Raw genomic sequence first — 54671 nt, 5'->3', positions numbered from 1 at the left:
GACTGCATTGGACACAAATGTGATTTTGTTTTCCTTTCTTCTTGCCGTTTTTACGGATATGGGTTGATTTACATTCAGGGCATTGCATAAATTATTCCTCCTATTCATACTCTAACTCAGCAACGCCCATTAATCAATGTCTGATAATTTCCGCCACCCGCTAGATGCGTTTGTTCCCGGAACCAAGCCAACACTTCATCATCCAACCGAATGGTAATTCTGGTTTTACCGGAGGGCATTGGATCGATTGCTCCCCGTTTGCCTTTGCTGAAATCATATTCTGTTTCCATCTTCATGCCTCTTCGTATTGCTTCCGTTCACGACGTGTAGCTTTCCGGGCTGAAATCATATCAAATCCCGTTGCATAGGAATTATTAATCTCTCTATTCTCTCTCTGTGTCCTCTGCGCCCTCTGCGGTTAAATCATTCCGATACAACCGGAAACGATATCACCCGAATCTGATTGCCCCGGAAAGTGTAAACGATAACGAGAACTTGACCAAAAACATCCATACCAATTGTGATAAACCGTTCTTCGTCAAATCGCTCATCTTGGGTAGTAATTGCCAAATCGTCAGAAAAAACTGATACTGCATCAGCAAAGTCGATTCCGTGCTTGCTGAGATTGGTAGCAGCTTTGTCCTTGTCCCATTGATACCTCATTTAACTGTCAAATGCACGTTTGTACACTATTGTAGCGGCATCACCACAAAATCTGAAGATTAGACTCGGTGCAACAGTAACAGATTGATTGGGTCGATCGCACTTTTAGATCGATCGAATTTCCGAAAATGCTATCCCGTGTCGATCGGCAACCTAGAAAGTTGAGATCCAGAACGTTTGGGCCTATCCTGTTAACCTGAGGCCATCTCAAAACATCCGAGCTGCTAGCTCAGCTTTTGAGATACCCCAACATAATCAATTGCGATCGAAGCATTTTTAAGAAAATGGCACAAAATCACAAGTCAACAGTTATCATCACCGGCGCATCCTCCGGCGTCGGCTTGTACGGCGCCAAAGCCCTTGCAGACAAAGGATGGCACGTAGTCATGGCCTGTCGCGACGTGCGAAAAGCCGGAGACGCCGCTCAAGAGTTGGGCATACCTCAAGGTAGTTTCACGATTATGCACATTGACTTGGGCGATTTGGAAAGCGTGCGCCGATTTGCTCGGGAATTCAAATCAAGCGGCAAATCTCTAGACGCTTTGGTGTGCAACGCCGCTATCTATCTGCCTTTGATTAAGGAACCGCTGCGGAGCCCTGAAGGTTACGAGTTGACGATGACTACCAATCACCTCGGTCATTTCCTGCTGTGCAATCTGATGATGGACAGTATGAAGCCTTCCTATTATCAAGATGCCAGAATCGTGATTTTGGGAACAGTGACTCACAATCCAGACGAGTTGGGCGGGAAGATTCCACCGCGTCCTGATTTAGGCAAATTTGAGGGTTTTGAAGCGGGTTTCAAAGATCCGGTTTCGATGGTAGATGGCAAGCAGTTTGAACCTGTCAAGGCTTACAAAGATAGCAAAGTTTGCAATGTGCTGACGATGCGGGAATTGCACCGCCGCTTTCACGAATCGACGGGGATTAATTTCACTTCGCTGTATCCGGGATGCGTGGCGGATACGCCCCTTTTCCGCAATCACTATCCTTTGTTTCAGAAACTTTTCCCGCTGTTTCAGAAGAATATCACCGGCGGTTATGTGTCGCAGGAGTTGGCGGGCGAAAGGCTGGCGATGGTGGTTGCCGATCCAGAATACAAGCAATCTGGGGCTTATTGGAGTTGGGGAAATCGTCAGAAAAAAGATGGTAAGTCTTTTGTGCAGAAGGTTTCTCCACAGGCGCGCGATGATGAAAAAGGTGAGCGGATGTGGGAGTTGAGCGCTAAGTTGGTGGGATTGGCTGACGGAGCACCCATGGGTGCTGCTAGTGCGAGCCGCCCTGCATAATTAGGTTTGTAGTGAGGACTTCAGTCCTTCTTCTTGCGGACTAAAGTCCTCACTACGAACGAGTTGGCACAAAGGTTTGTAGTGAGGACTTCAGTCCTTCTTCTTGCGGACTAAAGTCCTCACTACGAACGAGTTGGCACAAAGGTTTGTAGTGAGGACTTCAGTCCTTCTTCTTGCGGACTAAAGTCCTCACTACGAACGAGTTGGCACAAAGGTTTGTAGTGAGGACTTCAGTCCTTCTTCTTGCGGACTAAAGTCCTCACTACGAACGAGTTGGCACAAAGGTTTGTAGTGAGGACTTCAGTCCTTCTTCTTGCGGACTAAAGTCCTCACTACGAACGAGTTGGCACAAAGGTTTGTAGTGAGGACTTCAGTCCTTCTTCTTGCGGACTAAAGTCCTCACTACGAACCTTGACGCACGATCTATGAAAAACTCGATTTTTTGGTTGTGCAGGCTACAATCTTTTGATTACTGTGAAAAAACCTGGTTTCTTGCTACTGGTGCGTTCTAAGGCTATTATGCTTGTGTGAGGGCTTGGAAATCGCAGGTTTTACGATCGCCCAAACTGATTTTTTTTGAGAATCTGCGATCGACTTACACGATATTTTTGCGGATCTGCATCCGGTTGCTGCGTAAGTTTTGGCGGATGAACCAAAAGGTCGATCGACCTTTTGGTTTTTAGCCGTTGGGAAATTCTTGGCAGCGCCCGGTGTTGCCTTTTTTTCGGTTAAGATTAATTGTTAGTTTAGGGTGCGCTGGTTCCTTAAAATATTTTCACCCAATCTAGCGAAATAATAATTATATCATATGAACTGTAGATCGCAAAAATTATTTTTAATTGCTGGAATCTTTGGCTTAGTTTGGTTGGGAAAACCGGGGAAAACATCCGCGAGCAACGTTGAAATTGTGACTTCAAATGTTGAGGATTTGGCAACAGTCAATAGCGGAGCCGATCGACCTTTACGAACCAACGACACGAATTTTGACACCCGCGAAGACTTGCCGGCCACTGAGTCCGATCGATCGACTTTGACATTAATTCTACCTGCGGAAACTCCCGATTTACAGCCAGAAGCCAATTCTGTCGATCGCACATTAGACACCAATGCTGGAGAAACTCAGCTTTCTCACCGAGATCAAAAGCTAAAAGAAAATATTAGGGTCAAAAAAACGGGTTTGGATGCCGATCGAGATTCGCAACCGATCTCAAATCCCGTGACATCGGAAAGCGAGACAGCACTCTACGATCGCAATATCATATCGTTTCCGGTTGCATCGGAATTATTTAAACAGTCAACAGTCAACAGTCAACAGTCAACAGTCAACAGTCAACAGTCAACAGCCAACAGCCAACAGCCAACAGTCAACAGTCAACAGTCAACAATCAACAGTCAACAGTCAACAGTCAACAGTCAACAGTCAACATCACCTGACAGTGTAACCGGAATTGATATCAGCCAACTGCCCAACCCAATTCAACCGAGAGAGCCGGAATTACCTGCACCAAGAACACCGCAGCCACCGCCACCACCTCCCCTCCAACCAACCCCGCTGACACCCGTTCCCGGCGACGTGAGGCCGGGGATTCCGGGTACAATTCGGGTTTTGCGCTTTGAATTTGAGGGAAACACAGCTTTTAGCGATCGCGAACTCGCAGAAGTTACGCAACAGTTTGCGGGGCGCGACATCACCTTTGCCGAACTGATCGCAGCAGAAGGGGCAGTGACTAAAAAATACGTAGCAGCAGGATACATCAATTCCGGCGCTGTAATTCCCGCCAACCAAACATTTCCCAGAGAAGGAGGTGTGGTGAAAATTCGGATTGTCGAAGGCGGATTGGATGAAATTCAGATTAGTGGAAACAGGCGTTTAAATGCCAATTACGTGCGATCGCGCTTGGAACGTGTCACCAGGCGGCCATTGAATCGCGATCGGCTGCTGGAAGCTTTGCAAATGCTGCAACTCGACCCCTTAATTGCCAATATTTCGGCAGAATTGCAAGCTGGAAGCCGCCCGGAAAACAGCCGTTTGGAAGTGCGGATTAAAGAAGCAGACAGCTTCAGCGGCGAAGTTTTTCTAGACAACAACCGATCGCCCAGCGTGGGCAGTTTTCGGCGCGGTATCCGCATCAATCAAGCCAATTTGCTCGGTTTGGGCGACGGATTAGAGCTATCCTACGCTAACACCGATGGCAGCAACGAATTCAACGGCAGCTACACAGTCCCCGTCAACGCGCGCAACGGCACGATTCGGTTTGCTGCGAGTGCTGCGAGCACTAACGTCATTGAGGAACCGTTTGATACTGCCGAAATTGAGGGGAAATCGCGGACTTACGAGTTAACTTACCGCCAGCCGATCGTCGAAAAGCCCGATCGCACTTTGGCTGTGGGAGTAACTTTTTCGCGGCAAGAAAGCGATACATTCCTGTTGGGAGAAAGATTTGCACTGTCGGCGGGAGCAAACGAGCGCGGTGAAACGCGGGTTTCAGCGGTGCGGTTTTTTCAAGAATACGTGCAGCGGAATACCCGACAAGTGCTCGCAGCGCGATCGCAATTTTCCATCGGTACCAATTTTTTGGGTGCTACTGCGAACGATAGCGGCCCTGACAGTAGCTTCCTGGCGTGGCGCGGACAAGCGCAGTACGTGAGGCTGCTAGCACCGGAAACCTTGCTAATAGTTCGTTCCGACATTCAATTCGCCGATCGCCCGCTGCTTTCCCTCGAACAAATCGGGATCGGTGGCGTGCAAAGCGTGCGCGGATACCGGCAAGATTTGCTGTTAACTGATAGCGGTGCGATCGCATCTGCGGAGGTGCGAATCCCGGTGTGGCGCGTGCCGAAAGTCAAGGGATTGTTACAAGTCGCTCCGTTTGTGGATTTTGGGGTAGGCTGGAACAATTCAGGAGAAAAAGCGAATGCTGAGTCTGACAAACTTTTGGGTGCAGGTGTTGGATTGGTGTGGCAAATGGGCGATCGGCTGAATATGCGTTTAGATTATGGCATTCCTTTGATTAATGTGAGAGGAGGCGATCGAACTTTCCAAGAAAAAGGCCTCTATTTTAGAATCAATTACTTTGCATTTTAAATTGCTAATTTGGGTTGCAAAATTAATAAGTAATACCAATTATTTATGAAGCTGCACATAATGGGAACCCTTATTTATTTCATTGCAGTTTCCCACCAAATCAGCAAAGGGTGATTTCGAGGAGGTTGATATTTCGCTCTAACTCGAATTGCAGTCAATGCAGCTTTTAATGTTACCGAGTCAATATTTGATTTTTCCGACCAATGTTCAATGATTTCCAGTGTCGATACAATTTGGATGTGAGGAGCCTCTTTTCTTAGAAAGGCAATCGCTCTCTTATCATCAGTTGCAACTGTCCATTCACGGTGAAAGGCGATTGCAAATGTTGCAGATTCTCCTTCATCCCTCATTTGAGCAGTATAGTTGATGAAAGTTTCTGCCTCTGCTTCCGATTCAAAATCTACGATTGATATTAAACCTTCTTGAACCGCCTGGTCAAAATAAATTGCACCTTCACTCTCCTCATTTTCAATCCGCTGAAGCGTCTTTAATTCTTTCGATCTAACAACTTCAGTAACTACAATTTCAGCGGGAATAGCTTGCAATATTTCTAGAAATTTTCCGGAAGCATAGAAATTTAGAATGCAGCAGGAATCTAGGACAATATGGGATTGTTTAATGTTCATTTTTAATTACCCAATTATCCTACGCCTGACAAAGGTCTAAATCAGCAACTTCTTCGATTATTCCACTTGAATGTTCGCTTAATGATTCTGCAATCCGTCGAGCTTCCAGGCGATCGACACCAAGAAAATCAGCAAAGTGTCCTTCGGTAATTAACCCTCGATCTAGTGCTTCTATCGCTAAATGCTGATAGTGAATAGGAGCCATATCGATGCGCTCCGTGATAGGCTCTAAGCCCATTTCCTGTTGAACTGTTCGGACTTTTAATCCTCGATCGCGCAGACGCTCCCAAGTTCCAGATGGCAACAATTTAATTGCTTCTAATCGATAGATTAAAGCTTGAATGGACACTCCATAATGGTGAGCTAAAGTGAATAAATTTGTTGCAGTAAACTTGCCATGAGATCGGTGCATATCGTTAAATCTCTTGAGTAAATCACTTGTCGGCATTAGGAAATAATTAGGGAAAGTATCTGCTAGTCTCTCGCTCTCTGGTTTCCTTTTATACTGATCGTCAAAATCAACTATGGGCTTCCGTCGATGAGCGAGAAAATGCAGGTAATCATGTGCTAATGACCAGCGTTTTCTCTCTTCAGGATGTCCAGCATTGATGGCGATGCAGCCACCCATTTGTTCGTTGTAGCTATAGATGCCTGAGTATTTAGGCGGCATCTCTATATAAAAAATTCGTAATCCGACACTCTGTTCTAAAATATCTCGCAGACGTGGAATAGGTGCATCACCAAGCCCAAGCCGTTGACGTTCTGAGATGGCAATACTTTCCGCTGCCGCCTCAAGTGGCATATTATCGATCTTGTACTCTTGTGGATAATTTCGAGGTAAGGGTGCATCCATCATCGCTTCGAGATCTAGATAGTTTTGGCACAGTTCCTCTAAGCGCAAAATAGTGGGTTTAATCCGTGCTGCTTCAGCTTCATTCTGCCCAAATGCCGAGCGATATTGAACCTCAAAAGGTTCTGTAACAGCACGAGGCTGAACGAAATCGCCGATGGCTTTTCCATAAGCACGGGCGAGTTTAATCAGTTCGGTTGCTTTGATCCGGCGTTCTCCTTTCTCAATTGCAACAATGGTTGTTCTTGCGGTATCAATGATCTGGGCTGCTTGAGCTTGAGTCATGTCACAGCTTTTGCGGGCTTGTTGAAGGAGCTCCCCCAATCTCGCTAGATCGATGTTGTCTAATATATTACTAGCCATTACAGTGTTCCTTAATCTTATTAAGCGATCGAATATAGCCTTTCTCAAAAAAGTGAGGTATGCCAGATTCTATGTACATCAAGGTTTGTGACCTTTGATATATACCTCATCTATCTAAGAGCCGCTATAGTTTCGATCTAACGACTCACTGTCCCTATTCTTAATGAGGTTGACTGATAGTTGAGATTTTACATCATCCCACTCAGCGACATACTTTTGATAAAGTCTAATTAACTTGCTCTGCATATCAAGAGTGGTCAACTTTTCTACGACTGAACATCGATCGACAATATCATCTAGTCTAGGAAATTTACGAGTTAACGCTTCCCACTGAATCTCATGTGGATTAGGTCGATTGAGTAAGCATCGTAGCGTCTCAACTTGTGCGAGCATATGTCGTAAACTCTCACTTGGATCTTTCACTGGTGAATAATTTCCATGTAATATTAGATATCGAGTCTTATCCTCTATTTTAGCAGCACTAAGAGCTTGTCGTCGTAAAAGGCAAGAGGAGCAATATCCACACTGACTGATATTATGTCTGTGGGGACTGTCGCATGACTTTGTTTTCGAAGATAGTCTACCTGTCAGGTCTTCTGCTAATATCTGACACATTTCAGATTTAGTTGAGAATAGGAATGGATTCCAGACCCGAAATGCCTCTCCTAGAAGCCCTGAGATCAGATCGCTCACTTTCAGCAAAGTCAATGGATGAACCGATCTGGTGTGATCTAATCCCAACGCAGATTCGCGATATGGAAGATTAATTGCACCAGTTCCATTTTCATAAAAGCAAAGCTCTTGCCGCCCCATTAAAGATGCACAGGCAGCACCCAGCATCGCAAATACAACACCTCTTGCGCGGGTAATTTTGTTTTTTCTAACTCCATTGCTATCAAATAAACCAATTGGAACTCGGTATAAAGTACAACGATTTGGAAAAATAGACCGAATTTGTTTTTCTGTATCTTCCTGTAGCTTGTGAACGTTAACATTACCTCCAGTGCCAAAAAGTAAGAATGACTTTTCTGGATGCGTTCGCAAACGTTGATAGAGACCAGCAAAGGCATCAAGACCACCACTCCACATGGCAACTTCACAATCCTGAGATGCTACTGGTAAAGATGGTTGCCGAACAACGGAACGTTCTGAATCCGATCTCTTTGGGAAGTCAAACAACCATAGACTTCCAGTAGCCCATTCAAGCAAATTTTCTAGCTGAGATCGAAATAATTCAGTATTCATTATTTCAGGATGACGGACTGGTAGTTTTACATAAATGCGACTTTGATCTTGGCGTAGATTTTGAAATGCAAGACGATCTGCGGAATGGATTGCAACAGCCAGATCGATTAGATCGGCAACTACAGATGGAAACTCTTGCTTGACTCGATAGTTAAATTCTTTATCTTCTATCGTAATTCCAATAGAACTCTCCTTTTTAGTAGCATGATCTGTAAACTGAATACACCCACTACTATTTACCCCAGAGCCAAAATCTAGCGTGTAATCACTATCGTGGGCATGAAATTCTTTCTTCATTGTTAGCATAGGTCTTCATCCATATCTACTGGATTTACTTGACGGCGTGGTGGTAGTCGTAACTTGGTTACACTTCCATCGATATTTGCCTTATTTGCCCAATTACCGATCGCAGAAACAACCGCAGGCTGAATTTCTTGAATTAGTTGTTTAAGAGTTCTATCTTTCATCCCTGCAAGATGTTCATCGGTTAGTGGTATACGACCATGAAACCCTGATTCCAGCACTGTGGTCATGTATTGCCCCAAAATTGCTTCCGAAATACTATTAGCAGTTAATCCTCGATCGTTACCATACCTAAGCTCATGTAAGAAACTCTTTCCAGCGAAAAGAATAAGCTCCTTAACGTCATGCCTTCCATCAACTTGAAGTATTTTTTCTATTTCCCTATTCGCAATACCCCAGTCAACAGAGTTATTCGCGCCCGCGATGTCAATAACCTGGGACAACATTTCACCCATCTGTTGGGCAAGAACAATTGGTAGATTGCCTTTTTTTTGAAGATCTTGCTTCAGTGCTGAGATTGCCATCCGAGTACACTCATCGATACTCGCTTTCCCCTCACAGAGCGACTCATATAGCTTTTTATAGTACCCAAGCCCATTGCGGAAAATATCTCCATCAGCCATGTTCTCTGCTCCAAAAATAGGAGTTTGCTTACACCCTCAATCTAGAGCATTAACCTGACATTGTCAACAGTCAAGGCAAATAAATCTATAAAATGTCAGGTTAATGCGTAAGCCGATCGACTGTATTCGCGGTCTAAGTCTCTACAACATATGGGTGATCGTCCACTAAACTGGATCGATGACCAACACTACAGCCTAGGCATTGCCAGCCCTGTCAAGGTGCGATCGCTCGCTCAAACGATTCGGCAAGTTGGGCGACAAGTTTTCATCAAAAAGTAATTTCATGCGGATAATGGGGCAGTCATGAACCGACGCTCGCGGTCAGCAGCATAAGCAATACAGGCTTTTAAATCTTCTCGCGTCAGATCGGGGAAATCCTCTAGAATTTCTGTTTCGGTCATCTCGGAAGCCAGGTACTCAAGCACTTCATAAACCGTAATTCGCAAGCCGCGCACACAAGGCTTACCACCGCGTTTATTGGGTTCGATCGTGATATGGTTCCGGTAGTTCATAGTTGGAATTATCGTCATTATGTTCTCGACCTTTGCAAAACCTTGTTCAAGTCTGAGTTACCTTCAAAACGTTTAATCAAGCTCTTAACTCTGCTTCGGGACACATCAGGATTAAGAGATCGGAATGGCATTTACAACTCATCGATCGTCACCAAACCACCCTCTGTGAACTGAATCACCAGTTCTTGTTCATTCAACAAGGCAGTTCCAATCAGGGGTCGTCGCCCTGTAGCCAATACACGAACATCTCGCTCCACTCCATCCCAAAAGATTGTCGCTTGATGAACTGCCAGAGAGACGGAACTATTATCTGCCAAGTTCGCAGACAGATTGTACAAAAACGGCAGCCTCAGTAAATTTACTGCTTCTGGCGGTAGACAAAGGTGATCGGTAAAACCTGTATCTACAACAAACTCGATCGGGAAAGTTGCGCCGTTCACCAGGAGAAATGTCAAGGTGACGATCGCATTTCTATCAGTTACTATACCGGAAATCACTACTCACACGCTCCATGACGCCACCTAAAGAAGCCGCTACATTGTAGCCGATACGAATCCCAAATAGTCTTGCATACGGGTGCTTTGCATAGAGATTGAGCGCAGCTTGAATACCCATTTCATCAACCTCATAGTCACCTGTCTCAATGTCGATGATAACCATTTTGCCTATATTTCCGTCTGTCTCAACCTTTTGACGAATTTTGCTTTCGTACAGTAGATTGGCACGTTTCGCAACTTCTTCGCTGCTTAACAGGATCGCTTGCATAGGTTGACTCCTAGTCTCTACTATATTTCCTCTTGATTCTACCCTGTAAATCAGATGATCGGTATCCAGTAAATATTTCATAGCTTATCTTCGGCTTTGAAGAAAAACTCATCCCCTTGGCGAATCCCTCGTCCATAGGCAAGTAGCTCCTCAAAGGCAGGTTCATCTTTGAAAGACCCGATAATTTGTTGCAACCAATTCGTTGGTTGAGGAGCCACAATTTGCTTCTGCAACTGGGCGATCGCTGTTTCCACTGCTGCAAGCCGTTCCTCTAAAGAAGTGTTAATTGCCATTTGAGTTTTCCTAATTAATCCTTCCTATCTAAAGGATAGCGAGTCATGTCCAAACAATCGGCGTCGCGCTTCCAACATTGCAGCCACTTCCTCATCTGTCGGTGCGGGTTGGTCTGTCTTTAGCAAGCCTCGCATCCGCTGAATCGCACCAGAACGATCGCCCCTGGCAACAGGCCGATCTTGTAAGGACTCAATGATGGCACTGACTAACGCAAGGCGATCGCTCGGTGGCAGTTTGAAGACGTGCTCCTTGACTTCTTGTAGCAACATAGACGGCTCCTAAGATTGAAGGTGTCTACCATCTAGTATGAACGATTGCGTTCTCCATGACCAGGTAGAATTAGATCCGATCCCGGTAACTCATTCAAACTCATGACTCTTCCTCCTCTGAGTTAGATCAAATCCGGTAGCATCGTCCTGTATTCATCTCTCTTATCTTCCTCTGTGTTCTCTGTGTTCTCTGTGGTTAAATCGCGATCGTGCAACGGTCAACGATATTACATTCAAAACCTTTGATAAATTTCTCACATCTTTAGCGCTGGCGGTCAAATTTTATTAACTGGCGGTCTCGATCGCTACTTGGATCGCGATCGCACTGATACGATCCAAATATATAATTATAATGGAACCGGAAACGGTATAAATCCTAACCTAGTTAACACAAGAGGGCTTGTCTTATGGTTCAGACAAAAACTAAACTAACATTTGTAGAGTTTCTCGAAAAGTACCCAGACGGATCGGGCATCTACGAACTTGTAAATGGAGAGATTGTCAAAGTGGAAGCAACCAGAGCCCATAAAAACGTAGCACGATATCTTGTTAAGTCTTTCGACAGAGAAAGCGAGCGCTTGGAACTTGACTATATCGTTGACAAAGATATAGTTTTCAGAACTGTAACAGCTTCTGGACAAGAGCAAGGAAGAAATCCTGATGTCGGCGTAGTCAAGGCATCAGTATGGAATACCAATGTCCGCGGCTACGGAGCCCTGATCGAACCTATCCAATTAGCAGTAGAAGTTACTTCAACTAACTGGGAAGACGACTATGTTGATAAGTTAGATGAGTATCAACGGCTAGGCATTTGTGAGTATTGGATTGTGGATTATTTAGCCCTCGCTTCTAGGGCTTATTTGGGTAATCCCAAAATTCCCACAGTTTTCGTTTACTCTTTGGAAAATGACCGCTATTCCGTTCAAAGTTTTACAGGTAGTGAGCGCATTATCTCTAAAACTTTTCCCGAACTAGAAATCACTGTAGAGCAAATTGTGCTTAGCAGCCAAATGCAAAACCTTTAGAGAAACGAGATGAGCTTACACCGATCGACTTTATCCTAAAAAGAGTTTTTTATGTCTCGCTTGCATTACTCCCTACTGTTTGTCTTCCTGTTGCTATCTCCCGCAAGTGCGATCGGGCAAATCGTCCCCGACAGCACTTTAGGTGCCGAAAGTTCGCGCCTTGTACCGGATACAATCAACAACTTACCCTCAGATCGCATTTCAGGAGGCGCAACTCGCGGCTCTAACTTGTTTCACAGTTTCCGCGAATTCAACATCGGTGAAGGGCGGGGAGCTTATTTTGAAAATCCCAGCGGAATTGCTAACATCTTCACCCGCGTCACGGGCGGGCAACCCTCAAATATTTTAGGAACCCTCGGAGTCCAAGGCAATGCCAACTTATTTTTAATCAACCCGAAAGGAATTGTCTTCGGCCCCAATGCAAGGTTAGATTTGCGCGGTTCATTTGTCGCTTCAACGGCTGACAGTATTGTATTTAATAACGGCTTTGAATTCAGCAGCACCACAGGGCAAACATCCCCGCTGTTAACAGTTAATATTCCAGTTGGTCTGAGATTTAGAGACAATCCCGGTACAATTGTCAATCAATCCACGGCTACAGGAACAGTCAATCTCCCCGCAACATCTCCCGTACCGATTCCGATTACAGAAAGAGTAGGCTTAGCAGTAGACAAGGGTCAAACTTTAGCACTGATTGGCGGCGACATCCAAATCCCAGGTGGCAATTTAACCGCGAGCGGCGGACAAATTTTGCTCGGTAGCGTAGCTAGTCCCGGTTTAGTAGATTTGGCACTGACATCGAGTTCACAGCAGGGGAGTTTAAGTTTAAATTATAGCAAGATTCAAAACTTTGGGAATATTCAAATATCCAACGGTACGCTGATTAACACGAGTGGAATAGGTGGCGGTAGAGTAGAACTCAAAGGTGGAAATATCGGCATCAATGCTGCACGAATATATGCGATTACCTTCGGAAATATTGATGGAAAAGGTATTGAGATAGATGCCCAAAAGTTGCAAGTGCAAAACGGGACGCAATTGTCTACTTTCACTTTAGGAGATGGTGCTGGAGGTAATATTAATTTGCGCGCTGCTGATTCGGTAGAAATGAGCGGGCAGGGAATTGATGGCTTTCAACAAATTGTAATTAAATATCTCATATCAGGAACAGTTGACCCCTACGACCCTAAGTTTATGTTTTTTAACGGTACTGCTGGCGCTGGAAATGGGGGAAGCGTCAACATCGATACCGGACGGCTGCTCATGCGCGATGGGGTAGTAGGTAGCGGCATTACTTTAGGTGCTGGAAATGGCGGCAATCTGAATATCCGCGCCAACACTTTTGAAATTGCGAGTTCTGGAGTCAACAACGCCACAGCTAAAGATAGTAGCGGTGCCGGAGGAAGCATCAACCTTGATGTTGGGCGGTTAATTATGCGCGATGGTTCCCTTCTCGGCAGCACGAGTTACAGTAACGGGCCGTCGGGAAATATCACTGTAAAAGCTGCTGAATCGGTAGAACTTTCCAACTCCAGTAGCAGAACTGCTATATCAACTGGAATCAGCACTCTCAGTATCGGTTCTAGCGGCAGAGCAGGGGATATTACGGTTGATACCAAGCGCTTGCGCCTTGAGGACGGTTCTGCTTTTACATTAGGAACAGGTATATTAGTGGGCTTTCTGTTTTCTAGGAACGGCGGGCCGGCGGGAAACTTAACAGTTAGGGCCAGCGAGTCAGTGGAAATTACAGGAATTTCTCCTGTTTTGACTAGCGGGAATCGCACTGATAGTGCGCTGAGTTCTGCAACTTTGAGTTCAAGTCGGGGCGGGAATATCCGCGTCGATACGCCGAGGTTGGTGGTGCGGGATGGGGGGCTAATTTCTACGAGATCTTTTGGTGCTGGACATGGAGGTGATGTTACTATTAATGCCGATCGCATTGAAGTTAGTGGCATCAGCAATAACGGTTTATCTGTCAGTTCAATTGATGCTTCTGTCGGCAGCCGGTTCCCGATTAATAGTCCCAACCCGACGGCGAATGCTGGCGAGCTGAATCTTAATACCCGTCAATTGATAGTTCGGGATGGCGCTACAGTCACGGTGCAGGCTAGGGGAACCGGACGGGCTGGTAATATCAATGTTGTCGCAGATGCAATTTCCCTTGACACCAAAAGCAGCATTGACGGCACAACTGTATCCGGTACGGGTGCAAATATTAACCTGCAAGCACAAAGCATCTCCTTGCGGCGCGGCAGCCGGATTACTACCGATGCAGGTAATTCCGACGGCGGTAACATCAATCTCAACAGCCAGATTCTAGTCGCCCTACCCCAAGAAAATAGCGACATCACCGCCAACGCCCGCACCGCAGGTGGCGGCCGCGTCAATGTCAATGTTCCCAGTGTTTTTGGCTTTACAGCAGCGGGCCGCGAACAAGTCAGAAGCAGGTTGAATCTCAGTGACGCGCAATTTGCAGCTTTGCAAGTCAGTCCAACATCTCTGCTTAAAAGTAGCGACATCGCCGCGATTTCTCAAAGTGCAGGCCCGGCTTTGCAAGGTACTGTTACTTTTAGTTCTTCTGGGGTGAATCCCGCTCAAGGTTTGGTAGAATTGCCGCAAAATGTGGTGAATCCGGCTGCATTAATTGCTGCTAATCCCTGCATTGAAGGAGCCGATAACGAGTTTACTGTTACTGGTCGGGGGGGAGTGCCGCCCAGCCCCAATGATTCTCTGGCTAGCGCAGAAACACCATTTCCGTGGATAGAAATAGAAGAGCAACAAAGGAGTCAGAAGTCAGAAGTCAGAAGGGAATTCGCGGAAATTCCCGATCGGGAAGTTGTTCCTGCTCAAGGCTGGGTGATGAATGAGAAAGGGGAAGTTACGCTGGTGGCTGTGGAAGCTGCGGGTCAATTTCCACAGCGCACGAGGCGTCCTGATTCTGTTTGTCAGCCTCGATAACTACAAATAGGGCAAATGCTAGAAATTTTATGACCGAATGTTAGCTAACAATAGGTTGATTATGATTTTCCAATATCTCTACTTATGGCAGATTTGCCAAATTAATGAACTCCAAGACCGAGACAAATACTATAGTTCAAGAGTGATTTACATTAAAAAGGTTTGTAGTGCGGACTTTAGTCCGCAGAATAAGAGCGGACTAAAGTCCGCACTACGAACCTTGCTTCTTGTTGCCGTCAATCGACGGAACCTGATATTATTTGCATTCTTTTACCTGTGTCTGTTTGCTGAAAGTGCGATCGCCCAAATCGTCCCCGACAGCACTTTAGGTGCCGAAAGTTCTCGCCTGGTACCAGATACAATCAACAACTTACCCTCAAATCGAATCACTGGCGGCGCCACTCGCGGCTCTAATCTATTTCACAGTTTCCGAGAATTCAATATAAAAATTGGAGAGGGAGCTTATTTTGCAAATCCCAGCAATATTTCTAACATTTTCACCCGCGTCACGGGCGGGCAACCCTCAAATATTTTAGGAACCCTCGGAGTCCAAGGTAATGCCAACTTATTTTTAATCAATCCCAGAGGACTTATTTTCGGCCCCAACGCTCGGTTAGATTTGCGCGGTTCATTTGTCGCTTCAACGGCTGACAGTATTGTATTTAATAACGGCTTTGAATTCAGCAGCACCACAGGGCAAACATCCCCGCTGTTAACAGTTAATATTCCAGTTGGTCTGAGATTTAGAGACAATCCCGGTACAATTGTCAATCAATCCACGGCTACAGGAACAGTCAATCTCCCCGCAACATCTCCCGTACCGATTCCGATTACAGAAAGAGTAGGCTTAGCAGTAGACAAGGGTCAAACTTTAGCCTTGATTGGCGGCGACATCCAAATCCCAGGCGGCAATTTAACTGCTAGTGGCGGACAAATTTTGCTCGGTAGCGTAGCTAGTCCCGGTTTAGTAGATTTGGCACTGACATCGAGTTCACAGCAGGGGAGTTTAAGTTTAAATTATGGCAACATTCAAAACTTTGGCAATATTCAAATATCCAATAGTACGCTGATTAACACGAGTGGAATAGGTGGCGGTAGAGTAGAACTCAAAGGTGGAAATATCGGCATCAATGCTGCACGAATATATGCGATCACCTTCGGAAATATTGATGGAAAAGGTATTGATATAGACGCCCAAAAGTTGCAAGTGCAAAACGGGACGCAATTGTCTACTTTCACTTTAGGAGATGGTGCTGGAGGTAATATCAATTTGCGCGCTGCTGATGCAATAGAAATCGGCGGGCAGGGAATTGAGGGCTTTCAACAGAGTGTAGTTAAATATCTGGTATCGGGACTAATCGACCCATTAGCTCCGAACTTTGTGTTGCTTAATGCTACTGCTGGCCCTGGAGCAGCCGGAGACATTAAAATCGATACTGGACGCCTGCTGATGCGGGATGGGGCAATATTTGGCAGCATAGCTTTTGGTGCCGGAAATGGTGGAAATTTAAGCATCCGTGCTAATACTTTTGAGATGCAGGGTTCTGGGAGCAACAACGCAACAACTAAAGGGAGTACCGGTGCGGCAGGAAATATCACCGTTGATGTCGAAAGATTGATCCTGCGGGATGGTGCTATTCTCGCTAGCACTAGCTACAACGCTGCCCGATCGGGAAATATCACAATTAAAGCTGCTGAATCGGTACAATTGTCGAACACCATTTCTCAAACTGCTGTCGCAAGCGGCATCAGCACGCTTACCATCGGCTCTACCGGAAAGGCGGGAGATATCACTGTCGATACAAAACGGCTGAGTCTTTCTGGGGGCTCGGCATTCACCTTGGGCAGCGGTGTTTCGGTTGGCGGGGTTATCTTCTCTACGAATGGGGGCCCAGGAGGAAACTTAACTGTTAGGGCTAGCGAATCAGTAGAAATTGCAGGTATTTCTGAAGTTTTGAGCAATGGGAATCAAGTTGCTAGTGCTTTTTCCTCTGGAACAATTAGTTCTAGCCGGGCCGGGGATATCCGCATTGACACGCGAAACCTGATTCTGCGGGATGGGGGCTTCATTTCTTCTAATTCTTCGGGTAAAGGAAACGTGGGGGATATTACGATTAATGCCGATCGCATCGAAGTAAATGGTAGTTTAGGTAATCCTCGTTTTAACAGTTCTATTGATGCTTCCGTTGGCAAGGCGACGGGTGATAATCCCAATGCTACGGCAAATGCAGGTTCGGTGAACCTAAATGTCGATCGATTGATTGTCCGGAATGAAGGCAATGTGACGGTGCAAGCTTTGGGAACCGGGCGCGCTGGTAATATCAATATTGTCGCAAATGCGATCGGCCTTGACAACAAAGGCAGCATTGATGGCAGAAGTGTATCCGGTGTCGGAGCAAATATTAACCTGCAAGCACGAGACATCCAATTGCGCCGCGGGAGTCGAATTACCACCGATGCGGGTACTTCTGAAGGTGGCAATATCAATATTAATAGCAATACTTTGCTCGCCCTCCCCCAAGAAAACAGCGACATCACCGCCAACGCCCGCACCGCAGGCGGCGGCCGCGTCAATGTTAATGTCCCGAATGTCTTGGGCTTTGCAGCAGTCGGCCGCGAACAAGTCAGAAGCAGGTTGAATCTCACTGACACCCAATTTGCAGCTTTGCAAGTGAGCCCAACATCTCTGCTTGAGAGTAGCGACATCGCCGCGATTTCTCAAAGTGCAGGCCCGGCTTTGCAAGGTACTGTTACATTTAGTTCTTCTGGGGTGAATCCCGCTCAAGGTTTGGTAGAATTGCCGCAAAATGTGGTGAATCCGGCTGCGTTAATTGCGGCAAATCCCTGCATTGAAGGAGCCGATAACGAGTTTACTGTTACTGGTCGGGGGGGAGTGCCGCCCAGCCCCAATGATTCTCTGGCTAGCGCAGAAACACCATTTCCGTGGATAGAAATAGAAGAGCAACAAAGGAGTCAGAAGTCAGAAGTCAGAAGGGAATTCGCGGAAATTCCCGATCGGGAAGTTGTTCCTGCTCAAGGCTGGGTGATGAATGAGAAAGGGGAAGTTACGCTGGTGGCTGTGGAAGCTGCGGGTCAATTTCCACAGCGCACGAGGCGTCCTGATTCTGTTTGTCAGCCTCGATAACTACAAACAGGGCAAATGCTAGAAATTTTATGACCGAATGTTAGCTAACAATAGGTTGATTATGATTTTCCAATATCTCTACTTATGGCAGATTTGCCAAATTAATGAACTCAAAGACCGAGACAAATACTATAGTTCAAGAGTGATTTACCTTTTAGAGTGCGATCGGTCAATTACGATAACAAAAACTGTTCGTAGTGCGGACTTTAGTCCGCTCTTATTCTGCGGACTAAAGTCCACACTACGAACCTTGCTTCTTGTTGCGGTCAATCGACGGAACTTGATATTATTTGCATTTTTTTACCTGTGTCTGTTTGCTGAAAGTGCGATCGCCCAAATCGTCCCCGACAGCAGCTTGGGAGCAGAAAGTTCGCGCACTGTTCCCGACACTATCAACAATTTACCCTCAGATAGAATCACTGGCGGTGCAACTCGCGGCTCTAATCTCTTTCACAGTTTCCGAGAATTTAATGTAGGTGAAGGACGCGCTACCTATTTTGATAATCCTAATGGGATTGCCAATATTTTCACCCGTGTTACTGGGAGTAATCCTTCCAATATTTTAGGGGTGTTGGGAGTGCAAGGCAATGCCAATTTATTTTTACTTAATCCCAAAGGAATTGTCTTTGGCCCCAATGCGAGGTTAGACTTACGCGCTTCATTTATTGGTTCAACTGGTAGCGGGGTTATCTTTGAGAACGGCTTTGAATTTAGTGCAGCTAATTCTAATGCCGTGCCATTATTAGCGATTAATATTCCTGTGGGTTTGAGATTTCGAGATAATCCTGGCACAATTGTCAATCAGTCAATTGCTCCTAACCCATCACCGCCTGACATTCCCTTACCCGTACCAATTTTTAAGAATATTGGTTTAGCAGTAGACCCCGGTCAAACCTTAGCGCTAGTAGGCGGAAATATCCAATTCGACGGGGGAATCGCTACCGCCAGTAGCGGACAAATTCTTCTGGGAAGCGTCAAAAATCCAGGTTTAGTGCAATTTGAACCAACAGCTTTAGGTCTGAATTTAAACTATAGCAATATTCAGAACTTCGGCAATATTGACATGAACAGTGCATTGATAAATACCAGCGGATTAGGAGGTGGAAGAATTGACATCAGGGGTGGAAATGTCACTCTCAGTAGTTCAGGAATTTATGGCTTAACACTAGGAAATATAGATGGCAGAGGCATTGACATCAATGCCCAAAACTTACGATTAGATCGGGGCTCGCAAATTTTCGCCTCTACACTGGGAGAGGGGAAAGGGAGCAATGTTAATATTCGCGCTACTGACTTGGTAGAAATGATCGGTCTAGGAATTGAGGGCTATCAGCAGCTTACAGAAAATTTTCAGACATCTGGAACAGGGAACCCCTTTATTTCGCAAATTGTTTTGTTTACTAGCACTATTGGCAGTGGAGCCGCCGGGGACATTAACATTGAAGCCGGACGGCTGTTGATGAGCAATGGGGTAGTTGCCGGTGCTCCCACCTTTGGTGCTGGGAATGGCGGAAATCTGACTATCCGCGCCAATACCGTCGAACTCGTCAGTTCAACGCTCTATAACGGAACAACGAACGAAAGCACCGGTCAAGGCGGAAACATCACTGTTGAAGCCCAACGGTTAATGCTGCGCGATGGCGGTGCCTTTGCCAGCTTCAGCCTTAGTGATGGAGCATCGGGGAATATTGCGATTAAAGCCAGTGAATCTGTGGAATTGTCGGGTAGTCTCCCTGTAGGTTTAGGGCAAACTCGGCTCGGCACGAATACTTTTGATGGGAATGGAAAAGGTGGGGATATTACCATCGACACTAAGCGGTTGAGTGTTTCTAATGGAGCCACAATTAGTTTAACGACTGGTGCGATTTTTGGCGAAGTCATGTTTTCTACAAGTGGGGGGACTGGAGGAAATTTAACAGTGAGAGCCTCCGAGTCTATAGAAGTGAGTGGCGAGTCAAGATTTTTGGGGAATGCGGGCTATGTAGCAAGTTCTTTTGTTACTCAAACTGCAAGTTCTGGTAGGGGTGGAGATATCCGCCTCTCAACACCTAAACTAACTGTGCAGAATGGCGGCGTTATTTCTGCGGCTTCTTTGGGTATAGCAAATGCAGGAGATATTACAATTAATGCCGATCGCTTAAAAGTGCAAGGTATTGGGAGTAACAGTCGGTTGAGGAGTGGAATTGAAGCCTCGGCTGGTAGGGCGTTTAATGCTATTAATTCCAATGCTACCGGAAATGCAGGCTCGTTGAATTTGAATGCTAATCAATTGATTCTTCGGGATAGTGCAGTGGTTAATGTTCAATCTTCAGGAACAGGTAGGGCTGGCAATATTAACGTTATAGCTAACTCAATTGCCCTGGATAATAAAAGCATAATTGATGGCACGACAGTATCAGGTACGGGAGCAAATATTAACCTGCAATCAGGAGACATTCAGTTGCGAGGTGGTAGCCTAATTACTACCGATGCTGGTATTTCTGATGGTGGAAATATCAATATTAACAGTAATATTCTGGCTGCTTTACCCAAGGAAAATAGCGATATTACTGCGAATGCGCGATCGGCCCAAGGTGGCCGCGTGAATGTCAATGTCCCCAATGTCTTGGGCTTTGCAGCAGTGGGGCGCGAACAAGTCAGAAGCAGGTTGAATCTCAGTGACGCGCAATTTGCAGCTTTACAAGTAAGTCCTACTTCTCTGCTTACAAGCAGCGACATCGCTGCGATTTCCCAAAGTAGCGGGCCAGCTTTGCAAGGGGCGGTAACATTTAGCGCTGCTGGGGTGAATCCCGCTCAAGGATTGGTGGAACTGCCACAAAATGTGGTGAATCCGGCTGCGTTAATTGCTGCTAATCCCTGTATCCAAGGGGCCCAGAACGAGTTTACTGTTACGGGTCGCGGTGGAGTGGCACCTAGCCCTAACGATCCCCTCAGCAGCGCACAAACGCCGTTTCCGTGGGTGGAAGCAGAAGGAAGTTCGGCAACGACCAATATACGGGATGTAACGGATGTAACGGATAGAAGTCCGAAGGAAGAAAGCGAAAAAAAAGCTCGGGAAGTAGTTCCGGCGCGCGGTTGGGTGGTGAATGAGAAAGGGGAGGTGACGCTGGTTGGATACAATCCAGGTAATGCTGCTGAGTCTCCCAATCCTCGATCGAATTCTCTTTGTCCGTCGCGCTGACAAGATGTTTTTTACGGCGGGTGATTGACAGTTGACAGTTGACAGTTGACAGTTGACAGTGACCCCTAGCTTAAAGGAAGACGATTGGAGTAATGAATTGTCTGATTTTAATTTCTCCCGGTGTTCGGGCTTTCAACTAATCTTTGGTGGTAATTGGTAATTCGTAATTCGTGGTTTAGCGTAAAGTATGGAGAATTTGAATTGTCTATTTTAATGCCTTATTCCCCACTCGCCAAATCGGGAGCATCTCAGTTGTAATTTTATAGTGCGAGCGTCCCCGCTCGCGATGTATACCAACTCGCGAGCGGGGACGCTCGCACTGTGAAGAAATTGCTTTTTTGCATTCATTGAGATGCTCCCGCCAAATCTTCTCCCACTCTTTCCCCGTCTTCCTAAAAGTTCTTGAATATGAAATTTACCCGATCGCTCCGACAAGCAATTCTCTTATTTCTGATATCCTGTCTGCTAGCGGTGGCGATTCCTCCCGCAGTTGCTCAGATGCAGTCACCACCAGCGGTGCAGCTTGTCCGACAAGCTCGAACTCTGTACGCTTCGGAACGTTTTTCCGAAGCTGTGCCGCTGTTACAGCAAGCGGCGACGCAATTTGAGGCAAAAGGTCAAAATCTCGATCGCGCTGCGGCTTTGAGCAATTTAGCTGCCACCTACGGGCAATTAGCGCTTTGGGAACAAGCAGAACAAGCTGTGAATTCGAGTTTGTCGGTGGTGCGGGCGCAACCCAAAACTCCCGAACAGCAGCGGATTTGGGCGGAAACTCTCAACATTCAAGGACAGATTAAACTCGAACGGGGGCAGACTCAAGATGCGATCGACATTTGGACGCAAGCTGCTAAATTTTTTGAGCAAATTGATAGCAAAAATCAACTTTTGCAAGTTCAAATCAATCAAAGTCGAGCTTGGGAAACTCTCGGACTTTACCCCAGAGCTTGCAAAATATTGTTAGGTTCTTTGAACCTGGAAAACAAAACCTGTGAAGTTTTGCCCGCAGGCTTAGTAAGTTTGAAAAATATATCTGTTTCCTTAGAAAATATTCGGGCAATTAATGCTTTAGCCAGGGTGCTGCGGGTTTTGGGACAACTGGAACGCTCCGAGGATTTGCTGTCAGCGGGAATGGAAGCAGCCCGAAACATAGGTGTCCGACAAGAAGAGGCTGCAATTTATTTGAATTTGGGAAACACAGCCCGGGCGAAAAGCAATAAACCGGGTTTGAATATGGAAAAGCGGACTGATTTGGAACGCTCCGCCTTAGAATATTATGCTAGAGCGGCAGAGACGATGCCGGGGAAATCAACTATCGGGATGCAGGCGAGGTTGAATCAATTGAGTCTGTTTGCAGATAGCCAAAATGCCTCGGAAGCAAAGATTTTGTGGCGTTCTTTTGAGCCTCAAGTCGCTCAATTCCCCTCCAATCGTGCTGGGCTTTACGCTCAAATTAATTTAGCGCAGACCTTGATGAAATTGGATAAATTACCAATCGGTACTCCAGGTTTGAGCGATATCGATCGAATGCTTTCCTTGGCTGGGGAATCGGCAAACCGTTTGGGAGACAAACGAATACAAGCTTATATTCTAGGAGCTAGGGGCAAGGTTTACGAACTCAAACAACAGCATTCTATGGCTGAAACTTTGACTCTTGAAGCTTTGAGTTTAGCACCGGCGTTTCAATCTCCCGATATTGCCTATCAATTATTGTGGCAACTCGGACGGATTCGGCAAGCTCAGGGGAATACAGAAGGGGCGATCGTTCAATATACTCAAGCTGTAAATGTATTGTCTTCTCTGCGCGGCGATTTGGTAACAGTGAATCCCGAAGTGCAATTTTCGTTTCGCGAAAGTGCCGAACCAGTTTATCGGGAATTAGTCGGGCTGCTGTTGCAAGATGAATCGCCCACTCAAGATAAGTTAAAACAGGCTCGCCAAATTGTGGAATCTTTGCAGTTGGCGGAATTGGATAACTTTTTTCGGGATGCTTGTGCTGATGCTAAACCAAAGTCGATCGAGGAAATCGATCCGACGGCGGCGGTGATTTACCCAATTATTTTGAGCGATCGTTTGGAGGTAATTTTGTCAATTCCCGGCAAGCCTCTGCGCCGCTACAGGACTAAGAAGTCTCAAGCCGAATTAGAAACAGCCTTCAGACTAGCCAAAAATACCATCAGGCCTTCTGCTTTTGTGCGCGACAGGTTCCCACCTGTTCAACAGGTTTACGACTGGTTAATCCGCCCCGCAGAGGCCGATTTGACTGCCAGCGGGATTAAAACGCTGGTATTTGTGCTCGATGGTTACTTGCGAAATCTGCCGATGGCGGTGCTGCACGATGGCGAAAAGTTTTTGGTAGAAAAATACAGTATTGCTTTGGCGCCGGGACTGCAATTGCTGGCACCGAAACCGCTGAGCCAAGTAAAGTTAAAAGTGCTAACTGGTGGCTTGTCGGAATCGCGTCAAGGGTTCTCGGCTTTACCAGGGGTGAAACAGGAACTCGAACAAATTTCAGCCCAGATGCCGGCGAGTGCGCTGCTGAATCAAGATTTTGTCAGCGCGCAGTTGCACGATCGCATTAAAGCTTTGTCTTACCCGATCGTCCATTTGGCAACTCACGGTCAGTTTAGCTCGAATGCGGCGGATACTTTTATTGTGACTTGGGACGATCGGGTGAATGTTAAGGAGTTCGATCGACTTTTGCGATCGCGCAGTGGGGAGAAACAACAGCCGATCGAGCTTTTGGTGTTGAGTGCTTGCGAAACTGCTTCCGGCGATAACCGGGCCGCATTGGGTTTAGCTGGCGCCGCAATTCGATCGGGTGCTCGCAGCACAGTCGCCACCCTTTGGCAAGTAAACGACGAATCTACCGCTATTTTTATGACTGAGTTTTACCGCCAGCTTGGTGGTTCTAAAGCCAGCAAAGCTGAAGCCCTCCGCAACGCTCAATTAACCCTGCTGCAAAACGAAGAGTATCAAAATCCTTATTTCTGGGCGCCTTTCGTGCTAGTAGGGAATTGGCAATAAGTTGACAGTTGGCCGTCCAAGGTACGTTGTTGGGCTTTAGCCCTCTTTCCTTAGATCTGTGAAAGAGGGCTAAAGCCCAACAACGTACCTATTTTGGGGCGTTTCCCAGCTATTTTTGCAATCTTGTCTGGGCTTGTTGCAACCAGACAGTCAATCAGCAACAGGGTTTCTCGGGCTTGGGCGCAAATCTTGGAAAAATGCCAGTGCCCTATTGGTGTTGGTTTATTGTAAAAAATTGTAAACTGTAACGAGTGCTTTCTGCATCTAATATTTTTTCGAGGAGTCCCATGAAGCAACTTTTGATAGCTGAGCGCTTTTGCCTGATTGCCCACGTCTTGTCAATGGCCTTTGGATTGGCAGGGTTGCTGCTGATTTTACCCCATCCCGAATTCGTGATGAATTTATCGCCCGCCGGACAAACTTTGTTCCAATGGGGGATGGCTGGGGGTGGAGTAGTTTATATCATTTTTGGCGCAGCAGCGGTTGCTCTCTATGCCTATCGGACGTTGGGGCTGGGTGCAACTCTGACATTTTTGCTGCCTTCTGTGTTTTTATCTTTGAGTAGCGAGTTGTTGGGAACGAGTACCGGTTTTCCCTTCGGCCATTACCACTATTTAAGCGGGTTGGGCTACAAAATTGCAGGGCTGGTGCCGTTTACAATTCCCATGTCGTGGTTTTATCTAGGACTGGTTTCATATATAATTGCTCGCGCTGGACTGGCTGGTGGTAAAGGCGAATTGAATTGGGTGCGCCAAATAGGCGCGATCGCCCTTGGCGCTTTATTATTGACAGCTTGGGATTTTGTACTAGATCCGGCGATGAGTCAAACTTCTGTACCTTTTTGGGAATTTGAGGAACTTGGCGCTTTCTTTGGGATGCCTTACCGCAATTTGGCGGGCTGGATGGGCACCGGGGCGCTGTTTATGTCTGTAGCAGCTTTCTTGTGGAGAAAAACTTCGATAAAATTAGAGCGATCGGAATTGAGTTTGCCTTTAATAGTTTATTTGGTAAACTTTGCTTTCGGAGCAATTATCACTGTCACTTCCTTGGATTCTCGGTTCTGGTTCCCAACATCACTAGCTGTGCTTCTGGGTGTAGTTCCGGCGATCGTATTAAGCTGGATCGCTAAACCCGCAGCAGATGACTTAACAGAAGCAATTCCGTCTTTGGAATCTGCTCTCAAAGCTGAAATTCCATCTCAGCGCGTAGGCGCTTTGCGGAAGTAAGCGACTGATGAGGAATCATATCGTTTCCGGTCGATTGACTGCAATAATATTCGATCGCGCGTGCGGACTTAAGTCCGCACTCAGGCTGCGGACTTAAGTCCGCACTACGAACCGTTTTTGTTATGGTAATTGAGCGGACACGAGCTCACTGCTAATTTGGCAAAAATTCACAGGAAATTTTGAGCTAATTTAAAAACCCGGTTTTAACAAGAAACCGGGTTTTTCAGCAATTATATTTTCATGCCAAATTCCTGTAATATGTTTGAGGTCATATTGTGTCCTGTCGATTAACCTCAATAAGTAAGGTTCGTAGTGCGGACTTTAGTCCGCTCTGATGCTGCGGACTAAAGTCCGCACTACGAACCGTTAATATGTTTGAGGTTATATCGTGTCCGATCGTCGATTAACCTCAATAAGTAAGGTTCGTAGTGCGGACTTAAGTCCGCTCTGATGCTGCGGACTAAAGTCCGCACTACGAACCGTTTTTGTTGTGGTAATCGATAGGACATGATATGAAAAGTTGATTAAATTTTTTAAATTGACACCAGCCGTAATTCCCAATTCTTCAATTGAAAATCTAAAATCTAAAATCTAAAATAGATATGATTTCTCCCAATATTCCAAATCTCCTGACAACCATCATCCCTGCCGCACTTTTGCTGTTGCAATTACCCGCCACCGCCCTTTTAATGTCGCGGTTAATTAAAGGCCCCTCGCGCATCCCGCCCCTAGAACCAGATTCGCCGACGCTGGACTTGTTGGGTGCTTGTACTGCGGTGGTTCCGACTTTGAATGAAGCAGAAAGAATTGCACCTTGTTTGGAAGGATTGAGTCACCAAAGTTACGAGCTCCGAGAGGTGGTAGTTGTTGACAGCTATTCGGTAGATGGAACCGGAGATTTAGTCAAGGCTGCGGCGCAAAAAGACCCCCGGTTTCGCTTAATTAACGACGATCCGTTACCGCCTGGTTGGGTGGGGCGTCCGTGGGCGCTGAATTGGGGTTTTTTGGCAAGTTCCCAGAAGTGCGAGTGGATTTTGGGCATCGATGCGGATACTCAGCCCCATCCGGGTTTGATCGCAAGTTTGCTCAAAACTGCTGCTGCGGGAAATTATGATTTGATTTCGCTATCGCCGCAGTTCATCCTCAAGTATCCGGGCGAGTTGTGGCTGCAACCTGCCCTGTTAATGACTTTGGTGTATCGCTTCGGCCCCACGGGAACCGGCGGAGATGTCCCGGAACGGGTGATGGCAAACGGTCAGTGTTTCCTCTGCAAGCGCGAGGTTTTGGTGGCTTTAGGGGGCTATGAAGTGGCAAAAGGTTCTTTTTGCGATGATGTGACTCTGGCTCGCTATGCTGCTGCTAAAGGCTTTAAGGTGGGATTTTTGGACGGGGCGAAAGTCTTGAAGGTGCGGATGTATGAGGGGGCGATCGAGACTTGGAACGAGTGGGGTCGATCGCTAGATCTCAAAGATGCTGCTTCTGGCGGTCAAATTTGGGGCGATTTGTGGCTGTTGTTGGCGGTTCAAGGTTTGCCGGTGCCGATCGTCCTGTGGTATTTGCTATCCGGTTCTGTGCCTGCGATGGCTGTATCTGGGCAGTTTGGGCTGTGGGGATTGAATGTATTTTTGGTTGCAGTGCGATCGGCTTTGTGTTTTGCGATCGCTCCTTCATACGATCGAACTGAAGCATCGGGTAAATGGCTGTTTTGGCTGTCACCTTTAGCCGATCCGTTAGCGTTTTTGCGGATTCTAATTTCTGCGTTTAATCAGCCGACTCAGTGGCGCGGCCGCAAGTATAGTTAAAGGTACGTAGTTGCGCTTGAGCGCTCTTCATAAATATCAGGAAAGAGCGCTGAAGCGCAACTACGTACCTAATTTGTCTGACTACTATAAAACCGCCCTGCTTCTTAACGGACATTTAGGGGGATCTGGACTCGGATATAAACGAGATTTTTCAAGGGTTTCAGTCTTAAGTTGAGACTCCTTTTTAATGTGAATCAGAGACTGCTGTTTGACTATTAAATCTAGATCCCCCCTTAGCTTGCCCCCTACTCCCCCTTAAGAAGGGGGGGACAAGAGTAGGCATCTTGCATAAGTCTTCGATCGATCCTTAAACCGCAGATGTCAGAGTGACAAACACAGATGCAACGCAGATAATTTCAGGGTGTTTTCCGATTTTTGAAATTCAAGTCTAGTATACTCAAAGTCCCCCTTCTTAAGGGGAATTTAGGGGGATCTAGACTCGTAGACAAACGAGATTTCTCAAGGATTTCAGTCTTAAGTTGACACTCCTTGGACTCTGGGAGTAGCCCTTTCCAAAATAGCAGGCGGTTTCAACCGCCTTTCTATTTTTTCAAGCCTTCAGCAAAGCTTTAGATGCCGATTCCCCAGCGATACGGAGTTGCCGAATCAATTGTAGATTCAGCAGCACCAACACAGTCCACTGTCCCAGGATCGCGGGCAAAATCGTATATATTGACCCATCGAGTGAAGATCCAAAGATGGGAAATACTAAAGACAGCCACATGAAAGGAGCTTTTGCTGGGTAGAAGGAAAGTACAGACAAAATAATTGGTGGTAAAAGGATTGCACCTCCGACTGTACAAGTCGCCCAAACTGCCTGATTTCGGATTTTTGCGAACATGAATAGCTGAGCGATACCCGCGTAAATCAGGATGAGATTGATAAAGGCGATCGTGGCGGGAAAAGCGTAGGGATTCACCAGCAGCCAAGGTATTAAAATCACCGTAGAACTGAGAAGATTGATTGCTATGGCAATTAATGCTGGGCTTTTTTCACTCCAAATCAAATCGAGAATCGGGTATTTGCGCCACAGCTTCTGACTGCCAGTGGGAACTATTTGTCTGCGATACCTCGCCCAATCGTACAAGGCTTGTCTTTCCGGGGTTAAAGCCGCAATCAAAGCTAAGAAAATCATCAAATTTGGAATCGACAAACAGACGATTTCATCAAGGGAGTATTTATTTGATTGGAGTGCAAATCCTAAAATTATTGACTGATAGGAAATCACCAGCAAATAACTTTGTCGCTTGCTCAAAACAGTGGCGGTGGGGTTGGGAAAGCGACGCTGCCATCCCTGCCACATCCAGTAGGTTGCTACTACACAAATTAATAAAGATAGGGCAGTAGAAGATACAAAATTTTTGCCAATCTGCAAATGAAACCATTCCACACGATCGATCTCTCCAGTCAACCAGCTAATGTTAGAATGGGATGACTGATTAACTTGATAAGCTACCTGTTTCAAGACAGCAGCCGGAGATAAAAATGTTAACAAGTCCCCAGCATTACCGATGGATGGTGCATTAAAAGCTGTGGTAAGAAAACCCAAAACCGCAGCACTAGCCAGCCAAGGCTGAAACCCTCCCAACCAACTGGTTGTTAAACCAAATAGCATGGCGCCGCTGTAAAATAAAGCACAGCTAGCTACCATTGCTATGTCGAAACCTAAAATATGATGCAGGGGTATTTGAGCTGCTAATCCGCTGTACAGGTGCAGCGGTACAGCAAGAATTGCTCCCAGATACAGTAAAATTGGGACGCCGAGAATTTTGCCGAGAAAAATTGTGGTGGCAGATTGGGGGCTGAGGCGAATAAAGTTGAGTGTGCCTCGACGTTCCTCTTTGTCTAAGTCACTGACGAGCATATAAGTGCCGGCTGCGAAAAGTGCGATCGCACTAAATATGCTCAAATACAGGAATATTTCTAGCCACCAAGACGGCCAGTGAATGATGAAATTTCCTGCCGCATCTTTGATACACTTGATTGAATCACCTTTGGCATTGCCATCAAATCCAGTGCAGAATCTGTGATGAGTCGGGTACTGGTAATTGGTGGCAGCGGGCGGAACGGGTATCTGGCTGCTCCACGACAAAAATAGCACCAGTTGACTGCCGAGGGAAAGGAAGCTGGCGATCGCAATATGCCCCATTTTCAGCCGGCCTTTAAGTTCTCGAAATAACTGGGAATTCCAGTTACCGATTGTGTCTAGCAAGTTGAGATTCATAGCTAATTGTTTTGAGTTGTAAGTGAAAAATTGGAAGTTGTGAGATTTAGATCGCGTCCGGTCGATTGACCGTTATAAAATTGGTTCGTAGTGCGGACTTCAGTCCGCATTATGCAGACTGAAATCCGCTTTTGCGGACTTTCATTGTTATGGTAATTGATCGGACTTGATATTAATAGTCTGGGACGCATTTAGACCCCACAAACCGGATTTTTTGTGAGTCTCGCGGCTCCGATCGTAGATTTTGGTAAAACAACCGGTTTTCGATTGCCCGTGCGTCCAAGGCTATTTAAGAAGCTTGTTTGTGTCCCATTTTCAGAAAGATAGTTTCTAAGTCTTCTTGAGTGCAGTGAAATTCGGTGAGGGGAATATTGGCATTGACGAGCGATCGCAATAAATTTGCTGCATCTTCCCGGCTTCCTGAAAAATGAACGCACACCTGATTAGTTTCCGGCACAATTTCCCAACTTTCAACCCAAGGAAAGTTCTTGAGTTCGGATGTCAGTGCTTCTAAATCGCCCAAAGTTGATAGGAAAATTTGCTGTTTCCCGAGGCGTTTGTAAAGTTCTTGTAAAGGAGCACTTTCCACAAGATAGCCCAATTCCATAATCCCTACCCAGGTGCAAAGTTCGGCTAAATCGCTGAGAACGTGGGATGATATGACTACAGTCATGCCGGCTTGTTGCAAGGATTTGATGATTTCGCGAAATTGCGATCGCGCGATCGGATCTAAACCCGAAACTGGTTCATCTAACAGCAACAACAGCGGTTCGTGAATGATCGTGCGCCCCAAACTCAGGCGCTGCTTCATTCCCCGCGACAGAGTGGAAATTAAGCTGTTGCGCTTGTTGGTTAATTGCACGAGTTCTAAAACTGCATAGATGCGCTCTCTGCGCCGGGGTTGCCGCAGGTTGTACAATCGGGCAAAGTAATCTAAATAATCGGAAACAGTCAAATCGTCGTAAAGCGGAAAGTCATCGGGAAGAAAACCGATGCGCTGTTTGAGAGTGGGGTTGGATCGATCGCGCAACAAGCGCTTGCCGTTGATGTAAATTTCCCCTGTAGTAGGTTCTTCAGCGGAGGCCAACATTCGCAGCAAGGTAGTTTTGCCCGCACCGTTGGGGCCGATGAGGCCGCAGATTTCCCCGGCGCCGACTTGCAAATCGATGTCATTGACGGCAATATGGCGATCGAATTGTTTGGTAAGTCCGCGAGTGTCTATTGCTAATTCTTTTGCCATAGTTAAAAGGCGAGTGAAATTGGCTGCGGTTTGTCTCTAGAAAAGGAAGTTTAAGCTTGTAGCTAGCTTAGCCTTTTGATACAGCAGTTGTCAGGGGGATTGCGGAAAATTAACAATTAAATTTTCAAAAAAATGCGATTTATGTTTGAAAATAAGCTCGCTCAGTATTTAAATCAAATCTCAAAAATCATCCAATTTTTGTTGGCTGGGGACGCCAGTCAGTCCCAAATATAAAAACTAAAAGAGCTTATTATTTCAGTCAAAAATCGCTAACGCAATTAGCAAAAGTTTCGCTAATTGAAGTGCAAAATATAAACATTGTACAAGAGATTTATTGCATAAGTTTTCAGTCGATATTTCAACCGCAGATGTCAGACAGATAAACGCAGATAAACGCAGATAATTTCAGGTTTTTTTACGATTTTGCAATCTAGTCTAATTTTAGTAAGTAAGTAGGCAGTAATAAGAGAAAGTATGTTAAGTAATTTTAAAATACGCTCAATTTGCTCGTAGTGAGGGCTTTAGCCCTCAAAACAGGGCTAAAGCCCTTACTACAAACCTTGAATTATTTACGCCGACTTACTTAAATTATTGCTTTCATCTTGCACTTATTGCAGCAACAACAGGATCTCGTCGCACCAAGCTAGCCAGCCTGTTTCGTAGTGAATCCCGCGCAGTAACGTTATGTACTGAAATTTTAGGCTGTTTGACAACTTTTGGGGATTTATAAATTCCTGAGTTTTAATTTGTTGATAAATCATTAATCGCTGCTGGTGTTGCTGGCGGTGCGCTTCGAGTTTTGCCACGATTATCTGAGAAGAAACCAGATTGCCAGCATAGAGTTTGACAAGTAACTCATCCTTGATTGATGCCATTTCCTCCGACTCAGCAATCCATTGACACAACTGCTGTTTGCCCAATCCCGTCACCGTATAGACACGTTTGTCGGGTCGATTTTCCTGCTGTACGGATTCGGCTTGCAGCCACTGCTTTTCTTCCAGGCGGTTCAATTCTCGGTAAATCTGCTGGAAGCTGGCACTCCAAAAAAAACCAACGGATCCTTCCACAGAGGGATTGAAGCGCTTGGCAAGATCGTAGCCACTGCTGGGGGCGCTGACTAAGACTGACAGAATGGCATAGCTAAGAGACATAGGCTGGGGGTTGACATACTCAATAAGTTGAATATACACTAAGCATAAGTGTTCAATTTAATTAATACTCGTAAAATTGAATATAAAACTTCCAGGTAGCAAGATTATCAAGGAGTCTGAAAATGGCAAATGCAAACAGATATTCCATTTACCAGATCGATTTGCCCGATAGCCCGGAGGCAGTGGTGTTTGTCAATGGCTTTGTGGCGCGCCGCGCGATCGGGTTTTTCTGGATGTGGAAAAATCTGGTGTCGATCGGCACTTCGACTCGTAAAGCTGAAGGCTGCGTGCAAGTGAAAGCAGGAATTTGCGGGCCAAAGGAAGTGATTATGGTGAGTTACTGGCATTCAGAAGCCGATCTGAAACAGTTTTTCCGAGGAGAAGCCCATCGGCGAATGATGCAGTTTGTGGTGAAAAATCCTGATAGCCTCTGTTTGTACAATGAGACATACAAACCTTCCCAAAGTGGGAAATACAGCCACGAACCGCAAGGGATGGCAATGCTTTATCCTGGTTTTGGAAAATGAGCAATAACGTGCCAAATAGCTTGATATTCCGGGAGCATTCCAATTTTGGTAAAAAGCATTTTTTACGCAGTGCGAGCGGGGACGCTCGCACTGCTTCGATCCAAATATATTATTATGATGCAACCGTCCGCGATCTGAAAGCAAAAATGGGATGCTCCCGATGTTCTAAAGTGTTAAACTTTGGCTGTTGGTGCAGTTGAAAATGGATATTTCCCTATCCTGAACTTTTCAGCAAAGCAGGCTGAGATGGGAGCATCTCATTTTTGTAAAAAGCATTTTTTATTTCAGTGCGAGCGTCTCGCTCGCGTGCTTTATAAAGCACGCGAGCGGGGACGCTCGCACTACAAATGCAAAACTGAGATGGTCCCGCTGAGGTAGCAGAAAATCTGATGTCAGTTATCGGCTAAAATCAATTAGCTCGATCTGCTTTTCCTCTTGTTTTCTCATCTTTCTCTAAAAAATAAGTAAATCTAAAATCTACCAGAAATAATAATTGGTTGAAAGCCGGAACCATTTGAGGGAGAAATTAAAAAGACGATTCATTACTCCAATCCTCTGACTTAGGAATGGCAATTTAATAACTTAAGCAATTTCGATGTTTCAATCCTTGCCTGCAAAGCTACCGGACGTAAAGATGCTGAAATTATTGAATTTTTATTCTTTAAGGGTAGAGGTAGCTCTCAAACTGTCAACTGTCAACTGTCAACTGTCAACTGACGATCGCACCATTCGATCGAGCAAATGTTCGATCGCACTTGGGAGATTTTCGCAAAAACCAGTGTGTACCCGCGATGTCTGAACGATCGTACTGCGGGGCGCTACCAGCCAGTGAAACCGCTCTCTGTGGGGAAGTTGACCGATCGCGCCAGACTCCTTAGCGCCCGCACAAATGACAGGAATCACGGCTAGGTGGTGGCGAATCAGTTCCAGATCTAAGGTTGAGTCGATCGCCCTCAAGCGACTTTCGTCAATTTCGATGCGGGCTTCGAGGAATTTTTTGGCACCGCAGGAAACAATAACACCGACGTTAACAAACTCTTCGCGCTCGACTTTCGGAACCACGCGGATAATCGCATAATCATACAGACATCGATCGGGCACTAATCGCTTCCTCCAAAAAAATGTGCGGTGATTCTAGTCGGTTTAGCAAATACTCAATATAAGCATCCCGATGTTGGTTGCTATCGCTAAAAGGGGAATTTTCAACCAGCCAAGTATCAGGAATTAATTCAACGATGCTGCGAATAATTTCTGGCGTTAGGATCTGAGTCATTTTTAAATCTGCCACTTCCAACTTGCTCGCAAAGCGCAGCAAAACGTGGTCTTTGATGGCCGGAAAACGATCGCGACTGCGGGAGAGATAATCTTTCCAAGTATGTTGGAAGTAGAGGGCTGCCCCGTGATCGATCAGCCAAAGCTGGCGGTGCCAGATCAGCATATTTGCATTGCGCGGCGTGCGATCGATATTGGTGACAAAAGCATCGAACCAGACGATTTCCGAGGCGAGATCCGCATTGGATTTGTCCGCTATCGGGTCAAAAGTGATGGAACCAGGGAGATAGTCGAGGGCGAGGTTCAGGCCTGCACTGGCGCGAATTAAATCTTGAATTTCGGGATCTGGTTCCGTGCGTGCGAGTTCGCGATCGAGTTCCACAAACACAATTTCGGGGATTGGTAGCCCGCAAACGCGAGCAATTTCCCCCGCCACGAGCTCTGCAATTAAAGATTTTACTCCCTGGCCCGCACCGCGAAATTTGAGCACGTACATACCATCATCGTCTGCTTCGACGATCGCCGGTAGCGAGCCACCCTCGCGCAAGGGAGTGACATATCTGGTAGCAGTGACTGTTCGCAAGCTGAGACTCATGCTATTTTGGATTTTGGATTTTGGATTTTGGATTTTAGATTGAATAATTGGTCATGACTGATTTTAACGCAACGCCCGTTTTTTTGAGGAATAACGGTAATCGCGATCGCAAGTGCGATCGACTCGTCATTCGTCTGGGCCGTCGGATCGGAATCTTCTGGACTCACAAGATTTGACATGATTTTAAAATTACCTAAAGTAACCAAAGAGAGATAAAAATCGATTTTGGGAAATGAGCCGATTCTACTAAGAAGTCGGAATTCTTATCCATCCGAACAGCTTTTTTGGGAATACAATCAGTAAATTCCCACTTTAACGAAGTTTCCCAAGCTGTTTCAAAGCACTTACTACAGCCTCCGCACGAGTTTGTACTCCCAGCTTTGAGTAGATATGTTCTAAATACTTTCTCACAGTACCACTGCTCAGACTCAGTGTTGCCGCAATTTCTGGATTAGTCTTACCTTGCGTCACCTCAAACAATACTTCTGTTTCCCGCTTGGTCAACCCTAGCAATTCCAAGGATACGGATGATAGAGTCAAAAACTCTTCTTCTTCAAGCAACAATAGATATTTTTCCAGCGGTTGCTCAGTCAGAAAGCGCACAACTAATTGTTTTCCTGCCTGTTCTAATTTCAGCGGTAAATGAGGTGCAGGAATTTCATCAGTAGGTTTTACCAGCGACAACTGATATTTAACCCATCGGTGCAAATTGTCTGGCAAACATTTTGTTGAAAATTGTGAGTCTTGAAAATACTGTTTCAGCCAATGCAAAGCTCGTTCGCTGATGAATTGAACTTGCCCATCTCCGTTGAGAGAAATAATTCCCAATGCTTCCAGAGTATGACGCTGTTCTACCCACTCCTGTTCTATTTGGGCAAACTGATTCATGTTTTGCTGCGCTTGTACCAGATGAGGGTGCAGTAAATTGAATAAATAGCGATCGCGCTCAGTAAAAATCCGGTCTCCCAAAAGTGTAATCGCAATAATATCATCTTGTCCAGAGTAGAGCTTGCTCGCAGATTTAGCAGCCAAAGTAAGAGGTAGTGAAACTGCGATCAGATCCTTGATTCCTCTAGGCTGCATCAGCTTTCCATACAATCCTTCCAGACGGTGCAGTTGCTGCTCGTTTAAGAAGTCTGAAACCTTATGCGCTCGATCGTCACGAGTTCGGAGATAATTACCGACTAGAGGGTTTTCGTAAAAATGCTGGTGAGCAACTTTCTCAAAATTCACTGTATCGAGGCGATCGAACCCAGGGGCTGGTTTATAGTCCAGGGTGGTAGTCTTGCTGTTCTCGAAGGAGAGGGTGGTGTATGTATAATCTACTGCGGAAATAACCTTCGAGACGATCGCCAGCAGATGAGATGAGAAATCCTCAACGGTACAAGTTTTGTATAGTTCCTGTAGGCATCCTGAAAAAATTTCAAAATCATTCTGAGTTAAGTGTTGCATTTTCCCTGATAAATTAATCACCAATCATTCGGACTTGATATCGAGTCAGACGAGTTGCGAGGAGAAATAGATGCTTTTGTATCGGTTTCTTAACAATTGACTACGGCAAATGACGGGTTGAATCTGGATTTGAGATATGACAAGCTTTAAAAACAGTTGACAGTTGACAGTTGACAGTTGATCTCGTGTCCGGTCGATTACCAGAAAAAAACGGTTTGTAGTGCGGACTTCAGTCCGCTCTCAATCTGCGGACTCAAGTCCGCACTACGAACGGTTTGTAGTGCGGACTTCAGTCCGCTCTCAATCTGCGGACTCAAGTCCGCACTACGAACGGTTTGTAGTGCGGACTTCAGTCCGCTCTCAATCTGCGGACTCAAGTCCGCACTACGAACGAATCTTATAGCGGTTAAATGACACTACGAATGTAACAACAAGTCCTAAGTTCAAGTTGGAATAGTTGAAATTTAAGATATGACTAAACTGCCGCAAAAGCGCAAGCGCCGAGGCGTGATTCTTTCAGATTGGGGTTTGCAGCGTCTACAGAATACCCAGGAACAATTAGCCATTGCTGAAAATGGCGGTTCTGCTTACACATTGGAGCGATTAAGCAATTTGACAGGGCTCAGTGCTCGATCGCTCGGACGGTTGCGAAGTGGCAAAGCAGCAGTCGATCGCCAAACCCTAGAAGAGCTATTTCGCGCCTTTAACCTGACTATAACCGAGCAAGACTACATCCAGCCAGAACCCGAAGCCCCACAACGAGAACCCGTAAAGTCGATCGCCCAAAATTGGGGAGAAGCCATAGATGTTTCCCGCTTTTACGGCCGTACCGCAGAACTTACCACCCTCACCCAATGGATTCTGCAAGATAATTGTCGGTTGGTGTGTATTTTTGGGATTGGTGGCATCGGGAAAACGGCTTTATCTGTAAAACTGGCAGAACAGCTACAAAACCAATTTAGCTACGTCATTTGGCGAAGTCTCCGCAATGCCCCGCCGCCGGAAATTTTCTTAGCAGAATTAGTCTCATTTCTCTCAGGACAACAGGATACAAAAGCAGAAATTAGCAGCTTGATTCAGTGTCTACAGAATCATCGTTGTCTGCTGGTGATCGATAATACCGAAAGCCTGTCACAACCTGGGAATCAGAGTGGACAATATCGTCCCGGCTATGAAGCTTACGGAGAAATGTTGCGCGCGGTGGCCGAAACTCGCCATCAAAGCTGTTTGGTGTTAACCACCCGGGAAAAATGCAATCAATTTGCTCAATCGGAAGCGGGCGACTTAGCAGTACAGGGCTTGTCCTTGGGTGGTTCTCCAGAAGCCTCCCAAGCATTGATTAAGGCGACGGAATTAACTGGATCGGAGAGTCAAAAACAGGATTTGTGCGATCGCTATGGATGCAATCCCCTGGCATTAAAAATCGTTGCCACCACCATTCGAGATTTGTTCAGCGGCAATATTGCTCTTTTCCTAGCACAAAATGTTACTGTATTTGGCGATGTTGCAGATTTAATTCAACAACAATGGAGTCGTCTTTCAATCTTAGAGCATCAAGTAATGTGCTGGTTGGCGATCGATCGCGAATGGGTTTCCTTTGCCGAACTTCGAGAAGATTTGAATGCTCGCGCATCCCAAACGCAGTTGATGGAAGCCCTGCAAAATTTGAAATGGCGATCGTTGATTGAAACTAACGCAGGTCAGTTTACATTACAACCTGTGGTGATGGAATATGTCACCCAGACGCTGATCGATCGCATTTGTGATGAAATTGCCGATCGCTCATCCTCTACTCCTTTGTCCTCAACTTCCCTATTGCAAACCTATGCCCTGATGAAAGCACAGGACAAAGACTATATTCGAGACAGCCAAATTCGCGTAATTGTGATGCCGCTAGTCGCCCGGTTGCTGAACCAGTTAGGCTCTAAAAAAGACATTGTTTATCAATTGCATCAAATCTTATATCGCCTGCAAACCGAGAGTCCAAATCAAACTGGATATGCGGGCGGTAACATAATCAATCTGTTGCGCCACCTGGAAGTTGACCTCAGCGACAGCGATTTTTCCTATCTCAGTATTTGGCAGGCAGATTTTCAAGATGCCAATCTCCATCGAGTTAATTTTGCCCATTCTGACCTGTCAAAAGCCAGATTTACTCAGCCCTTAGGCGGTATTTTAAGAGTTGCTTTCAGCCCCGACAGTCAACTACTGGCGATCGGAGATAGCAACAATATAGTGTCAGTTTGGCAGGTTGCTGACGGACAATGCAGAGGGATATTTAGAGAGCATTTTGGTTGGATTTGGGGAATTACTTGGAGTCCAGACAGTCAAATCCTAGCCAGTGCAGGTGAAGATCGCACCATCAGGCTTTGGGATATTGAATCTGGCAATTGTTTGGTAATTTTGGAAGGACATCAAGCTACCGTCAGAAGCTTAGCATGGCAGCCCAACGGACATCTCCTCGCTGCTGGGGACGATCGCGAAATTCGACTCTGGGATACTCGTACCCAAGAATGTATCAACATCTTCCAGGGACATAGCAATCGGATTTCGTCTGTTGCTTGGAGTCCCGACGGTAAAATCCTCGGCAATGCCTCCTTGGATCGAACCATTCGACTCTGGGATATCCACAGCGGTGAGTGCCTCAATATCTTATCCGGACATAACAGTGAAATTTGGTCTATGGCTTGGAGTCCCGATGGAGAACTACTCGCCACAGGTAGCGAAGATGGCTGTGTGAAGATTTGGGATGCCGATCGCGGTCAATGTCTCAAAACCTTGCAAAGATATGATTCCCGTGTATTCTCAGTCGCTTGGAGTCCCGATAGCAAAATGTTGGCCACTGCCAGTGGAGGCGATAACATCACAATCTGGGATACAGAAATCGGTCAATGCTTGCAAACCTTAGAGGGACACACCAATTCGATTTGGGCTGTGACTGTGGCTTGGAGTGCCAACGGCAAAACCATCGCTAGCGGTTCCCACGACCAAACTGTGCGACTGTGGGAAGTATACGGCGAGCGATCGAGTGATTGTCGCAGTTTCAAAACCTTCCAGGGATACAGCAATTCCATGTTTGCCGCAGCCTGGAGTCCCGACGGGCGAAGCCTTGCAAGCAGCAGTGCCGACAGTCGGATTCGGTTGTGGAATCCCGATACAGGATTGTGTTTGAAAATGTTGCAGGGGCATCGCAATTGGATTTGGAGTTTAGCTTGGAGTCCCGATGGCAGTATCCTCACCAGTGGTTCCGATGACTGCGATATCAGGCTTTGGAATCCCAGCAGCGGCGAATGCTTGACAACTCTGCAAGGTCATGCAGCCTGGGTATGGACTGTCGCTTGGAGTCCTAACAGTCAAATTCTCGCGAGTGCAGCGGGCGACTTGAGCATTCGGTTGTGGGATATTCAACAGGGGAAATCCGTGCAAATCTTGCAGGGACACAGCAATTGGATTAGCAGTGTAGCCTGGAGTCCCGATGGTAAAATCCTTGCTAGTGGTGGTCACGATCGAACTATTCGACTATGGGATACCAGCAGCGGCGAATGCTTAAATATCTTGGAGGGACATAAAAACTGGGTGGAATCTGTAGCTTGGAGTCCTGATGGCAAAATCCTTGCTAGTGCTTCGCAGAATGGAAGCATCCGACTCTGGGATAGCAACACTGGTAAGTGTCTGAAAATTTGGCAGGGACACAGCAATAGGGTAAGGGCGGTGGTGTGGAGTCCCGACGGTGAAATGCTAGCTAGTTGCTCGCACGATCGCACAATTCGACTTTGGGATTCTGCCACGGGAGAGTGCACGAAGATTCTGGAGGGACATACAAGTCAAGTTTGGTCTGTTGCGTGGCGTCCCGTTGTCTCGAATGAGGCCCAAAATCGCGACTTTGTGCTTGCAAGCAGCAGTGCGGATGAGACGATTAAGCTGTGGGATGTCAATACAGGTGAATGTTTGAAAACTCTCAGAGCCGATCGGCCCTATGAAGCTATGAATATTACCGGAGTCACGGGCATTACACAAGCTCAGAAAGCCACTTTGGAGGTGTTGGGGGCGATCGTAAACAGTTGATAATTGACAGTTGTAGGGGCGGTGGATGGTGCGTGCCCGCCCTCTTTTAGTTAAAAGTTGTATGGGAGAAGCATTCGGACAATGATTTTTGAAATAAACTCAATTAGATTTGTATCCTAATGCTTCGCCCCGATTATTACGACGAAACTGATCCAACCGAACAAAGTGATTCTATCCGGTCAAGAGTACCGTGTGGTTATGGAAAATTAGAATCCTTGAACCGAGATGATATTGCCTTGAACCTGGGCTGGAGTTACACCATCAACAAAACCCAATATATTGCCGGAATTTTTAACTTTGATGAGAGTTCCTGTCGTTACAATAGGGCCAGGATTTAGTAAACTTGTCAGACCTTGGTCTTTTAAAATTTGTGGCCCATCAAACCCCAATATAATTGTCACATTTGTCAGGTTTTCCAAAACTACATCGCCAGCAGTCAAACCCCCTGCTAATCCAATTCGATCGAAACCAACTCTGAAAAGGCTAATCACATCCGCATTATTGACATCTGTAACTCCGGGTTCTGCTTGCAAGACATACAAGTTGCTGCCGGTTTTAGGCCCAGAAACATTGTCATCAAATCCCAATAAAATATCTCGTCCCAAACCCCCGATCAGAGTGTCAAACCCATTACCACTAACTAAGAAATCATTGCCTCTACCGCCCAATAAAATATCGTTTCCCCCAAACCCATAGATCAAATCTGCATCTTGCCCTCCGCTGAGATAGTCATTTCCAGCCTCTCCACCTAGTAAGTCTTTCCCCCTGCCTCCAAATAAGGAATCGTTACCCGAGTTTCCCCTGAGAACGTCTTCTCCTTCATTGCCATACACCAAATTATTAGCTGCTGAACTGTTAACTGTATCGTCGCCTCCGAGCATCCAGACTCCGAAAGGGAAATTATTGGCATCTGCGATCGATAAAAAAACGTTTTCGGATGTATTGTCACCAATTAAGCGGCGTGGATCGGATGGATCTGTTTGTAAAACCATGATGTCTAACCTGATAATAAGTTGTCATTGAAATAATGAACCTAGAATTGTTTAACAAAAATTAAAATTCAAACAATTACATTTTTTGGAGTTAAACAAATAGGTAAAGTCGAAGGGAACTTGCAAGCTGACTATTTATAGGTCGCAGTGCCTATAAACAAACTCAAGCTTTTGATTAAAATTCTTACAAATTTAAACAGTGCTGCGACTTATCAGCACATTAACAAAATAACTCAACTGCATGAATCATGTCCAGGACAGTTAGCCACTTAAGCTAGCCACTTAAGAAAGGCTACCAAACATCCGAATGCTTCGCCCCTGCCCCAGGCGCGTTTTCAAAGATTGTTAACACAATTTCATTGCGAGCGATCGCACTCAAATCTGCTAATCCCGTTTGGAAACTATGCACCAATACGGTTCACTTAACACTATTTATGCGCCGGAGATCCCCTCGCATCCCCCTGGTTGTCGGGGAATGAGAATTAAATAACTTACAATCTTTATTGTTCTTGTGGGACGCCCATCCCACAAACTTGTGTAAATTATTTAATTCGCGCTCCTAAGTGTTGTCAAAGTCATCAAGCAAGTTTCGATCGCAACTGCGATCGAGCTAAAGCAGTCATGCCTTCAAAAATAGGATTGCTAATGTGTGTTGGAAAATCCTCCGGTAATGCAGTGGCCACTCGTGCGACTACCTCCTCCACCTGTCCCAACATTGCTCGCACAATTTCCTCGGCTTGAGTTTCTGAAAAGTTGACAAGTTTTGCCGTTGAGATGAAATGTCTGGCTTGAATGCTATCCCAATAGTAATAGTTTTTCTTCCCTCTGACTGCCATCGCCATTTTTGCTTTTTGCTTTCGTACAGCATTCGTTTCCATTAGAGGATAAACAGAAATGATGTCGTATAAAGGCGTGAGGCGGTAGCGGTTTTCTGCTTCCAGGTAAATACTAAAATTCTTGCCATGTCCGTCAGTTGCAGCTAACAGCCAAAACAAAATTTGCGTCTGTAAAAAGCGTTCTCGATCGCCGCTGGCATCCGCTGAACCGAGTAGAATTTGCATAATCTCTACAATTCCCGGGCCGCCATCAGATTGATACTTTAAGCTGGGCGATCGCCCTAAGGCCTGACACATATCTTCTTGAGGCAAACGGAGCAGCCGCTGTCCGTCCTTTGACCAACGCCGATCGAATCTTTCGACTACTAAGGCTTTCACGTTATTGAACAATTGAATTTCAGCACGAGCAGCGGGCAATCCAAATGATTTCGCAATTTCTAAACAAAGCCATTCATTTTCACAACTTTCACTGAGATCGATATTGTTGTTGGATAAAACACCGATCGGTAGTTTAAAAATATGGCTGGTTGGGGTTGTTCCAAAAGGCAAGCACCACCGATCTCGATACCACAGGAGGGCTGTTTTTTCTTGGGCACCTGCGATGGAAATGCGAAACTCATCGGTTGAGCGCACCATACCTAATGGTGCATCGCTATCTCCGCTTAATAGGGCTGCTATCTCATTCGTCGCAAGAGGTTTAGCCTGAATAATGTCTGTCTGTTTGGGAATAGCATCCATCGGACAAAGTTGAATCGCGCCTACACAGTCTATCCCGATCGCAGCTAGCAAATCGAAGGGTTGGGTGCTCTTAATTTGAAAGCGAGCCTGGATTTTGGCGCGGGTGCGATCGCTATCGGGAAGTAAGTTATCGAAAAAATTGTAAACTCGATCGCCTTGATACGAGTCTTGGCGCAGTGGCAGCGAGAGGGACAGGGGACGGGTTCCTGGTGCAGCAAGCCATTGGAGATCGTATTGAAAGGCAATTGCGCCTGTCGGTAACTTCGTCAGTTGTCCGACGCAGATGCCATTCATTAGAACATTGAGGCGATCGACAGGTTTTGATGTTACCATTCTCGATCCCAGCTTGAGGATTTAGTTCCTCTAGGCACCACGTGAATTTCCAAGTTCAAGGCGGACAGAATGCGGAATAGCGTGTCGAGTTTGGTGCGATCGGGTTGATTCTCAAAGGCGGAAATGGTTTCCTGGCGCAATCCCACGCGATCGGCGACATCTGCCTGACTGAGCCGATCGATTTTGCGATACTCTCGAACGGTAACGGCTAATTGATTCGCAGAGGTGACTACCATATTGCTCCTTTTTTATGTGCTATAGCGCATACATCGAGTTATATGTATTATAGCGCATAAAAAACGGGCGCTCGATAGACCGAGGCACCTTGATGTGATGCGATATGATGTCCGCGATGGCTATTGAGCGAATCCTAATTTTTGTAAGTGCGATCGCATTGCCAGTTGTCACTGAAATTTCTTAGCTATTTCCCTAATATCTTGACCGCTAGCATACTAATTATACTTAGCACCGGCCCCGGCAACCGAACTAAAAAAACCGGGTTTTTTGCAAAATCTGCCGCATAAGTGCCAAGCATTATTGTAAAAAACCCAGTTGCTAGCTACCCGTAAGTAAATGCCAGAAATATCAAAATTTTCAAACAACTCCTAATCAGAGCGACAATTCCTAAGGGACGAAAACGATATCCGAACTGGGACGGAATCCACCCGGCACTTTGGCAAATTGTTGGTTTTTAAACGACAACGCGCCAGTGCTGTTGTTGTATTGGAAATCATTGATTGAAGACACTCCCATCCCGCTGATGGAGACTTCGACTTTATCACCTTCCCAATAATGAAAGTCTTGGATTAAATCAATACCTTCATAGGCTGGGCTGAAGTTGAAAATAAACCGATCGGCTCCTCCACCACCATACAGCGTATCGTTTCCTGGTTCGCCATAAAGATTGTCGTTGCCATAGTCACCGTCGAGGTAGTCATTGCCGAAGGAACCAAGCAAAAGGTCGTTGTCATATCCACCGTAAAGGGTGTCGTTACCAGTCCAACCATCTAAGGTGTCGTTGCCGGCCTCTCCGTAAAGTCGATCGGCAGAATCGGTAAGATTGAATAAACCATTGCTACCGTTGATATAATCATTGCCTGCACCTCCCCAGACGGTATCCGCGCCTTGCTCGCCATAGAGGTAGTCATTATCCTCTTCACCGAAGATCAGGTCATTGCCCGAGTATCCCCACAAGGTATCATTTCCAGGCCCTCCATACATCGTATCGTTGCCCGCCCCGCCAGATGAGGAGTCGTTACCAGCTAAGGCATAGATCGTATCATTCCCGTTACCACCATCCAAATACGTATCGTTGAATGATGTACCAATAATTGGCTTTGCCATCGGAATTTCTCCTAAAATTTGTAGTTTGTGTGCTTGTTTTCTCTGGTTCTCAAAGTTCAGAACCAATCTACAAATTGCGAATTAGATTCACAAGCGATCGATTTTGCGATCGGGCAGATACAAGCTGTCGCGATAGGTGAGCGTCGCACTAAACACATTGTTGTGAATCTGAGTTGAATGCGAATTAGAACAATCGGAAATCCCGGAATAATTAAACATCATCTAGTTAATTTCCTGATTTGTTGAAATCTAACGCTGCACGCTGATATATCTACTTTGTCCTGACTTACGGCCAACGTCCAGGACATTTAGACAGTTAAGCTAGCCACTTAAGCCGAAGTCCCAAAAACATCTAGGCATTAAGTTTGAAAGATAGATATTGCAAAGGATTTAGGTTTTTATGAAAGTGTCAGATTCAGCTATTCAGTCAGTTATGCTTTCATCTAAACAAACAAAAGAGTACCCAATGGGTACTCTTTTGTTTGCATCCGGTATTGTAACTAGCACGCTACTATAGACTTTTATGGTGCGTCAGATTTTGATGTTTTCCAAAAGGTACGTTGTTGCGCTTGGGCGCTCTTTCTAAATATAATACTGCAAGGGAAAGATTGGCGGATGCTGTTGGGATGAACTCACTGCTTAAAGTTATTCTGTAGCAAGGTATTCGCTTAAAAACTCGATTTACAGTGATAGGCACTCTCTCGCTCGAAAGGCTATATACAAGAGCGCTGAAGCGCAACTACATACCTGATAAGAGCGCTGAAGCGCAACTACATACCTGATAAGAGCGCTGAAGCGCAACTACATACCTGATAAGAGCGCTGAAGCGCAACTACATACCTGATAAGAGCGCTGAAGCGCAACTACATACCCGATAAGAGCGCTGAAGCGCAACTACATACCTTAGATAATGATGATGTAATATCTGAGTTAAACAGACTTAATGTCAAGTCTGTTTAACTCAGATACAATTCAATTCCTCCTCATGGTAATAGCACAATATCTCGCGATACTAAGAAGTCTGCTGGCTTATTCTCAAGAGTGGCAAACTTAACTTGACCGAAGAATAAATCACCAGTAGTCTTGCTATAGCTGAATTGGTCGAGGGAGGTAGCACCAAAACTGCGGTGAATTTCAATTTTGTCAACTTCACTCACCTGGAAGTCTTTGATGGTGTCAATGCCTGTGGGAGCAAAATAGAATCTGAATCCATCGGCACCTGCACCACCCCAGAGAATGTTGTTGCCGGCAGGATCTATATCCCCACCTCCAGTTAAGATATCGTTACCATTACCGCCATTGAGGGTATCGTTGCCACCGCCACCTAAAAGTTGGTCATTACCATCGTTGCCGTACAGGATATCGTTACCCTTGTCGCCAAACACAAAGTCATTGCCGGTATCACCTGTAAGCGTGTCATTCCCATTATCGCCACGAATGATATCATTGCCACCTCTACCATTAATTTGATCGTCTCCACCCTCACCTTTGATGAAGTTCTTGCCGGCGTTACCCAGCATATAATTATTCAATTCGTTACCAGTGCCATCGATATCAGCAGCATCACTCAAGGTGAGGTTTTCGACGTTTGCACCCAAAGTATAGCTGATAGTGGAAGTGACTACGGTATCAGTACCTTCGGCAGCTTTCTCGGTAACTAAATCAGCAACATTATCAACCAAATAAAGGTCATTACCGCTACCACCATTCATGTCGTCGGCACCAGCACGACCATATATGATGTCGTCCCCCGTACCACCATAGATTTGGTCATCGCCATCACCACCATCTAGGAAGTCGTTACCGCCTGCACCAAATAAGTAATCGCGATCGCCCAAACCATACATCGAGTTGTTGGCATCGTTGCCTACCATAGCATTGTGGGTGTTGTTTCCGGTCGCATCAATAGCAGCAGTTCCCTTCAAATGCAAGTCTTCGACGTTTGCTCCTAAAGTGTAGCTGACGGTGGATTCTACCAGATCGATACCTTCGGCAGTATTCTCGACAACTATGTCAGCAATATTATCGACAATGTACTTGTCATTACCGCTACCACCATACATTTTGTCTGCACCAGAACCACCATCAAGCTCATCGTCTCCGGCTCTACCGTAGAGTGTGTCGTTCCCTGCCAACCCTGACAGGGTATCGTTGTCAGGAGTGCCTTCTAGCAAATCGTCATTAAAAGTACCTCGAATCCTAGCCATGTTAAATTTCTCCAAGAATAACGATCTATTTGTCTGAACTGTATCGGGCGATAGAAAGTATCGCGATACGTTAAGAGCTTATCTACAAATTGCAAATCTAATTGGCTATTTGCAGATGCCAGATGCGGCGATAGGTGAGCATTGCACTCAAGACTTTGCTGTGAATTTGAGTGCAATGTGAATTGGAATAATAGGACTTATCGCCATACTTAAATAGCATGGTTGATTGCCTGATTTATTGAAATCTAACGCTGCACGCTGATATATCAACTTTGTCCTGATTTATGGTGAACGTCCAGGACAGTTAGACAGTTAAGCTAGCCACTTAAGAAGTAAAGTAAGAATATCTAAAAATCTCTAAGTTATTTTATGATTTAAATTGAGGGCTGATGTACAAGTTTGCGGCGGCTGCGGAGGATGAATTAGTTGTGTTTGGTGCGGCAAAACCGGGATACCGCGATGAGGAAGTTGCTGGCTGGATTGATTTTATGCGGCGACAGAAGATCGATCGAGTTTGCTGCTTGCTTCCTGAGACACAACTCACGGGCTATTCTGACTTGTTGGGAACCTATCGAAATGTTTTTGGGTGCGATCGCGTTTGCTGGGCTCCGATCGCAGATTTTGAATTGGCCGATCGCTCGATTTTAGTCGATCGCATTTTACCGTTTTTGGCTTCTGCAAGTCGATCGGGCGATCGGGTGGTGGTTCACTGCGGTGGCGGGATTGGGCGCACAGGACAGGTTTTGGCTGCTTGGTTGGTTAGCGGGCGGGGATTTTCTAACCAAAAGGCGATCGCGGCTGTCAAAAAAACTGGCAGAAATCCCTATGAAGCTGCGATCGCTGCTGTGTTCAAAGGTCGAAATCCGTGGAAAGTCGCTGCTGAACTTGATGCTTTGTTGGATGATTCCCGTCGTGCTTTTGATAGAGACTTACTTGAATAGATAAATATTCGATCGATCGTTCAACCGCAGATGAACGCAAATTAACGCAGATAATTACAACGGGTGGCGAGAAACCGGGTTGTTTTTACGAAAATCCTTCGCCGCAGCCCGCAGTAATGGTAAAAAACCCGGTTTCTGAGCTCGCAAATGCCTAAATGGTGTTCAACATAGGAGATCGATCGCCTTCAATGACTCATATCATGTCCGGTAGATTACCATCACAAAAACGGTTCGTAGTGCGTCCTGGTGTCCGCATAATGCTGCGGACTGAAGTCCGCACTACGAACCAATCTGATTGTGGTCAATCCACCGGAGATGACTAATGACTGATGACTGATGACTGATGACTAATCACTAATCAGTGCCGCTGTCACTGCTTCGGCAAAGGGAACCGGCGCATCAAGCTGCAACCAGTGGCTGGTTTCTGGTATGACGGTGGTGGCAATTTGGGGGCGGAGTAGGTGGAGGCTGAAGGGCCAGGAGTTGGCCGGGGCGAGGACTGCTGAGATTTGAGTGCCCCCAGTTGCAAGGATGCGATCGATCGCACCAACTGCATCGTAAGCAAACATACCTTTGTACATACCGATGAGGCGATCGCGCGGCGTGGCCCTAAGGTGTGCGATCGTGGTTTCCCGCGTCGCAGCAGTACCGCCTTCGAGGGCTTGGGAGAACTTTTCCTCTGCCGCAGCGCGGTAGTCATCGCCCGCTAGCGCTGCGAGGAAGGGAACCATCTGTTCTTCGTATACGGATGGTGGCAGGTAGTTAAAGTCACCGGGGGGATCGGCTAGGATGACGCGGGTGATTCGGGTTGGGGCGGCGTCGGCGGTGGCGAGGACGACGAGGGAACCGAAGCTGTGCCCGACGAGGGCTACTTGGGGGATATTCAGGGCGTCGAGGATGGCGATGATGTCGGTGGCGCAGCTATGGGGTGTGTAGTCGCCGTCTGCGGGCGGATCGGATGCGCCGTGGCCCCGGAGGTCGATCGCCAGAATGCGCTGGTTTGGGCCGAGATTGGCGCGCAAAAGTGCGATCGTCTCGTCCCAGACTCCGAGGTGGTATGCCATACCGTGTACTAACAGGAGGGGGATGGGTTGTGCTTCTGCGCTGCTGGCTGCGCCCGTGTCGGTGAGATTGAGTCGCCCCGCAGGGCCGGCGACAGTCGTAATTTGCATAAAATAGCTGGTAAAAGTATAGTCATCTATGATATGACGTGGGAGGCATCAAGTCTCTCCCCTTTCCCTTTCACTTCGAGCGGATTGACCCGCCTCGGCTGAGCTACGCAGCTCCCTATCCCATCGCTAAAAGCATTTGGGATTGCTTTTCTTAAGATATTATAAGATGCGTTAACATCGGCATTAATCAATCTACTGCACGACGTTCTATACAATCCTCTCTTAATTCGTTTCCCACTAAATGTGACATCCTGAGAGCCAATATTTCCGTAGACAGGAATTGGATCTAAATTCAGAAAATTAGATTTGGAAGTATAGGATTCTTCTTGCTCTATTACCTTTATTCCGACCAATTCAGCTTTGTATTTCAACATTTCAATTAGTCGAGAATGAGGAATGCTGACAAAGTTTTGATTAGTTTTCTTTCCTAAATTAATCTCGTTTTTCCATTGTGGGTTTTTGCCAATTACTAGCATCCCTATCTTTTCTGATGCAAGCAGATTGATTATCTGCCGACTGGTGTGATGCAAGTAGTTATTAACTTTTTGATGGCGGCAACGAGTTAGGCGCCCAAGGCGTGAGGAGGAGCAGCGATTTCCCTTTAATTGAGATTGTAGTTGTGCCTTACGTTTGTTGTAGAATTGATTAATTGATTTCAGTGGTCGCCCGTTAATCAGTAATGGGACAAATCCCGGCTGATTTGAAGTTAGCGCTACTAAGTTATTCAATCCTAAATCGATACTAGCTACTAATTCTTTTTTGTTCTCGACGGTGGACTCCGGCTGGGTACAGGCATTGTAAATTACCTCAATTACATAGGAATCACATTTTGGCACTAATCTAATTTGACAAATTTTCTCTGGTTTGACCTGGGTTTTAATTAAAATATTAGTACCGGAAAGCTTGATAATTCCTTTCTTGAGTTCCTTGCTACTAATGGCTTGAATCGTATAGACTAGAATATTCCGACCCTTGACTTTATCTTTGTACTTCGGTAATTTCGGGCGACCGCTGAATTTTGTGGGGTTATTTTTGTAAGCTTTGACTGCTTCAAAAAAAGACTTCCAATTTTTGTCTAATATCATTAATATTTGTTGACTTACCTTGGCTGGCAATTCTTTGTATGCTTGATGAGATTTCATCAAACGATTCATTTCGTTGTAATTGATATAACCCCATCCGTAAACAAAACTTTGACGGATAATGTAGTTAGCGGCGTTATACAAATTTTTGGATTTAAAGGCTAGTACATCAATTTCAATAAAACGGTGTTCGGTGGATTTAATGATGTGTCTCTCTGCTAGTTGCATTTAGACTCTCCATTTTTTAACGATCGCTATAATTCTCGTTTGTTGACTTTCTGACTATATGATACTATCATTGGTTACTATTGCTTACAAACTTAATGAAGTTTTATAATACCATTTACTTAAGACCGCCCTAGGGGTAAAACTATATAAAAAATAGATACAGAGATTGCTTCGTTCCTCGCAATGACCATTTTAACTAAACCGTATTTAATTATAAGTTAAATTATTTTTCCTCTCTGGAAACAGGTAAGGTGCGCTGCGCGCACCTACCGTTTGAGTTCTTGCAATTAGTCCTAGATATTGCAGCAGCCAGAAGGCATTTGTCACAATCTGACTGAGGACTTATGACTGATGATTAATCAGTCGTACTAACGTGGTCGATGCGCTCTAATTGCCAGAGAATTTGGTTGCCCTCGCGGCGCACGCGAGAAACTACCCAGTTGCGCCAAACCCAGTTGTCTCCACGGCTGGTGACAGCGCTGGCATTTACATCCATCAAATCAGCCAGTTCAGAACTGGTAATCAAGTAGCCTTTGGTGGCAACTTCGTCAGCTATGTGCAACGTCTCGATCAGGTTGCGGAGTTCCTGAACCCTCACCTCGCGGGGTAAGTTCTCCAGGGTATCGGCAGTTGAATCCATCATGGTAGAGTTGGAGATCGGAAGGTCAGAAGTTATGACATAGGATTCTATCGTTTTGTTACCAGTTGTGTCCGTTTCTTCCAAAACAATTGGGTTTTCAATGTCTAGCGGCGATGACCCAGACTCATCTGTTGTTGGTCGATGCTGTTGCAGGGCGGGAGTGCGATTGTGAGAGAAGCTGCGGGCAATTTCATCGCACCTGTCGTTGTAGAAGTCGCCGGAGTGGCCGCGGACGTGTTCCCACTTGATTTGTCGGGAATTCAGCTTGTCTAGCAGGTGCCAAAGGTCTTGGTTGACGACATCTTTGCCTGTTGAGGTTTTCCAGCCTTTGTTTTTCCAGCCTTGAATCCATTTGGTGATGCCGTTTTTAACGTATTCGCTGTCGGTGTAAACGGTGACTGGTTCGGTTTGACCGGAATTGGCAAAAAATTCGAGTGCAGCGACGGCAGCCTGCATTTCCATGCGGTTGTTGGTAGTTTGGGGGTCTCGCCCGCCTAGTTCGTGACATTTGCCGTCGGCGAAGCAGATGACTGCACCCCAACCGCCGGGGCCTGGGTTGCCGGAACAAGCGCCGTCTGTGTACAAGCTTTTGATTGTGGGAGTTGTCATGAGCTAATTAATTTGTAATTTACGATTATTTTGTGCGCGGGTGCGATAATTGAGGGAAATTGCGATCGACTGTAGCTGCCCATGAAAAATGTCAACTTAAAGATTAAAAAGGTCGGGCTATTTATTTGTCCGTTTTCTTTGTTAATTTTTAATACTTTCGCGCAGGCGCAAACAGTTGTGCCTGCTGCTGACGGTACTGGCACTGCTGTCATCCGCAATGGCAACCGCTACGATATTAACGGTGGCAGTTTGTCGGGAGACGGGGCGAATCTTTTTCACAGTTTTGGGCAGTTCGGCTTGAATGAAGGTCAAGTTGCTAATTTTCTGACTAATTCGGCTATTCAAAATATATTAGCTCGCATTGCTGGTGGGAACCCTTCGCTAATTAATGGTTTAATTACGGTCACGGGTGGCAATTCTAATCTGTTTTTAATTAATCCTGCGGGGATTGTGTTTGGCCCGAACGCGAGTTTGAATGTGCCTGGTGCTTTTACTGCGACTACTGCTAATAATGTGGGTTTTGGTTCTAATTGGTTTAATGCGGCAGGTACAAATAATTTTAGTGCCTTAGTTGGTGCGCCAAATGCTTTTTATTTTGGGGCGAATCAACCGGGAAGTATTGTTAATGCTGGCAATTTGGCTGTGACTCCGGGCCAAAGTTTGGCTTTGCTGGGCGGTACGGTTGTGAGTACGGGGCAGTTGTCGGCACCGGGCGGACAAATTACTGTTGTTGCTGTTCCGGGCGAGAATGTTTTGCGGATCGGTCAACGGGGGCTTTTGTTGAATTTGGAAATCCCAACTGGTGCTAATTTTCCGAATTCTCAACAAAGTTTGAATCCTGTTTCTTTGTCGCAGTTGCTGACAGGTTCTGGCCAAAATCAGGCGACGGGTGTTGCTGTTGCTGCTGATGGTAGCGTGCAGCTTGTGGACTCTGGTTTGCAGGTGAATTCTGGGGATGTGGCAATTGCTGCTGGGACTACAGCAGATTTCAGCGTGGAGGGCGGGCACGGGGGCACCGCCCCTACGGAAACCGGCTTGTCTGTACTTCCGCAGGTGAATGCCGGAAGTGCGACTGTTTCGGCTGCGGGAAATCTGACGTTAGCGGGGGCTAGGCTGCAAACTGCGGGGGATTTGAATTTGCTGGCACGGGATGCGGTGCGGGTTCGCGATCGCGCGCTGAGTCCTTTTTTGGCACGGGCTGGGGGGAATTTAGAGATTCGGGCCGATCGCGCGATCGACATTCTCACCTTAAACGCGACGGGCGGCTTGTCTCTTCCCCCGCAATTTCAAAGCGGCGGCAATTTGAGTTTAGTCAGCAACGGTGTCATTTCTGGGGATGCTCACTTTGCTTCGAGGGGCAATTTTTCGGTGCGGAATCTGTCGGGAATGCCGGGAAATTTTGTCAGTTTATTTGACCCGATTATTAGTTCCGAAGGTGATGTTTTCTTGGGAGATTATACTGGGGTTTCGCTGAAAGTCGAGGCGAGGGGCAGTATTGTGGGCGAGGATATTACAATTACCGGCCCGGATGTTGGATTGCGGACTGAAAATGCGACTTCAGATCCAGATATTGCTATTTTAACTACCAGTCCAGCCTTAATTCTCCGGGCGGGAGTAGCAAGTTTGGCAAATCCGGTGAGTATTTCTCCTGACAGTGTAGATGATGATAGTATTTTCAGTTCGACGCCAATTTTGAGTGGCAGAACTTTGATTTCTGTGGAAAACATTTCGGCGGGCGGGCCTGTGATTTTGTCGGCGGCGCAAGAGGTGGTAACTAGAAATATTAATGGCGGTCAAATTAATCTCGAAAGCAGGGAAGGGGCTGCGATAGTTGGAGGTAGATTAACGTCTGCTTCGACGATTAACATTCAGGCTGCTAACAATATTAATTTGACAAATGACATCGTTCCGGCTGATATCAAGGGCAATATTAATCTGAATTCGACTGGGGGTAATATAGTAACGCGCGCGATCGACACTGGGAATTCTGGGGCGATCGCACTTACAGCATTCGGCAATGTCAATTTTGGCACTTTGCGGGGTTCTCAAGTTAATGTTACCAGCAACTCCGGCGCTCTGGGAGTGTTGAACGATCCCAATACAATCGTCCCGAATACTACACCTGCCAGCGTTACAGCAACCGAGAATGTCACCTTGGCAGCTCCTGGGGACTTAAACGTGGGGAACCTCACGGGTAGGACTGTTGGAGCCACCAGCCGCACCGGAAGTGTCGCTACAGGTGCGATCGACTCTACGGGAGATGTCAGAGTTGTAGCAGGACAGCAAATCAGTACAGCGCCAATAACCGTTAATGCGATCGCAGCAAATCCAGTTAATCCAGTTAATCCTACTACTCCCACAGTCAATCTGGACGCGAACACTAATATTAATGTCGCATCGGTTAATGCTCCCACTGCCACCGTTGCTTTGAGAGCAACCAACAACTTAACTGCCGGAAATTTGCAGGGCGGAGTCGTGGATGTTTCCAGCACCACGGGGAATATTACAACTGCGAATACTGCGTCAACAGGAAATATCAATATCAGAACTCCTGGCAATGTAAGTTCAGGAAATTTGCAAGGTGTCGGAGTTAATGTTGCCAGCAATTCGGGAACTGTTACCACTGGTAATACCAACGCTACAGCTAATGTAGATTTGACAGCTTCTGGCAATTTAAATGCCGGAAATTTGCAGGGAGTGGGGATTAATCTTAACAGCACCACCGGAAATGTCACCGCTGGCAATCTCACCGCTGCCGAACAAGTTACGATTTCGGCGGGGCAGCAAATTCAAACCGGAACAGTTAATATTACTCGCCCTACTACACAGCCAGTTAATCCCCTGTCGGCGGTAACTCTCAATGCTGGAAATAATATTAGCGCGATCGGGATAAATGCTCCTGCTGCCAGGATTGTTTCGAGAACACCGACTAATTTTACTGCGGGAAATTTACAAGGAAGTACAGTTGATGTTAATAGCGGTGGCAATATGGCGATCGGTAATACTTTGTCAACTGGAAATATCAATTTAGAAGCACTGGGAAATGTGACGGCTGGTAATTTGCAAGGAAGTGCTGTTGATGTTAATAGCGGTGGCAATATTGCGATCGGCAATACTTTGTCAACTGGCAATATCAATTTAGAAGCACTGGGAAACGTGACTGCGGGTAATTTGCAGGGAGTTGGAATTGATTTAACTAGCCCTAGGGGAAATGTCACTACTGGTAATATCAATGCTGCGGAAGTTGTGGATATTTTAGCGGGAGGGCAAATCAGAACCGGGGCAATAAATGTTAATCCTGCGGTTGTCGATCGCACTTCTGGAGTAAATCTTAACGCTCAAAATGATATTAGCATTACATCAATCAATGCTCCCGGCGGTACGGTGAATATCCAGACTCCGGGTTTGGTGCGGGTGACGGGTACTTTTGACCAAAACGGCACTCCTGTCAGTATCTCGACTGTTGGCGGCACTCAACCGGGTACAGTGAGGATCGCCCACGGCGGCGGTGATGTCAATCCGCCGACGCCTTTTGCGGTGGGAAATGCGACGACTAACGGGACTGCTGGGGCGATCGCGAGCAATACTTCTGGTACGATTACTCAGGGGCAATCTTTCATAAATTCTTACACTCAGGGCAATAGTGCGATCGTCACTACCAACCAACCAATTAATCCCGACAATCCCGACAATCCCAACAATCCGAATAATCCCAACAATCGCAACAATCCCAACAATCGCAACAATCCCAATAATCTCAACAATCCACTAAATC

At 46.1% G+C, this 54671-nt stretch carries 43 protein-coding genes and 1 pseudogene (1 of these 44 only partly in view); 15 read left to right on the top strand and 29 right to left on the bottom strand.

Annotation, left to right across the window (positions count from 1 at the left end; translation table 11 throughout):
* The 3 genes and pseudogenes from QZW82_RS05345 to QZW82_RS05335 form a co-directional block, all read right to left on the bottom strand.
* Nucleotides 1–88: pseudogene (locus tag QZW82_RS05345) on the bottom strand (IS1 family transposase); the annotation flags it as partial.
* Between the two features lie 28 nt (nt 89–116).
* Complete coding sequence (locus tag QZW82_RS05340) at nt 117–290, bottom strand: BrnA antitoxin family protein (protein ID WP_293145679.1); 174 nt, start codon at nt 288–290, stop codon at nt 117–119.
* Nucleotides 291–423: 133 nt separating this feature from the next.
* Nucleotides 424–663 (bottom strand): BrnT family toxin, encoded by a 240-nt coding sequence (locus QZW82_RS05335; RefSeq protein ID WP_293145676.1) that lies wholly within the window; start codon nt 661–663, stop codon nt 424–426.
* Nucleotides 664–947: 284 nt separating this feature from the next.
* Between QZW82_RS05335 and QZW82_RS05330 the strand changes: the two genes are divergently transcribed.
* The 3 genes from QZW82_RS05330 to QZW82_RS05320 all read left to right on the top strand — a co-directional run bounded on the left by QZW82_RS05330 (nt 948) and on the right by QZW82_RS05320 (nt 5037).
* Nucleotides 948–1952, top strand: coding sequence for a protochlorophyllide reductase (locus QZW82_RS05330; protein ID WP_293145673.1), 1005 nt, complete (start codon nt 948–950; stop codon nt 1950–1952).
* A gap of 527 nt (nt 1953–2479) precedes the next feature.
* Entirely contained in the window at nt 2480–2635 is a 156-nt protein-coding gene (locus tag QZW82_RS05325; protein ID WP_293145670.1) for a hypothetical protein, read from the top strand.
* A gap of 125 nt (nt 2636–2760) precedes the next feature.
* Entirely contained in the window at nt 2761–5037 is a 2277-nt protein-coding gene (locus QZW82_RS05320) for a ShlB/FhaC/HecB family hemolysin secretion/activation protein (RefSeq protein WP_293145668.1), read from the top strand.
* A 74-nt stretch (nt 5038–5111) separates the two neighbouring features.
* Here QZW82_RS05320 and QZW82_RS05315 read toward each other — a convergent pair whose 3' ends face one another.
* The 9 genes from QZW82_RS05315 to QZW82_RS05275 form a co-directional block, all read right to left on the bottom strand.
* Nucleotides 5112–5663 (bottom strand): hypothetical protein, encoded by a 552-nt coding sequence (locus tag QZW82_RS05315; RefSeq protein ID WP_293145665.1) that lies wholly within the window; start codon nt 5661–5663, stop codon nt 5112–5114.
* A gap of 19 nt (nt 5664–5682) precedes the next feature.
* Nucleotides 5683–6876 (bottom strand): XRE family transcriptional regulator, encoded by a 1194-nt coding sequence (locus tag QZW82_RS05310; protein ID WP_293145662.1) that lies wholly within the window; start codon nt 6874–6876, stop codon nt 5683–5685.
* A gap of 114 nt (nt 6877–6990) precedes the next feature.
* The gene (locus QZW82_RS05305; RefSeq protein ID WP_293145659.1) at nt 6991–8418 is read right to left on the bottom strand and encodes a 7-cyano-7-deazaguanine synthase; all 1428 of its coding nucleotides are present in this window, start codon (nt 8416–8418) and stop codon (nt 6991–6993) included.
* A 2-nt stretch (nt 8419–8420) separates the two neighbouring features.
* A complete protein-coding gene (locus QZW82_RS05300) occupies nt 8421–9047 on the bottom strand; it encodes a hypothetical protein (protein WP_293145656.1) in 627 nt (208 codons plus the stop codon).
* A gap of 281 nt (nt 9048–9328) precedes the next feature.
* Nucleotides 9329–9559, bottom strand: coding sequence for a DUF433 domain-containing protein (locus QZW82_RS05295; RefSeq protein ID WP_293145700.1), 231 nt, complete (start codon nt 9557–9559; stop codon nt 9329–9331).
* Nucleotides 9560–9690: 131 nt separating this feature from the next.
* Nucleotides 9691–10056: a clan AA aspartic protease gene (locus QZW82_RS05290; protein ID WP_293145653.1), complete on the bottom strand. Its 366-nt coding sequence runs from the start codon at nt 10054–10056 to the stop codon at nt 9691–9693.
* On the bottom strand, nt 10034–10324 hold the full coding sequence (locus tag QZW82_RS05285; RefSeq protein ID WP_293145697.1) for a hypothetical protein: 291 nt from the start codon (nt 10322–10324) through the stop codon (nt 10034–10036). The genes QZW82_RS05290 and QZW82_RS05285 overlap by 23 nt, the downstream gene beginning before the upstream one ends.
* 77 nt (nt 10325–10401) lie before the next feature.
* Nucleotides 10402–10617 (bottom strand): hypothetical protein, encoded by a 216-nt coding sequence (locus QZW82_RS05280; protein ID WP_293145650.1) that lies wholly within the window; start codon nt 10615–10617, stop codon nt 10402–10404.
* Nucleotides 10618–10641: 24 nt separating this feature from the next.
* Nucleotides 10642–10887 carry a hypothetical protein gene (locus QZW82_RS05275; RefSeq protein WP_293145647.1) on the bottom strand — a complete coding sequence of 82 codons (246 nt, stop codon included), beginning with the start codon at nt 10885–10887 and terminating at the stop codon, nt 10642–10644.
* A gap of 407 nt (nt 10888–11294) precedes the next feature.
* Here QZW82_RS05275 and QZW82_RS05270 point away from each other — a divergent pair, with 407 nt between their 5' ends.
* The 6 genes from QZW82_RS05270 to cruF all read left to right on the top strand — a co-directional run bounded on the left by QZW82_RS05270 (nt 11295) and on the right by cruF (nt 25446).
* On the top strand, nt 11295–11912 hold the full coding sequence (locus QZW82_RS05270; RefSeq protein WP_293145644.1) for a Uma2 family endonuclease: 618 nt from the start codon (nt 11295–11297) through the stop codon (nt 11910–11912).
* Nucleotides 11913–11963: 51 nt separating this feature from the next.
* Nucleotides 11964–14870 carry an S-layer family protein gene (locus QZW82_RS05265; RefSeq protein ID WP_293145641.1) on the top strand — a complete coding sequence of 969 codons (2907 nt, stop codon included), beginning with the start codon at nt 11964–11966 and terminating at the stop codon, nt 14868–14870.
* Between the two features lie 220 nt (nt 14871–15090).
* Nucleotides 15091–18015: an S-layer family protein gene (locus tag QZW82_RS05260; RefSeq protein WP_293145638.1), complete on the top strand. Its 2925-nt coding sequence runs from the start codon at nt 15091–15093 to the stop codon at nt 18013–18015.
* Nucleotides 18016–18295: 280 nt separating this feature from the next.
* Entirely contained in the window at nt 18296–21196 is a 2901-nt protein-coding gene (locus QZW82_RS05255) for an S-layer family protein (protein WP_293145635.1), read from the top strand.
* Between the two features lie 408 nt (nt 21197–21604).
* Complete coding sequence (locus QZW82_RS05250) at nt 21605–24220, top strand: CHAT domain-containing protein (protein ID WP_293145632.1); 2616 nt, start codon at nt 21605–21607, stop codon at nt 24218–24220.
* A gap of 287 nt (nt 24221–24507) precedes the next feature.
* Nucleotides 24508–25446: a gamma-carotene 1'-hydroxylase CruF gene (cruF, locus tag QZW82_RS05245; RefSeq protein ID WP_293145629.1), complete on the top strand. Its 939-nt coding sequence runs from the start codon at nt 24508–24510 to the stop codon at nt 25444–25446.
* 356 nt (nt 25447–25802) lie between these two features.
* On the opposite strand, the gene QZW82_RS05240 is transcribed toward cruF, so the two are convergent.
* Nucleotides 25803–25955 (bottom strand): hypothetical protein, encoded by a 153-nt coding sequence (locus QZW82_RS05240; protein WP_293145626.1) that lies wholly within the window; start codon nt 25953–25955, stop codon nt 25803–25805.
* A 93-nt stretch (nt 25956–26048) separates the two neighbouring features.
* On the opposite strand from QZW82_RS05240, the gene cruG reads away from it, so the two are divergent.
* Nucleotides 26049–27248, top strand: coding sequence for a 2'-O-glycosyltransferase CruG (cruG, locus tag QZW82_RS05235; RefSeq protein WP_293145623.1), 1200 nt, complete (start codon nt 26049–26051; stop codon nt 27246–27248).
* Between the two features lie 550 nt (nt 27249–27798).
* Here the strand turns inward: cruG and QZW82_RS05230 are convergent.
* From QZW82_RS05230 to QZW82_RS05220, 3 genes are all read right to left on the bottom strand, one after another.
* Entirely contained in the window at nt 27799–29472 is a 1674-nt protein-coding gene (locus tag QZW82_RS05230) for a hypothetical protein (RefSeq protein ID WP_293145620.1), read from the bottom strand.
* Between the two features lie 289 nt (nt 29473–29761).
* Nucleotides 29762–30712, bottom strand: coding sequence for an ABC transporter ATP-binding protein (locus QZW82_RS05225; protein ID WP_293145617.1), 951 nt, complete (start codon nt 30710–30712; stop codon nt 29762–29764).
* Between the two features lie 608 nt (nt 30713–31320).
* Nucleotides 31321–31863 carry a PadR family transcriptional regulator gene (locus tag QZW82_RS05220; RefSeq protein WP_293145614.1) on the bottom strand — a complete coding sequence of 181 codons (543 nt, stop codon included), beginning with the start codon at nt 31861–31863 and terminating at the stop codon, nt 31321–31323.
* Nucleotides 31864–31985: 122 nt separating this feature from the next.
* Here QZW82_RS05220 and QZW82_RS05215 point away from each other — a divergent pair, with 122 nt between their 5' ends.
* On the top strand, nt 31986–32390 hold the full coding sequence (locus QZW82_RS05215; RefSeq protein WP_293145611.1) for a DUF4188 domain-containing protein: 405 nt from the start codon (nt 31986–31988) through the stop codon (nt 32388–32390).
* A gap of 702 nt (nt 32391–33092) precedes the next feature.
* Here the strand turns inward: QZW82_RS05215 and QZW82_RS05210 are convergent.
* The 4 genes from QZW82_RS05210 to QZW82_RS05195 form a co-directional block, all read right to left on the bottom strand.
* Nucleotides 33093–33491: a DUF3037 domain-containing protein gene (locus QZW82_RS05210; RefSeq protein WP_293145608.1), complete on the bottom strand. Its 399-nt coding sequence runs from the start codon at nt 33489–33491 to the stop codon at nt 33093–33095.
* Entirely contained in the window at nt 33469–34257 is a 789-nt protein-coding gene (locus tag QZW82_RS05205) for a HipA family kinase (RefSeq protein ID WP_293145606.1), read from the bottom strand. The genes QZW82_RS05210 and QZW82_RS05205 overlap by 23 nt, the downstream gene beginning before the upstream one ends.
* Nucleotides 34254–34436 carry a hypothetical protein gene (locus QZW82_RS05200; RefSeq protein WP_293145603.1) on the bottom strand — a complete coding sequence of 61 codons (183 nt, stop codon included), beginning with the start codon at nt 34434–34436 and terminating at the stop codon, nt 34254–34256. The genes QZW82_RS05205 and QZW82_RS05200 overlap by 4 nt, the downstream gene beginning before the upstream one ends.
* 133 nt (nt 34437–34569) lie before the next feature.
* Complete coding sequence (locus QZW82_RS05195; RefSeq protein ID WP_293145600.1) at nt 34570–35709, bottom strand: helix-turn-helix transcriptional regulator; 1140 nt, start codon at nt 35707–35709, stop codon at nt 34570–34572.
* A 471-nt stretch (nt 35710–36180) separates the two neighbouring features.
* Between QZW82_RS05195 and QZW82_RS05190 the strand changes: the two genes are divergently transcribed.
* On the top strand, nt 36181–39774 hold the full coding sequence (locus QZW82_RS05190) for an NACHT domain-containing protein (protein ID WP_293145597.1): 3594 nt from the start codon (nt 36181–36183) through the stop codon (nt 39772–39774).
* Between the two features lie 206 nt (nt 39775–39980).
* Here the strand turns inward: QZW82_RS05190 and QZW82_RS05185 are convergent, their stop codons facing one another.
* The 6 genes from QZW82_RS05185 to QZW82_RS05160 all read right to left on the bottom strand — a co-directional run bounded on the left by QZW82_RS05185 (nt 39981) and on the right by QZW82_RS05160 (nt 46224).
* Entirely contained in the window at nt 39981–40766 is a 786-nt protein-coding gene (locus QZW82_RS05185) for a calcium-binding protein (protein WP_293145594.1), read from the bottom strand.
* Nucleotides 40767–41344: 578 nt separating this feature from the next.
* Nucleotides 41345–42673, bottom strand: coding sequence for a type II toxin-antitoxin system HipA family toxin (locus QZW82_RS05180; RefSeq protein WP_293145591.1), 1329 nt, complete (start codon nt 42671–42673; stop codon nt 41345–41347).
* On the bottom strand, nt 42667–42909 hold the full coding sequence (locus QZW82_RS05175) for a helix-turn-helix domain-containing protein (RefSeq protein WP_293145588.1): 243 nt from the start codon (nt 42907–42909) through the stop codon (nt 42667–42669). Before QZW82_RS05175 ends, QZW82_RS05180 begins: the two co-directional genes overlap by 7 nt.
* 388 nt (nt 42910–43297) lie before the next feature.
* A complete protein-coding gene (locus QZW82_RS05170) occupies nt 43298–44017 on the bottom strand; it encodes a calcium-binding protein (protein WP_293145583.1) in 720 nt (239 codons plus the stop codon).
* 87 nt (nt 44018–44104) lie between these two features.
* Nucleotides 44105–44239: a hypothetical protein gene (locus tag QZW82_RS05165; RefSeq protein ID WP_293145581.1), complete on the bottom strand. Its 135-nt coding sequence runs from the start codon at nt 44237–44239 to the stop codon at nt 44105–44107.
* Between the two features lie 761 nt (nt 44240–45000).
* Complete coding sequence (locus QZW82_RS05160; protein ID WP_293145578.1) at nt 45001–46224, bottom strand: calcium-binding protein; 1224 nt, start codon at nt 46222–46224, stop codon at nt 45001–45003.
* 389 nt (nt 46225–46613) lie between these two features.
* On the opposite strand from QZW82_RS05160, the gene QZW82_RS05155 reads away from it, so the two are divergent.
* Complete coding sequence (locus QZW82_RS05155; protein ID WP_293145575.1) at nt 46614–47165, top strand: dual specificity protein phosphatase family protein; 552 nt, start codon at nt 46614–46616, stop codon at nt 47163–47165.
* Nucleotides 47166–47320: 155 nt separating this feature from the next.
* Nucleotides 47321–47488, top strand: a complete 168-nt coding sequence (locus QZW82_RS05150) for a hypothetical protein (RefSeq protein ID WP_293145572.1) — start codon at nt 47321–47323, stop codon at nt 47486–47488.
* 24 nt (nt 47489–47512) lie between these two features.
* Here QZW82_RS05150 and QZW82_RS05145 read toward each other — a convergent pair whose 3' ends face one another.
* The 3 genes from QZW82_RS05145 to rnhA form a co-directional block, all read right to left on the bottom strand.
* Nucleotides 47513–48337 (bottom strand): alpha/beta hydrolase, encoded by an 825-nt coding sequence (locus QZW82_RS05145; RefSeq protein ID WP_293145569.1) that lies wholly within the window; start codon nt 48335–48337, stop codon nt 47513–47515.
* A gap of 26 nt (nt 48338–48363) precedes the next feature.
* On the bottom strand, nt 48364–49647 hold the full coding sequence (locus tag QZW82_RS05140; RefSeq protein ID WP_293145565.1) for a transposase: 1284 nt from the start codon (nt 49645–49647) through the stop codon (nt 48364–48366).
* A gap of 355 nt (nt 49648–50002) precedes the next feature.
* A complete protein-coding gene (gene rnhA, locus QZW82_RS05135) occupies nt 50003–50896 on the bottom strand; it encodes a ribonuclease HI (RefSeq protein WP_293145562.1) in 894 nt (297 codons plus the stop codon).
* 81 nt (nt 50897–50977) lie between these two features.
* Between rnhA and QZW82_RS05130 the strand changes: the two genes are divergently transcribed.
* Nucleotides 50978–54671, top strand: partial view of a CHAT domain-containing protein gene (locus QZW82_RS05130; protein ID WP_293145559.1) — the 5' portion only. The gene runs 1616 nt beyond the window's last position; 3694 of the gene's 5310 nt are visible here — the first part of the coding sequence; the start codon lies at nt 50978–50980; its stop codon lies beyond the right edge, outside the window.

Source organism: Microcoleus sp. bin48.metabat.b7b8b9.023 (assembly GCF_013299185.1).
Taxonomy (GTDB): domain Bacteria; phylum Cyanobacteriota; class Cyanobacteriia; order Cyanobacteriales; family Microcoleaceae; genus Microcoleus.
The sequence above is the reverse complement of the archived record's forward strand: the minus strand, read 5'-3'. Positions and strand labels throughout refer to the sequence as shown.

What these genes read in the sequence shown, in the direction of transcription:
- QZW82_RS05160 (WP_293145578.1), bottom strand. Translation starts at nt 46,224, where the DNA reads ATGGCTAGGATTCGAGGTACTTTTAATGACGATTTGCTAGAAGGCACT.
- QZW82_RS05315 (WP_293145665.1), bottom strand. Translation starts at nt 5,663, where the DNA reads ATGAACATTAAACAATCCCATATTGTCCTAGATTCCTGCTGCATTCTA.
- QZW82_RS05195 (WP_293145600.1), bottom strand. Translation starts at nt 35,709, where the DNA reads ATGCAACACTTAACTCAGAATGATTTTGAAATTTTTTCAGGATGCCTA.
- QZW82_RS05215 (WP_293145611.1), top strand. Translation starts at nt 31,986, where the DNA reads ATGGCAAATGCAAACAGATATTCCATTTACCAGATCGATTTGCCCGAT.
- QZW82_RS05220 (WP_293145614.1), bottom strand. Translation starts at nt 31,863, where the DNA reads ATGTCTCTTAGCTATGCCATTCTGTCAGTCTTAGTCAGCGCCCCCAGC.
- QZW82_RS05295 (WP_293145700.1), bottom strand. Translation starts at nt 9,559, where the DNA reads ATGAACTACCGGAACCATATCACGATCGAACCCAATAAACGCGGTGGT.
- QZW82_RS05300 (WP_293145656.1), bottom strand. Translation starts at nt 9,047, where the DNA reads ATGGCTGATGGAGATATTTTCCGCAATGGGCTTGGGTACTATAAAAAG.
- QZW82_RS05330 (WP_293145673.1), top strand. Translation starts at nt 948, where the DNA reads ATGGCACAAAATCACAAGTCAACAGTTATCATCACCGGCGCATCCTCC.
- QZW82_RS05180 (WP_293145591.1), bottom strand. Translation starts at nt 42,673, where the DNA reads ATGGTAACATCAAAACCTGTCGATCGCCTCAATGTTCTAATGAATGGC.
- QZW82_RS05240 (WP_293145626.1), bottom strand. Translation starts at nt 25,955, where the DNA reads ATGTCCTATCGATTACCACAACAAAAACGGTTCGTAGTGCGGACTTTA.
- QZW82_RS05205 (WP_293145606.1), bottom strand. Translation starts at nt 34,257, where the DNA reads ATGAGTCTCAGCTTGCGAACAGTCACTGCTACCAGATATGTCACTCCC.
- QZW82_RS05150 (WP_293145572.1), top strand. Translation starts at nt 47,321, where the DNA reads ATGGTGTTCAACATAGGAGATCGATCGCCTTCAATGACTCATATCATG.
- QZW82_RS05275 (WP_293145647.1), bottom strand. Translation starts at nt 10,887, where the DNA reads ATGTTGCTACAAGAAGTCAAGGAGCACGTCTTCAAACTGCCACCGAGC.
- QZW82_RS05320 (WP_293145668.1), top strand. Translation starts at nt 2,761, where the DNA reads ATGAACTGTAGATCGCAAAAATTATTTTTAATTGCTGGAATCTTTGGC.
- rnhA (WP_293145562.1), bottom strand. Translation starts at nt 50,896, where the DNA reads ATGACAACTCCCACAATCAAAAGCTTGTACACAGACGGCGCTTGTTCC.
- QZW82_RS05230 (WP_293145620.1), bottom strand. Translation starts at nt 29,472, where the DNA reads ATGAATCTCAACTTGCTAGACACAATCGGTAACTGGAATTCCCAGTTA.
- QZW82_RS05165 (WP_293145581.1), bottom strand. Translation starts at nt 44,239, where the DNA reads ATGATGTTTAATTATTCCGGGATTTCCGATTGTTCTAATTCGCATTCA.
- QZW82_RS05145 (WP_293145569.1), bottom strand. Translation starts at nt 48,337, where the DNA reads ATGCAAATTACGACTGTCGCCGGCCCTGCGGGGCGACTCAATCTCACC.
- QZW82_RS05155 (WP_293145575.1), top strand. Translation starts at nt 46,614, where the DNA reads ATGTACAAGTTTGCGGCGGCTGCGGAGGATGAATTAGTTGTGTTTGGT.
- QZW82_RS05310 (WP_293145662.1), bottom strand. Translation starts at nt 6,876, where the DNA reads ATGGCTAGTAATATATTAGACAACATCGATCTAGCGAGATTGGGGGAG.
- QZW82_RS05305 (WP_293145659.1), bottom strand. Translation starts at nt 8,418, where the DNA reads ATGAAGAAAGAATTTCATGCCCACGATAGTGATTACACGCTAGATTTT.
- QZW82_RS05250 (WP_293145632.1), top strand. Translation starts at nt 21,605, where the DNA reads ATGAAATTTACCCGATCGCTCCGACAAGCAATTCTCTTATTTCTGATA.
- QZW82_RS05190 (WP_293145597.1), top strand. Translation starts at nt 36,181, where the DNA reads ATGACTAAACTGCCGCAAAAGCGCAAGCGCCGAGGCGTGATTCTTTCA.
- QZW82_RS05280 (WP_293145650.1), bottom strand. Translation starts at nt 10,617, where the DNA reads ATGGCAATTAACACTTCTTTAGAGGAACGGCTTGCAGCAGTGGAAACA.
- cruG (WP_293145623.1), top strand. Translation starts at nt 26,049, where the DNA reads ATGATTTCTCCCAATATTCCAAATCTCCTGACAACCATCATCCCTGCC.
- QZW82_RS05185 (WP_293145594.1), bottom strand. Translation starts at nt 40,766, where the DNA reads ATGGTTTTACAAACAGATCCATCCGATCCACGCCGCTTAATTGGTGAC.
- QZW82_RS05225 (WP_293145617.1), bottom strand. Translation starts at nt 30,712, where the DNA reads ATGGCAAAAGAATTAGCAATAGACACTCGCGGACTTACCAAACAATTC.
- QZW82_RS05270 (WP_293145644.1), top strand. Translation starts at nt 11,295, where the DNA reads ATGGTTCAGACAAAAACTAAACTAACATTTGTAGAGTTTCTCGAAAAG.
- QZW82_RS05285 (WP_293145697.1), bottom strand. Translation starts at nt 10,324, where the DNA reads ATGCAAGCGATCCTGTTAAGCAGCGAAGAAGTTGCGAAACGTGCCAAT.
- QZW82_RS05175 (WP_293145588.1), bottom strand. Translation starts at nt 42,909, where the DNA reads ATGGTAGTCACCTCTGCGAATCAATTAGCCGTTACCGTTCGAGAGTAT.
- QZW82_RS05200 (WP_293145603.1), bottom strand. Translation starts at nt 34,436, where the DNA reads ATGTCAAATCTTGTGAGTCCAGAAGATTCCGATCCGACGGCCCAGACG.
- QZW82_RS05140 (WP_293145565.1), bottom strand. Translation starts at nt 49,647, where the DNA reads ATGCAACTAGCAGAGAGACACATCATTAAATCCACCGAACACCGTTTT.
- QZW82_RS05340 (WP_293145679.1), bottom strand. Translation starts at nt 290, where the DNA reads ATGGAAACAGAATATGATTTCAGCAAAGGCAAACGGGGAGCAATCGAT.
- QZW82_RS05335 (WP_293145676.1), bottom strand. Translation starts at nt 663, where the DNA reads ATGAGGTATCAATGGGACAAGGACAAAGCTGCTACCAATCTCAGCAAG.
- cruF (WP_293145629.1), top strand. Translation starts at nt 24,508, where the DNA reads ATGAAGCAACTTTTGATAGCTGAGCGCTTTTGCCTGATTGCCCACGTC.
- QZW82_RS05170 (WP_293145583.1), bottom strand. Translation starts at nt 44,017, where the DNA reads ATGGCAAAGCCAATTATTGGTACATCATTCAACGATACGTATTTGGAT.
- QZW82_RS05265 (WP_293145641.1), top strand. Translation starts at nt 11,964, where the DNA reads ATGTCTCGCTTGCATTACTCCCTACTGTTTGTCTTCCTGTTGCTATCT.